Annotated in this window: 50 protein-coding genes and 1 tRNA gene (1 of these 51 only partly in view); 24 read left to right on the top strand and 27 right to left on the bottom strand. The window is 71.2% G+C overall.

What is annotated here, in order from left to right; all coding sequences use genetic code 11:
* Positions 1-98: 98 nt before the first annotated feature.
* The 3 genes from POF73_RS18740 to POF73_RS18730 form a co-directional block, all read right to left on the bottom strand.
* The gene (locus POF73_RS18740) at positions 99-929 is read right to left on the bottom strand and encodes a chaplin (RefSeq protein WP_272116699.1); all 831 of its coding nucleotides are present in this window, start codon (positions 927-929) and stop codon (positions 99-101) included.
* Positions 930-1,135: 206 nt separating this feature from the next.
* A complete protein-coding gene (gene chpH / locus POF73_RS18735) occupies positions 1,136-1,369 on the bottom strand; it encodes a chaplin ChpH (protein WP_272116697.1) in 234 nt (77 codons plus the stop codon).
* Positions 1,370-1,500: 131 nt separating this feature from the next.
* Entirely contained in the window at positions 1,501-2,826 is a 1,326-nt protein-coding gene (locus tag POF73_RS18730; RefSeq protein ID WP_272116695.1) for a M20/M25/M40 family metallo-hydrolase, read from the bottom strand.
* A gap of 190 nt (positions 2,827-3,016) precedes the next feature.
* Here POF73_RS18730 and POF73_RS18725 point away from each other — a divergent pair.
* The 4 genes from POF73_RS18725 to POF73_RS18710 all read left to right on the top strand — a co-directional run bounded on the left by POF73_RS18725 (position 3,017) and on the right by POF73_RS18710 (position 9,049).
* Positions 3,017-3,101 (top strand) — tRNA-Leu (locus tag POF73_RS18725).
* A gap of 272 nt (positions 3,102-3,373) precedes the next feature.
* The gene (locus POF73_RS18720; RefSeq protein WP_272116693.1) at positions 3,374-7,240 is read left to right on the top strand and encodes a Pls/PosA family non-ribosomal peptide synthetase; all 3,867 of its coding nucleotides are present in this window, start codon (positions 3,374-3,376) and stop codon (positions 7,238-7,240) included.
* Positions 7,241-7,317: 77 nt separating this feature from the next.
* Positions 7,318-8,661 (top strand): M1 family metallopeptidase, encoded by a 1,344-nt coding sequence (locus POF73_RS18715; RefSeq protein WP_272116691.1) that lies wholly within the window; start codon positions 7,318-7,320, stop codon positions 8,659-8,661.
* Between the two features lie 13 nt (positions 8,662-8,674).
* Positions 8,675-9,049, top strand: a complete 375-nt coding sequence (locus POF73_RS18710) for a YchJ family protein (RefSeq protein WP_272116689.1) — start codon at positions 8,675-8,677, stop codon at positions 9,047-9,049.
* A 32-nt stretch (positions 9,050-9,081) separates the two neighbouring features.
* On the opposite strand, the gene POF73_RS18705 is transcribed toward POF73_RS18710, so the two are convergent.
* Positions 9,082-9,783 (bottom strand): FadR/GntR family transcriptional regulator, encoded by a 702-nt coding sequence (locus POF73_RS18705; protein WP_272116687.1) that lies wholly within the window; start codon positions 9,781-9,783, stop codon positions 9,082-9,084.
* Positions 9,784-9,930: 147 nt separating this feature from the next.
* Here POF73_RS18705 and POF73_RS18700 point away from each other — a divergent pair, with 147 nt between their 5' ends.
* The 4 genes from POF73_RS18700 to POF73_RS18685 all read left to right on the top strand — a co-directional run bounded on the left by POF73_RS18700 (position 9,931) and on the right by POF73_RS18685 (position 13,793).
* Entirely contained in the window at positions 9,931-10,455 is a 525-nt protein-coding gene (locus tag POF73_RS18700; protein WP_272116685.1) for a gluconokinase, read from the top strand.
* A gap of 69 nt (positions 10,456-10,524) precedes the next feature.
* The gene (locus POF73_RS18695) at positions 10,525-11,952 is read left to right on the top strand and encodes a GntP family permease (protein ID WP_272116682.1); all 1,428 of its coding nucleotides are present in this window, start codon (positions 10,525-10,527) and stop codon (positions 11,950-11,952) included.
* A 24-nt stretch (positions 11,953-11,976) separates the two neighbouring features.
* On the top strand, positions 11,977-12,753 hold the full coding sequence (locus tag POF73_RS18690; protein ID WP_272116680.1) for an SDR family oxidoreductase: 777 nt from the start codon (positions 11,977-11,979) through the stop codon (positions 12,751-12,753).
* 14 nt (positions 12,754-12,767) lie between these two features.
* Positions 12,768-13,793 carry an L-idonate 5-dehydrogenase gene (locus tag POF73_RS18685; RefSeq protein WP_272116677.1) on the top strand — a complete coding sequence of 342 codons (1,026 nt, stop codon included), beginning with the start codon at positions 12,768-12,770 and terminating at the stop codon, positions 13,791-13,793.
* A gap of 1,698 nt (positions 13,794-15,491) precedes the next feature.
* Here POF73_RS18685 and POF73_RS18680 read toward each other — a convergent pair.
* The 4 genes from POF73_RS18680 to POF73_RS18665 form a co-directional block, all read right to left on the bottom strand.
* Positions 15,492-16,115 (bottom strand): cytochrome b/b6 domain-containing protein, encoded by a 624-nt coding sequence (locus POF73_RS18680; RefSeq protein ID WP_272116675.1) that lies wholly within the window; start codon positions 16,113-16,115, stop codon positions 15,492-15,494.
* The gene (locus POF73_RS18675; protein WP_443049546.1) at positions 16,099-16,869 is read right to left on the bottom strand and encodes a molybdopterin-dependent oxidoreductase; all 771 of its coding nucleotides are present in this window, start codon (positions 16,867-16,869) and stop codon (positions 16,099-16,101) included. Before POF73_RS18675 ends, POF73_RS18680 begins: the two co-directional genes overlap by 17 nt.
* Before the next feature lie 105 nt (positions 16,870-16,974).
* A complete protein-coding gene (locus POF73_RS18670; RefSeq protein ID WP_272116673.1) occupies positions 16,975-18,522 on the bottom strand; it encodes an APC family permease in 1,548 nt (515 codons plus the stop codon).
* A 332-nt stretch (positions 18,523-18,854) separates the two neighbouring features.
* On the bottom strand, positions 18,855-19,805 hold the full coding sequence (locus POF73_RS18665; protein WP_272116671.1) for a hypothetical protein: 951 nt from the start codon (positions 19,803-19,805) through the stop codon (positions 18,855-18,857).
* A 310-nt stretch (positions 19,806-20,115) separates the two neighbouring features.
* Here POF73_RS18665 and POF73_RS18660 point away from each other — a divergent pair, with 310 nt between their 5' ends.
* The 4 genes from POF73_RS18660 (at position 20,116) to POF73_RS18645 (ending at position 22,394) form a co-directional block, all read left to right on the top strand.
* Positions 20,116-21,012 carry a DMT family transporter gene (locus POF73_RS18660; RefSeq protein WP_272116669.1) on the top strand — a complete coding sequence of 299 codons (897 nt, stop codon included), beginning with the start codon at positions 20,116-20,118 and terminating at the stop codon, positions 21,010-21,012.
* Between the two features lie 76 nt (positions 21,013-21,088).
* The gene (locus POF73_RS18655) at positions 21,089-21,613 is read left to right on the top strand and encodes an NUDIX hydrolase (RefSeq protein ID WP_272116666.1); all 525 of its coding nucleotides are present in this window, start codon (positions 21,089-21,091) and stop codon (positions 21,611-21,613) included.
* Positions 21,614-21,675: 62 nt separating this feature from the next.
* On the top strand, positions 21,676-22,068 hold the full coding sequence (locus tag POF73_RS18650) for a YidH family protein (RefSeq protein ID WP_272116664.1): 393 nt from the start codon (positions 21,676-21,678) through the stop codon (positions 22,066-22,068).
* Positions 22,065-22,394 (top strand): DUF202 domain-containing protein, encoded by a 330-nt coding sequence (locus POF73_RS18645; protein WP_272116662.1) that lies wholly within the window; start codon positions 22,065-22,067, stop codon positions 22,392-22,394. The genes POF73_RS18650 and POF73_RS18645 overlap by 4 nt, the downstream gene beginning before the upstream one ends.
* A gap of 107 nt (positions 22,395-22,501) precedes the next feature.
* Here POF73_RS18645 and POF73_RS18640 read toward each other — a convergent pair whose 3' ends face one another.
* Positions 22,502-23,479, bottom strand: coding sequence for an NADP-dependent oxidoreductase (locus POF73_RS18640; protein WP_272116661.1), 978 nt, complete (start codon positions 23,477-23,479; stop codon positions 22,502-22,504).
* 109 nt (positions 23,480-23,588) lie between these two features.
* Between POF73_RS18640 and POF73_RS18635 the strand changes: the two genes are divergently transcribed.
* The 3 genes from POF73_RS18635 to POF73_RS18625 all read left to right on the top strand — a co-directional run bounded on the left by POF73_RS18635 (position 23,589) and on the right by POF73_RS18625 (position 26,354).
* On the top strand, positions 23,589-23,885 hold the full coding sequence (locus tag POF73_RS18635; RefSeq protein WP_272116659.1) for a hypothetical protein: 297 nt from the start codon (positions 23,589-23,591) through the stop codon (positions 23,883-23,885).
* Positions 23,886-24,098: 213 nt separating this feature from the next.
* Entirely contained in the window at positions 24,099-25,133 is a 1,035-nt protein-coding gene (locus tag POF73_RS18630) for a phosphotransferase family protein (protein ID WP_272116656.1), read from the top strand.
* A gap of 6 nt (positions 25,134-25,139) precedes the next feature.
* The gene (locus POF73_RS18625; RefSeq protein ID WP_272116653.1) at positions 25,140-26,354 is read left to right on the top strand and encodes an acyl-CoA dehydrogenase family protein; all 1,215 of its coding nucleotides are present in this window, start codon (positions 25,140-25,142) and stop codon (positions 26,352-26,354) included.
* A gap of 79 nt (positions 26,355-26,433) precedes the next feature.
* Here POF73_RS18625 and POF73_RS18620 read toward each other — a convergent pair whose 3' ends face one another.
* Genes POF73_RS18620 through POF73_RS18610 form a run of 3 tightly spaced genes read right to left on the bottom strand, consistent with a single transcriptional unit; the run spans position 26,434 to position 29,526 of the window.
* The gene (locus POF73_RS18620) at positions 26,434-27,027 is read right to left on the bottom strand and encodes a TetR/AcrR family transcriptional regulator (protein WP_272116650.1); all 594 of its coding nucleotides are present in this window, start codon (positions 27,025-27,027) and stop codon (positions 26,434-26,436) included.
* Between the two features lie 55 nt (positions 27,028-27,082).
* On the bottom strand, positions 27,083-28,756 hold the full coding sequence (locus tag POF73_RS18615) for a class I adenylate-forming enzyme family protein (protein WP_272116648.1): 1,674 nt from the start codon (positions 28,754-28,756) through the stop codon (positions 27,083-27,085).
* Positions 28,753-29,526: an SDR family oxidoreductase gene (locus POF73_RS18610; protein WP_272116646.1), complete on the bottom strand. Its 774-nt coding sequence runs from the start codon at positions 29,524-29,526 to the stop codon at positions 28,753-28,755. The genes POF73_RS18615 and POF73_RS18610 overlap by 4 nt, the downstream gene beginning before the upstream one ends.
* A gap of 190 nt (positions 29,527-29,716) precedes the next feature.
* Between POF73_RS18610 and POF73_RS18605 the strand changes: the two genes are divergently transcribed.
* Complete coding sequence (locus POF73_RS18605) at positions 29,717-30,955, top strand: exo-beta-N-acetylmuramidase NamZ family protein (protein WP_272116644.1); 1,239 nt, start codon at positions 29,717-29,719, stop codon at positions 30,953-30,955.
* Positions 30,956-31,062: 107 nt separating this feature from the next.
* Positions 31,063-32,427 (top strand): serine-threonine protein kinase, encoded by a 1,365-nt coding sequence (locus POF73_RS18600; protein ID WP_272116641.1) that lies wholly within the window; start codon positions 31,063-31,065, stop codon positions 32,425-32,427.
* Positions 32,428-32,484: 57 nt separating this feature from the next.
* Here POF73_RS18600 and POF73_RS18595 read toward each other — a convergent pair whose 3' ends face one another.
* The gene (locus tag POF73_RS18595) at positions 32,485-35,283 is read right to left on the bottom strand and encodes a penicillin acylase family protein (RefSeq protein WP_272116638.1); all 2,799 of its coding nucleotides are present in this window, start codon (positions 35,281-35,283) and stop codon (positions 32,485-32,487) included.
* Positions 35,284-35,535: 252 nt separating this feature from the next.
* On the opposite strand from POF73_RS18595, the gene POF73_RS18590 reads away from it, so the two are divergent.
* The 3 genes from POF73_RS18590 (at position 35,536) to POF73_RS18580 (ending at position 38,414) form a co-directional block, all read left to right on the top strand.
* A complete protein-coding gene (locus POF73_RS18590) occupies positions 35,536-36,141 on the top strand; it encodes a hypothetical protein (protein ID WP_272116636.1) in 606 nt (201 codons plus the stop codon).
* A gap of 133 nt (positions 36,142-36,274) precedes the next feature.
* Entirely contained in the window at positions 36,275-37,012 is a 738-nt protein-coding gene (locus tag POF73_RS18585) for a 3-keto-5-aminohexanoate cleavage protein (protein WP_272116634.1), read from the top strand.
* Between the two features lie 334 nt (positions 37,013-37,346).
* Positions 37,347-38,414, top strand: coding sequence for an RNA ligase (ATP) (locus POF73_RS18580; RefSeq protein ID WP_272116632.1), 1,068 nt, complete (start codon positions 37,347-37,349; stop codon positions 38,412-38,414).
* A gap of 102 nt (positions 38,415-38,516) precedes the next feature.
* On the opposite strand, the gene soxR is transcribed toward POF73_RS18580, so the two are convergent.
* Positions 38,517-39,002, bottom strand: a complete 486-nt coding sequence (gene soxR, locus POF73_RS18575) for a redox-sensitive transcriptional activator SoxR (protein WP_272116629.1) — start codon at positions 39,000-39,002, stop codon at positions 38,517-38,519.
* A gap of 120 nt (positions 39,003-39,122) precedes the next feature.
* On the opposite strand from soxR, the gene POF73_RS18570 reads away from it, so the two are divergent.
* Positions 39,123-39,584, top strand: a complete 462-nt coding sequence (locus POF73_RS18570) for a MaoC family dehydratase (protein WP_272116627.1) — start codon at positions 39,123-39,125, stop codon at positions 39,582-39,584.
* A gap of 27 nt (positions 39,585-39,611) precedes the next feature.
* Here the strand turns inward: POF73_RS18570 and POF73_RS18565 are convergent, their stop codons facing one another.
* The 4 genes from POF73_RS18565 to POF73_RS18550 form a co-directional block, all read right to left on the bottom strand.
* Entirely contained in the window at positions 39,612-40,235 is a 624-nt protein-coding gene (locus tag POF73_RS18565) for a TetR/AcrR family transcriptional regulator (protein ID WP_272116625.1), read from the bottom strand.
* Positions 40,236-40,337: 102 nt separating this feature from the next.
* The gene (locus tag POF73_RS18560; RefSeq protein ID WP_272116623.1) at positions 40,338-40,625 is read right to left on the bottom strand and encodes a YiaA/YiaB family inner membrane protein; all 288 of its coding nucleotides are present in this window, start codon (positions 40,623-40,625) and stop codon (positions 40,338-40,340) included.
* A gap of 60 nt (positions 40,626-40,685) precedes the next feature.
* Positions 40,686-41,132, bottom strand: coding sequence for a VOC family protein (locus tag POF73_RS18555; protein WP_272116621.1), 447 nt, complete (start codon positions 41,130-41,132; stop codon positions 40,686-40,688).
* A gap of 21 nt (positions 41,133-41,153) precedes the next feature.
* Positions 41,154-42,305 carry an acyl-CoA dehydrogenase family protein gene (locus POF73_RS18550; protein ID WP_272116619.1) on the bottom strand — a complete coding sequence of 384 codons (1,152 nt, stop codon included), beginning with the start codon at positions 42,303-42,305 and terminating at the stop codon, positions 41,154-41,156.
* A gap of 116 nt (positions 42,306-42,421) precedes the next feature.
* Between POF73_RS18550 and POF73_RS18545 the strand changes: the two genes are divergently transcribed.
* The 3 genes from POF73_RS18545 to POF73_RS18535 all read left to right on the top strand — a co-directional run bounded on the left by POF73_RS18545 (position 42,422) and on the right by POF73_RS18535 (position 44,960).
* The gene (locus POF73_RS18545; protein ID WP_272116617.1) at positions 42,422-43,063 is read left to right on the top strand and encodes a TetR/AcrR family transcriptional regulator; all 642 of its coding nucleotides are present in this window, start codon (positions 42,422-42,424) and stop codon (positions 43,061-43,063) included.
* Positions 43,064-43,225: 162 nt separating this feature from the next.
* Positions 43,226-43,936, top strand: coding sequence for an ArsR/SmtB family transcription factor (locus POF73_RS18540; RefSeq protein ID WP_272116614.1), 711 nt, complete (start codon positions 43,226-43,228; stop codon positions 43,934-43,936).
* Between the two features lie 82 nt (positions 43,937-44,018).
* The gene (locus POF73_RS18535; protein WP_443049545.1) at positions 44,019-44,960 is read left to right on the top strand and encodes a DMT family transporter; all 942 of its coding nucleotides are present in this window, start codon (positions 44,019-44,021) and stop codon (positions 44,958-44,960) included.
* Here the strand turns inward: POF73_RS18535 and POF73_RS18530 are convergent.
* The 9 genes from POF73_RS18530 to POF73_RS18490 all read right to left on the bottom strand — a co-directional run.
* On the bottom strand, positions 44,952-46,283 hold the full coding sequence (locus POF73_RS18530; protein ID WP_272116612.1) for an MFS transporter: 1,332 nt from the start codon (positions 46,281-46,283) through the stop codon (positions 44,952-44,954). The genes POF73_RS18535 and POF73_RS18530 overlap by 9 nt on opposite strands.
* A gap of 198 nt (positions 46,284-46,481) precedes the next feature.
* Positions 46,482-47,564 (bottom strand): Zn-dependent alcohol dehydrogenase, encoded by a 1,083-nt coding sequence (locus POF73_RS18525; protein ID WP_272116607.1) that lies wholly within the window; start codon positions 47,562-47,564, stop codon positions 46,482-46,484.
* Positions 47,565-47,587: 23 nt separating this feature from the next.
* Complete coding sequence (locus POF73_RS18520) at positions 47,588-48,976, bottom strand: aldehyde dehydrogenase family protein (protein WP_272116604.1); 1,389 nt, start codon at positions 48,974-48,976, stop codon at positions 47,588-47,590.
* A 109-nt stretch (positions 48,977-49,085) separates the two neighbouring features.
* On the bottom strand, positions 49,086-49,535 hold the full coding sequence (locus tag POF73_RS18515) for a DUF3574 domain-containing protein (RefSeq protein WP_272116602.1): 450 nt from the start codon (positions 49,533-49,535) through the stop codon (positions 49,086-49,088).
* 29 nt (positions 49,536-49,564) lie between these two features.
* Positions 49,565-50,902 carry an ABC transporter ATP-binding protein gene (locus tag POF73_RS18510; RefSeq protein WP_272116600.1) on the bottom strand — a complete coding sequence of 446 codons (1,338 nt, stop codon included), beginning with the start codon at positions 50,900-50,902 and terminating at the stop codon, positions 49,565-49,567.
* Positions 50,903-51,027: 125 nt separating this feature from the next.
* Positions 51,028-51,690: a class F sortase gene (locus POF73_RS18505; protein ID WP_272116598.1), complete on the bottom strand. Its 663-nt coding sequence runs from the start codon at positions 51,688-51,690 to the stop codon at positions 51,028-51,030.
* Positions 51,677-52,372, bottom strand: coding sequence for a hypothetical protein (locus tag POF73_RS18500; RefSeq protein ID WP_272116596.1), 696 nt, complete (start codon positions 52,370-52,372; stop codon positions 51,677-51,679). Before POF73_RS18500 ends, POF73_RS18505 begins: the two co-directional genes overlap by 14 nt.
* Positions 52,373-52,471: 99 nt before the next feature.
* Positions 52,472-53,707 carry an MFS transporter gene (locus POF73_RS18495; protein WP_272116594.1) on the bottom strand — a complete coding sequence of 412 codons (1,236 nt, stop codon included), beginning with the start codon at positions 53,705-53,707 and terminating at the stop codon, positions 52,472-52,474.
* A 47-nt stretch (positions 53,708-53,754) separates the two neighbouring features.
* On the bottom strand, positions 53,755-54,591 hold the 3' portion of the coding sequence (locus POF73_RS18490; protein WP_272116593.1) for a CitMHS family transporter. The gene runs 573 nt beyond the window's last position; only the last 837 of its 1,410 coding nucleotides appear in the window; its start codon lies beyond the right edge, outside the window; its stop codon occupies positions 53,755-53,757.

The following is a 54,591-nucleotide window of genomic DNA, read 5'->3' as shown; positions in this document are numbered from 1 at the left end:
GTTTGTGTTATATTTTATGCTTGAAAATTGGGGGGGGGGGGGGGGGCCCGGGGGGGGGGGGCCCCCCGCTCCGTTCATACCGGACGGCTACGCCCTGTTCACTGCGATGCCCGTGCCTTGCGGTAGAGCACCGCGCCCGCGAGCATCGCCCCCGCGCCGACCGGCAGGACGAGGCCCATCGGCAGGTCGCTGCCGGTGTGGGCGAGCTGTGCCTCGGCCTGCGGCTGGGTGACGTTGTGGGCGCCCGGGGTGTTCCCGTGCGAGCCACCGCCCGGCGTCACGTCGCCCGTACCGGGCGGCGTGCTCGGGGTGCCGGGGTGGTTCGGCTCGCCAGGGTTTCCGGGATTGCCGGGATTGCCGGGGTTTCCGGGGTTGCCCGGGTTTCCGGGGTTACCCGGGTTTCCGGGGTTACCCGGGTTTCCGGGGTTGCCCGGCTGCTCCGGTGACCCGGGCGGGTTCTCGTGCCCGCCGCCCGGCGGGGTGTGGGTCCCGCTGCCGTTGTTGGCGCAGTCGTTGCCCTCGGTGGAGTTGCCGACGCCGATGACGTCGACGGTGTTGCCGCACACGTTGACCGGCACATGGACCGGCGCCTGGACGGTGTTGCCGGAGCCGATGCCGGGCGAGTCGCTGGCCTGCCCGTCGGCCGACGCCCCCGTGCCACCGTGACCGCCGGACGCACCGCCGCCCTGGTTGGCGCAGCTGTTGCCGATCGCCGGGTTGAGTACCCCGACGACGTTCACGGTGTTGCCGCAGACGTTGACCGGCACGTCGACCGGAGCCTGCACCGTGTTGCCCGAGAGCACGCCGGGCGAGTTCGAACTGGTGCCGTGGGCGCCCGAGCCGGTTGCGTGGGCTACGCCGCTCGCGGCGGCGATGACGCCGGTCGCGGCGGCCACGGTCATCAGGCCCTTGCGGGTGACCTGTCGCATTTGCTGATTACCTGCCTTCGACCTTGTTCTGAAAGGACGATGTGTTCCGGATGAGTTCCGGATGAGTTCCGGATGAGTTCCGAAAGTCCGAAAGGACGACGTCGGTTTTCCTCCGACGTTCCGAAAAGGCCGGTCGGCCCCGGAGCGCATGGCACGCACTCCGGGGCCGACGGGCTCAGCCCCTGGTCACGGGGCGAGGCACAACGTCACTTGTTGACGCAGGTGTTACCGAAGGCGGGGTTCAGCACACCGACGATGGAGATCGTGTTGCCGCAGACGTTCACCGGCACCGAGACCGGCACCTGGATGACGTTGCCGGAAACGACGCCCGGGGAGTGCACGGCGGCACCCTGAGCACCCGAGTCGGCCACGGCCAGGCCCGCGCCCGCGAGAACCAGCCCACCGGTGGCAGCCGCAGCGGCGACGACCTTCTTGATCATTATTCCTCCTTGTTGGCAATGCGATCACAAGTAGCTGATCGCATCACCTGTAACGAGGAGGAACTAATAGGGCTACGACCTTATGAGCGCGTTCACCCTCCCCAGTCACATCCAGTACGTCTGGACGATTTTCAGGACGCGTCGATGAACCGGTCGAGCACCCGGACCCCGAATTGCAGACCGTCCACCGGCACCCGCTCGTCGACGCCGTGGAACATGCCCGCGAAGTCCAGCTCCGGCGGCAGCTTCAGCGGGGCGAAGCCGAAGCCCCGGATGCCGAGGTCGTCGAAGGACTTGGCGTCGGTGCCGCCGGAGAGCATGTAGGGGATGGCCTTGGCGGCCGGGTCCTCGGCGACCAGCGCGGACTGCATGGCGTCCACGAGCGCCCCGTCGAAGCTCGTCTCGACGGCCTTGTCGGCGTGCACGTCCTCGCGCCTGACCTTGGGGCCGAGGATCTTGTCGAGGTCGGCGAGGAACTCCTCCTCGAAGCCGGGCAGGAAGCGGCCGTCGACATGGGCGGTGGCCTCGCCGGGGATGACGTTGACCTTGTAGCCGGCGCCGAGCTGGGTGGGGTTGGCCGTGTTGCTGAGGGTCGCGCCGATGAGCTTGGCGATGCCGCCGAGCTTGGCGAGGGTGCCCTCCATGTTCTCCGGGTCCAGCTCGGTGCCGAGCGCATCGCCGAGCTCGTCGAGGAAGGCCCGGGTGGTCTTGGTGACCCGCACCGGGAACTTGTGCCGGCCGAGGCGGGCGACCGCCTCCGACAGCTCGGTGATCGCGTTGTCCCGGTGGATCATCGACCCGTGTCCGGCCGTACCGGCCACGGTCAGCTTCATCCAGTGGATGCCCTTCTCGGCCGTCTGGATCAGATAGAGCCGCCGCTGCTCGCTCACGGTGAACGAGAACCCGCCCACCTCGCTGATCGCCTCGGTGACGCCCTCGAAGAGGTCGGGGTGCTTGTCCACGAGGAACCGGGCGCCGTACTTGCCGCCGGCCTCCTCGTCGGCGAGGAAGGCGAGCACGATGTCCCGCGGGGGCCTGCGCCCGCTGCGCAGCCGGTCGCGTACGACCGCCAGGGTCATCGCGTCCATGTCCTTCATGTCGACGGCCCCGCGCCCCCACACGCACCCGTCCGCGACCTCGCCGGAGAAGGGGTGGTGGGTCCAGTCGTCGGCGTTGGCCGGTACGACGTCGGTGTGCCCGTGGATCAGCAGCGCGGGCCGGGACGGATCCTCGCCCTCGATCCGCGCCACGGTGGAGGCGCGGCCCGGGTGGGACTCGAAGATCTTCGGTTCGAGCCCGACCTCGGCGAGCTTCTCGGCGACGTACTCGGCCGCCTTGCGCTCACCGGGACCCGAGTGGTCGCCGTAGTTGCTGGTGTCGATCTGGATCAGCTCGCGGCAAAGGTCCACGACCTCGTCCTCGCCGGTGATTCCCCTGGCCGTGTCCGTCTCGCTCACGCTGCTTCCTCCCGCACTGTCACTGCTGGTGGGTCCCCCTCATCCTCCCTCTCCGCCCGGCCCCGCCCAAGACCGGCCGCGACCCGTCACATGCCGTTCACGCCACGACCGGGGGTGATCGGGGCACCCTCCGAAGCCTGGTAATGTTTCCTGTGTCGCCGCGAGGGAAACCCCGCACGACAGACACCTTGTCCGGGTGGCGGAATGGCAGACGCGCTAGCTTGAGGTGCTAGTGCCCTTTATCGGGCGTGGGGGTTCAAGTCCCCCCTCGGACACTTGGAAGGGCGAGGGCCGTGACCGTGAGGTCGCGGCCCTCGCTCGCTGTGTGGGGGAAGTCTCGTTCCGTAGAAGATCACCAGGTCAGGGCCTGTTCCGGTAGTCACCCGATGGCCTCGAACGGCTGCTCCGAGTGGCATCTCGAAGTGCCCGAACCTAGCGTCGTACTAAAATTTCCGGCTTGTTACGGAGCTGGAGCCGGACAACCCCAGGCAGACCTGCGGGCCCGCCAGCGCCCCGGAGGCTTCCGGGATCGAGACGCGAGGACCGGATGGCAGCCATACACGAGAGCGAAGCTCTCGGCCTGCTCGACGAAGAACTGAGCGCAGAGATCCACCAGCAGTTCGGTGACCGGGCACGTTTCTCCGGAGGTCCGGCGGCCTCCCCCCGCACGCTCGTAGACGTCTTCGAGGCGTCCGTGCGGTCGTATCCGGACGAGCCGGCGCTGGACGACGGCACGACCTCCCTCACGTACCGCGCGCTGGCCGTCGAGGTCGAGCGGCTGCGGCGCCGGCTCGCGGTGTGCGGGGTCGGGCTCGGCGACCGGGTCGGGGTCCGGGTGCCGTCCGGGACCAATGACCTGTACGTCGCGATCCTCGCCGTGCTCGCGGCCGGTGCCGCCTATGTGCCGGTCGACGCCGAGGACCCGGACGAGCGGGCCGAGCTGGTCTTCGGGGAGGCGGACGTACGGGCTGTGATCGGGGCCGGGCACGAGATCGCGGTGCACGGTGTCTCCGAGGCCCCCGCCGCCCGTCCCGGTGTGGAGCACGACGCATGGATCATCTTCACGTCCGGTTCCACCGGGAAGCCGAAGGGTGTCGCCGTCTCGCACCGCAGTGCCGCCGCGTTCGTGGACGCCGAGGCCGCGCTGTTCCTCACCGAGGAGCCGATCGGGCCCGGCGACCGGGTCATGGCGGGGCTGTCGGTCGCGTTCGACGCGTCGTGCGAGGAGATGTGGCTGGCCTGGCGGTACGGCGCCTGTCTGGTGCCGGTGCCGCGTTCGCAGGTCAGGAGCGGTGCCGATCTCGGGCCGTGGCTGGTCGAGCAGGAGATCACCGTGGTGTCCACGGTGCCCACGCTGGCCGCGCTGTGGGAGCCGGAGACCCTCAACGACGTACGGCTGCTGATCTTCGGCGGTGAGGCCTGTCCGCCCGAGCTGGCGCAGCGGCTGGTGACCGAGGGGCGCGAGGTCTGGAACACGTACGGACCGACCGAGGCGACCGTCGTGGCCTGTGCGTCGCTGATGAGCGGTGCGGAGCCGATCCGGATCGGGCTGCCGCTGAACGGCTGGGAGCTGGCCGTCGTCGACGAGGCCGGGGAGCCGGTGCCGATGGGCTCCAGCGGGCAGCTGGTGATCGGCGGGGTCGGGCTGGCCCGGTATCTCGACGCCGAGAAGGACGCGGAGAAGTACGCGCCGCTTCAGTCGCTGGGCTGGGAGCGGGCGTACCGCAGTGGTGACCTGGTCAAGGCGGAGCCGGAGGGGCTGGTCTTCCTCGGGCGGGCCGACGAGCAGATCAAGCTCGGTGGGCGGCGGATCGAGCTCGGTGAGGTGGATGCCGCGTTGCAGGCGCTGCCGGGTGTGGCCGGTGCGGCCGCGGCCGTGCGGACCGCTCGCAGTGGAAATCAGCTGCTCGTCGGGTACGTCGTCACGCAGGACGGCTGGGATCAGGCGGTGGCCGTCGAGAAGCTGCGGGCCGAGCTGCCCGCCGCGCTCGTGCCGCTGCTCGCACCGGTCGACGACCTGCCGACCCGCACCTCGGGCAAGGTGGACCGGGGCGCGCTGCCGTGGCCCCTGGAAGGGCTGGAGAGCGGTGGTCCGGCCGAGCAGCTCTACGGCACCGAGGCGTGGCTGGCCGAGCAGTGGACCGCGGTGCTCGGCATCCCCGTGAGCAGCGCGTCCGACGAGTTCTTCGCGATCGGCGGCAGCAGTCTGGCCGCCGCGCAGCTGACGACGCGGTTGCGGACCCGCTATCCGAGCGCGGCCGTCCTGGACATCTACCAGCAGCCGGTGCTGCGCAAGCTGGCCCGGCGGCTGGAGCAGTCCACACAGGACGACGGGTCGGAGCGGACCGTCGCGCCGGTGCCCAGGCGGGCGCAGCTGATCCAGGTTCTTCTCCTACTTCCGCTGTTCACGGTGCTCGGGCTGCGCTGGACGGTCGTGCTGGCCGCACTGGGCAATCTGCTGCCCGGCTACGCGTGGCTGCCGACGGCGCCCTGGTGGCTCCTGGCGGTCGGGGCGGTCGCGCTGTTCAGCCCGCCGGGGCGGCTGGCGCTGGCCGCCGGTGGTGCGCGGCTGCTGCTGAAGGGTGTGAAGCCCGGACGGTACGAGCGCGGTGGCAGTGTGCACATGCGGCTGTGGACCGCCGAGCGGCTCGCCGAGTTCAGTGGGGCGACCTCGTTGACCGGGGCCTGGCTGGAGCGGTACGCGCGGGCGCTGGGCGCCAAGATCGGCTCCGACGTCGACCTGCACTCGCTGCCGCCGGTCACCGGGCTGCTCAAGCTGGGCCGGGGTGCGGCCGTCGAGTCCGAGGTGGATCTGTCCGGGTACTGGCTGGACGGGGACCGGCTGGAGATCGGCGCGGTGAAGGTGGGCGCGCATGCCGTCGTCGGCACGCGCAGCATGCTCTTCCCGGGTGCCCGGGTCGGCAAGCGGGCCGAGGTGGCGCCCGGCTCGGCGGTCACCGGGCAGGTTCCGACCGGTCAGCGGTGGGCGGGCGCGCCCGCGGTCAAGCTGGGCAAGGCCAAGCGCAACTGGCCCAAGGAGCGGCCGCGGCGCGGGACGTACTGGCGGGTGATGTACGGGCTCACGGGCCTCGCGCTCAGCGCGCTTCCCGTGCTGGCCGGGGTGGCGGCGTTCCTCGTGGGCCGGGAGTTCTTCACGCCGGACGCGCCTCTGACGGGCGCCGCGCTGGCGCTCGTGCCGGCGACGCTCGCCTTCGGGCTGGCGTATGCCGTGCTGCTGCTGGTCTCGGTGCGGCTGCTGAGCCTGGGGCTGCGCGAGGGGACCTATCCGACGCACAGCAGGGTCGGCTGGCAGGCGTGGACGGTCACGCAGCTGATGGACCGCTCGCGCGAGACGCTGTTCCCGCTGTACGCCGGGCTGGTCACGCCGGTGTGGCTGCGGCTGCTCGGGATGCGGATCGGCAAGGGTGCCGAGGTGTCGACGGTGCTTGCGCTGCCCAGTCTGACGACGGTCGGTGAGGGCGCGTTCCTGGCCGACGACACGCTGACCGCGCCGTACGAGCTCGGTGGTGGCTGGATGCGGATCGGGCGCGCGGAGATCGGGCGGCGGGCCTTCCTCGGGAACTCGGGGATGACCGCGCCCGGGCGGACCGTGCCGGACGGCGGGCTGGTCGGGGTGCTGTCGGCGACGCCGAAGAAGGCGAAGAAGGGCACGTCGTATCTGGGGCTGCCGCCGGTGAAGCTGCCCCGCAGTGCCGCCGACGGCGACCAGAGCCGGACCTACGATCCGCCGGCGCGGATGCTGTGGGCGCGCGGGCTGGTGGAGCTGTGCCGGATCGTGCCGGTGTTCTGCTCGGCGGGGCTCGCGGTGCTGACGGTGGCGGCGCTGTGTGCGCTGGGGGGCTGGGCGCCGTTGCTGTCCGGGCTGGTGCTGCTGGGGGCCGGGGTCGTGGCGGGGCTGGTGTCCGTCGTGGCCAAGTGGCTGCTCGTGGGGCGGCATCACAGCGGGGAGCATCCGCTGTGGTCCTCCTTCGTGTGGCGCAATGAGCTGGCCGACACGTTCGTCGAGGTGCTGGCCGTGCCGTGGCTGGCGGGTTCGGTGCCGGGTACGCCGGTGATGACGGCGTGGCTGCGGGGGCTGGGCGCGCGGATCGGAAAGGGTGTCTGGGTGGACAGTTACTGGCTGCCCGAGACCGATCTGGTGACACTGGAGGACGCCGCCACCGTGAATCGGGGCTGTGTGCTCCAGACGCACCTCTTCCACGACCGGATCTTGCGGACGGATACTGTGGTCCTCCGTGAGGGCGCGACGCTGGGCCCTGGCGGGATCGTTCTGCCCGGCAGCGCGATCGGGGCCCGTACGACGCTGGGTCCCGCGTCGCTCGTCATGGCGGGGGAGTCGGTCCCCGACGACACCCGTTGGCTCGGCAATCCGATCGAGGCATGGCGTCCCTGAGCGCGGCCCACTCGGGGCCGGAGAGCGGTGGGCCGGCACGGAGTGGCAGCAGTACGGCGCAGGGAGCACAGACAGCAGTGGCAGTTCAGCAGGCGGCGGGCGCGGACCCGTACTTCCCGGAGCACGGCGACCCGCGATACCGGGTGCACCGGTACGAGCTCGCGCTGGACTACCGCCCGGGCCCGAACCGGTTGTCGGGGACGGCCCGGATCAACGCGATCGCGGGCCGCTCGCCGCTCACCGAGTTCGTGCTGAACCTGTCCGACTTCAAGATCGGACGGGTCCGGCTCGACGGACGGCAGCCGCACTACACGCACCGCGGCGGCAGGCTGCGGGTCCGCCCCGCCAAGCCGATCCGGGCCGGGGCGGCCTTCACGGTCGAGGTGCACTGGTCGGGCAACCCCAAGCCGGTGAACAGCCCGTGGGGCGGGATCGGTTGGGAGGAGCTGGAGGACGGGGCGCTGGTGGCCAGCCAGCCGATCGGGGCGCCGTCGTGGTATCCGTGCAACGACCGGCCCGCCGACAAGGCGTCGTACCAGATCTCGATCACGACGCCGTCGGCGTACGCGGTGGTGGCGGGCGGTCGGCTGCTGACCCGGACGACGAAGGCGTCGACCACTACGTGGGTGTACGAGCAGTCGGCGCCGACGTCCAGCTATCTGGTCGGCCTGTCGATCGGCAAGTACCAGACGGTGCTGCTGGGCGACCCGGGCCTGGGCGGGGTGCCGCAACACGGGCACATCCCGGCGCATCTGCTGGGCGACTTCTCGCGGGACTTCGCGCGTCAGCCGCAGATGATGGACGTCTTCCAGGAGCTGTTCGGGCCGTACCCGTTCGACGAGTACGCGGTCGTGGTGACCGAGGAGGAACTCGACGTACCCGTCGAGGCACAGGGGTTGTCGCTGTTCGGCGCCAACCATGTGGACGGGGCGCGGGGTTCGGAGCGGCTGGTGGCGCACGAGCTGGCGCACCAGTGGTTCGGCAACAGCGTGTCCATCGCGGACTGGCGGCACATCTGGCTGAACGAGGGGTTCGCGAAGTACGCGGAGTGGCTGTGGTCGGAGCGCTCGGGTGGGCGTACGGCGCAGCAACTGGCCGCCATCGCGCACCGTTTGCTGGCCTCGCAGCCACAGGATCTGCGGCTGGCGGATCCGGGCCGCAAGTCGATGTTCGACGACCGGCTCTACGAGCGGGGCGGGCTTGTCCTGCACGCGGTGCGCCACGCGCTGGGCGACATCGCCTTCTTCCGCATGCTGCGCAGCTGGGGGCAGCTGCACCGGGGCGGCACGGTGACGACCAAGGCCTTCACCGCGCACGTGGCCCGCTTCGCGACCGAGCCGGTGGACGAACTGTTCGAGGCGTGGGTGTACGGCGCGGCGCTGCCGCCGCTGCCCGGGGCCCAGACGCGGGCGGCGGGCTAGGAGAATGGCGGTCATGACCACGCGTTCCTGCCCGTGCGGGCTGTCCAGGGCCTACGGCGAGTGCTGCGGCCGCTACCACGCGGGCACCGCTGCCGCGCCGACCGCCGAGGCGCTGATGCGGTCGCGGTACAGCGCGTTCGTCAAGGGCGATGCGGCGTACCTGCTGCGCACCTGGCATCCGCGGACGCGGCCCGCGCGGCTGGACCTGGACCCGGGGATGCGGTGGACCGGCCTTGAGATCCTCGCGGCGGGCGACGGTACGGCGTTCCACACGACCGGCACGGTGGAGTTCCGGGCGTCCTACCGGGGCGGCTCGCTGCACGAGCTGAGCCGGTTCGAGCGGGTGGACGGGGCGTGGGTGTACGTGGACGGGGAGTTCCCCGGCTAGCGCTGCCGGCGCCTCTGTCCCTGCGCCGACGCCTACGGCGCCAGGATGTCCAGTTCCTGGAGCGCCCCGACCGTGATCTCGCGGGTCAGGTGTTCCGCCCGGACCGCGTCGCCCGCGCGGACCGCCTCCGCCACTTGGACGTGGAGGGTCACGGCGGCCGGGTCGGGGTCCTCGAACATGATCTCGTGGTGGGTGCGGCCGGTGAGGACCTCGGCGACGACATCGCCGAGGCGGGCGAACATCTCGTTGCCGGAGGCGTTCAGGATGGCGCGGTGGAAGGCGATGTCGTGGACGAGATAGCCCTCCAGCTGGTGGCCGCGGGAGTTGGCCACCATGCCGAGGGCGCACTCGGTGAGTTCGGCGCACTGGTCGGCGGTGGCGTGCTTGGCGGCCAGCGCGGCCGCGGCCGGCTCGATCGCCGAGCGCAGCACGGTCAGTGAGCGCAGCTGCTGCGGGCGGTCGGCGCCCGCCAGGCGCCAGCGGATGACCTGGGGGTCGTAGACGTTCCACTCGGCCTTGGGGCGCACCGTGACACCCACGCGGCGGCGGGACTCGACCAGGTACATGGACTCCAGGACCCGCACCGCCTCGCGCATCACCGACCGCGACACCTCGAAGCGCTGCGCCAGCTCGTCCGTGCGCAGGACGCTGCCGGGCGGATACTCGCCCGCGGTGATCGCGGGACCGAGGGTCTCCAGTACATGGCCGTGCAGCCCCCGGCCCGGTGTGCTCATGCACTCAGCGTACGGGGCAGATCACGGGAACAAAAAGTCAGACTTATTCGCCGCAGACTCTTGAATTCGTCGTACCTAATGGGTTTCAGTTGCGTCGGCGTCCCTGGACGCCATGTGTCGACGGAGACAGCAGACAGTGAGGCAGCGATGAACACCCCCCATGTCGTCGTGGTCATGGGCGTCGCGGGCACCGGCAAGACCACCATCGGTCCCCTGCTCGCGGCCCGGCTCGGCGTCCCGTACGCCGAGGGCGACGACTTCCACCCGCAGGCCAACATCGCCAAGATGTCGGCCGGCACCCCGCTCGACGACGCGGACAGGTGGCCGTGGCTGGATGCCATCGGCGTCTGGGCGGACGGGCGGGCCGGGCTCGGCGGGGTGGTCAGCTGCTCGGCACTGAAGCGGTCGTACCGGGACCGGTTGCGGGCCGCCGCACCCGGGGTCGTGTTCGTGCACCTCACCGGTGACCGGGCCCTCGTCGAGGACCGGATGTCGCACCGGCAGGGGCACTTCATGCCGACCGCGCTGCTGGACTCCCAGTTCGCCACCCTCCAGCCGCTGCAGTCGGACGAGGCCGGAGTCGCCGTGGATGTCGCCGGCGGCCCGGAGGAGATCACCGAACGGGCCGTCAAAGCGCTGAACGACCTGCCCGGCACCGACTCGCCGCAGTAGCCCTCCAGGCACCCCCCGAGCACCACCCCCCACGCGTCCCCCATCCCCCGTACCTGCAAGGGAACCCCCGTGACCAGACTCAGCGTCGAGATGCTGGCAGCGGACACCGTCGAGCCCATCACCTCGGCCGGCCACGCTCAGCTGGGCATCGCCGTCCTGGCGGGCATCGCCGTCATCGTCCTGCTCATCACGAAGTTCAAGCTCCACGCGTTCCTGTCGCTGACCCTCGGGTCGCTGGCGCTCGGCGCGATCGCCGGGGCGCCGCTCGACAAGGTCATCGCCAGCTTCACCACCGGGCTCGGCACCACGGTCGCCGGCGTGGGCGTGCTGATCGCCCTCGGCGCGATCCTGGGCAAGATGCTCGCCGACTCGGGCGGCGCCGACCAGATCGTCGACACCATCCTCGCCAGGACCGGCGGCCGTTCGATGCCGTGGGCGATGGTGCTGATCGCCTCGGTGATCGGTCTGCCGCTCTTCTTCGAGGTCGGTGTCGTCCTGCTGATCCCGGTCGTGCTGATGGTCGCCAAGCGCGGCAACTACTCGCTGATGCGTATCGGCATCCCCGCCCTGGCCGGGCTGTCCGTGATGCACGGCCTGGTCCCGCCGCACCCCGGCCCGCTGGTCGCGATCGACGCCATCGGCGCCGACCTGGGTGTCACGCTGGCCCTCGGCGTCCTGGTCGCGATACCGACCGTGATCATCGCCGGCCCGGTGTTCTCGCGGTACGCGGCGCGCTGGGTGGACGTCCCGGCTCCCGAGCGGATGCTGGCCGCGATCGAGGGTTCCGCCCAGGACCCCACGCAGCGCGTCGCCAAGGACTCGGAGAAGCGGCCCGCCTTCGGGGCCACGCTGGCCACGATCCTCCTCCCCGTCGTCCTGATGCTCTCCAAGGCGCTGGTCGACATCGTCATCGACGACCCCGAGAACACCGTGCAACGGGTCTTCGACGTCATCGGCTCGCCGCTGATCGCGCTGCTCGCCTCCGTGCTCGTCGGCATCTTCACGCTGCTCAGGCCCGCCGGGTTCGGCAAGGAGCGGATCTCACCGCTGGTGGAGAAGAGCCTCGCGCCCATCGCGGGCATCCTGCTGATCGTGGGCGCGGGCGGCGGCTTCAAGCAGACGCTGATCGACACGGGCGTGGGCCGGATGATCCTCGAAGTCTCCGAGGACTGGTCGATCCCGGCGCTGCTGCTGGCCTGGCTGATCGCGGTGGCGATCCGCCTCGCGACGGGCTCCGCGACGGTGGCCACGGTCTCGGCGGCCGGTCTGGTCGCCCCGCTCGCGGCCGACATGTCGACCACCCACGCGGCCCTGCTGGTCCTCGCCATCGGTGCCGGCTCGCTCTTCTTCAGCCATGTCAACGACGCCGGATTCTGGCTGGTCAAGGAGTACTTCGGCCTGGACGTCGGCCAGACGATCAAGACCTGGTCCGTCATGGAGACGATCATCTCGGTCGTCGCCGGCGGTGTGGTCCTCCTCCTCTCGCTGATCATTTAGGGACAACGGGACAGGGATACGACGATGACGGCTCACCCCCTCTTCGACATCGGCGGCCGCACGGCCCTGGTCACCGGCTCCAGCCGGGGCATCGGCCACGCGCTCGCCCGCGGTCTGGCGGAGGCCGGCTGCACGGTGGTCCTCAACGGACGGGACGGCGAACGCCTCGGCAAGGCCGCCGCCGAGCTCAGGGCCGCCGAACTGCCCGGCGCCGTCCACACGGCCGTGTTCGACGTCACCGACAGTGCATCGGTGGCCGCCGGGATCGCGGACGTCGAGGAGCGGGTGGGTCCGCTCGACATCCTGGTCAACAACGCGGGCATGCAACTGCGCGCCCCGCTCCTGGAGTTCACCGACTCCGACTGGCACCGCATCCTGGACACCAACCTGACCAGCGCCTTCCTCGTCGGCCGGGAGGCGGCGCGGCGGATGACGGAACGCGGCCACGGAAAGATCGTCAACATCTGCTCCCTGCAGAGCGAGGTGGTCCGTCCCTGCATCGCGCCCTACGCCGCCACCAAAGGCGCGCTGAAGATGCTCACCAAGGGCATGTGCGCGGACTGGGGTCCGTACGGCGTCCAGGTCAACGGCATCGGCCCCGGCTACATCGAGACCGAGCTGACCCAGCCGCTCGTCCGGGACGAGGAGTTCAGCGCATGGGTGCGCCGCCGCACCCCGGCCGGCCGCTGGGGCCGTACCGAGGACCTGGTGGGCGGGGTGCTGTTCCTCGCCTCCCCGGCCGCGGACTTCGTCAGCGGACAGGTGCTGTACGTCGACGGCGGAATGACCAGCGTGCTGTGAAGGAGGCCTCGGGGATGCTCGGTTGTGTGATCCACGGTGCGGGCGACCTGCGGGTCGAGGAGGTGCCGGCCCCGGCACCCGGCCCCGGGCAGGCGCTGGTCGCCGTGCGCTACGGCGGCGTCTGCGGCTCCGACCTGCACTACTGGCGGCACGGCGGGGTCGGCGACTTCCGGCTGCGGGAGCCGATGGTGCTCGGCCACGAGGTGGTCGGGACGGTCGTCTCCTACGGCGCCGGAGCGTCCGGGCCGCCTCCCGGTACGGCCGTCGCCGTGCACCCGGCGACGCCCTGCGGGGTCTGCCCCGAGTGCGCGGACGGGCGGCGCAACGTCTGCCGCGACACCCGCTACCTCGGCAGCGCGGCACGCTTCCCGCACGTGCAGGGCGGGTTCGCCGCCCGGCTGACCGTCCCCGCCGGCCAGTTGCGGCCCCTCCCGCCCGGCCTGGACCTGCGGCGCGCCGCCCTCGCCGAGCCGCTGTCCGTCGCCCTGCACGCCGTGCGGCGGGCCGGGGAGGTGGCCGGGAGCCATGTCCTGGTCACCGGCGCCGGTCCGATCGGGTGCCTGGTCGTCGCGGCGGCGAAGGCGGCGGGCGCTGCGCGGGTCACGGTGACGGACCTGCTGCCCGCGGCCCTGCGGTACGCGCGGATCGCGGGCGCCGACACCCTCGTACGGGCCGACGATCCGGAGGACGCCGGGTGGCCTGCCGAGGTGGACGTGGCGATCGAGGCGTCCGGCGTGGCGGCGGGGTTGGACACCTGTCTGCGGCTGGTGCGGCGCGGAGGTGTCGTGGTCCAGCTCGGGATGCTGCCGCCGGGGAGGAGCCCGTTCGCGGGGAACCTCGTCGTGAGCCGGGAGATCGAGGTGCGGGGGGCGTTCCGGTTCGACGAGGAGTTCGACGGGGCGCTGGAACTGCTCGCGGTGGAGGGGTTGTTCGACGGACTGGTGAGTGCGGTGGTGCCGGTGCGGGAGGCGGAGTCGGCGTTTGAACTGGCGGCGGACCGAAGCCAATCGTGCAAGGTGCTGCTGGATTTCGGGGCTTGAGGGCTGAGGCTGGAGGGCCGGGGCTGAGGCCGGAGGGGCAAGGCTGAGGCTGGAGGGCCAAGGCTGAGGCCTCAAGGCCAAGGCTGAGACCGGAAGGCCAAGGCTGAGGCCTCAAGGCCAAGGCTGAGACCGGAAGGCCAAGGCTGAGACCGGAAGGCCAAGGCTGAGGCCTCAAGGCCAAGGCTGAGGCTGGAGGGCCAAGGCTGAGGCCTCAAGGCCAAGGCTGAGACCGGAGGGGTTGTGCCTGGGGCTGAGGGTCGGGGCTGGCAGTTGGGGCTGGCGGCAACGCCCCAAAGGGCGCGGGGCTGTGTGGAATTTGCGGCTGCCGCCGCGTGGCCGCGACCGGCCACGACACACCCGCAGCCGCCCCTCGACATGGCGAGGCACTTCCATAGGCGCCACTCCCAGCGACGCGCCCCGCACCTCAAATCCCTCTGACGATCACCTAAAGCCGCTTCCCCCAACCGCACCCCCGGCCCGATGATGAGGAAACCTCCGGAGGGCTGCCGCAGCCGTCCGGGGCCGGAAACATCGGGGGGCGTCATGGCGGTTTCCCTCGGGATGCGTATCTCGGGGCTGCTCGTCGTAGGGGCGGTGGCAGTGGCAGCCGCCGCCTTCACCAGCGGCCAGGGGGGCACGGCGGACAACAGGGGCGGCGGAAGCAGCATCGTCACCACCGGCCCCTCCAACGGCAACCGAGGGCTGCCGACCGGCCCGCCGAGCGGCTCCACTCCCCCGGTACGCCCGTCACCGGACGGCCACATCGGCGCGCCCGCGCCCACGGCCGCACCGAGCGCGTCCCGGGACGGAACGGCGAGCGAGCGCCCGGCTCCCACCCCCAGCCCCACCATGACCCGCAAGTTCCTCGACGCGCCCGCCTGGCTCCCGCCCGGCCCCGACTCGCCGAACCTGGACGGCACTTCGGACCCGGCGAGCGTGTACGACCTGCTCCGCGACCCGGCCAGGTGCCGCAACGCCCAGAGCGTGATCCCCCGGACGCCGGCCGGCGACGGCGACTGGACGCTGATGCGCGGCCTGGCCGCCGCCTGTCTGGCCGTGCAGGGCGAGGGCGGCAGCTGGGAGCAGGCGGCACGGGACCACGCCGCGTCGGCGGAGGGGGCCGGCTCCTGCAAGGGGCGCGCCGCGTACGCCGTGCTGGGCGGGCTGCTCGACTTCCACCGACGGCATCCCGGCGCCACCGTGCAGCTGAAGCCCCCGTCGGGCGGCACACCGGCGTGCGGCTACCGGATCGCCGGGGTGGACACGGGCGGCGACGGTACGGCGAAGCCCGGTGACACGATCGGGATCGAGCTGGCCGACACGTACTTCGACGAGCCCGAACTGCTGCGGGCCGGGAGCGTGAGCATCGGTGGCGAGCAGGTGCCCATGGTGTCCGTCCCGGCGTCTGCTTCGGCGTCCGCTCCGGGGCCTGCTTCGGCGTCCGCTCCGGGGTCTGCTCAGGGGTCCGCTCCCGTGTCTGCTCCGGGGTCCGCTCCCGATGCGGAATCGGGCGTGCCGCTGGTGCTGTCGGCCGTCGTACCGGCTCTGGAGCCCGGCCCGGTCGAGGTGGTCGTGCGTTACGCCGACACCGAGGTCCGCCTGCCCGCGGCGTTCACGGTGGCCGCTCCCGAGGTGATCCCGGATCCGAACGCGACGCCGGTGTCTTCGCTCACCGTTTCCGGGGCACCGTTCGCCGCCTCAGTGCCGCCACAGCGAGTGCTCCCGCTCGGCCCACTCCCGGCTCACCACCCCGGTCCGCATACCGCGGCGAGCCTCCGGGTCCCCCAGTGCCATGCCGATGTGGCCCGCGAGGACGATGCCGATGGTGAGGGCCAGCCAGTCGTGGACGAAGGTCGCGCTGGTGCGCCAGACCAGGGGTGCGAGGTGGGTGAACCACATCAGCAGGCCGGTGCCGAGCATCACCAGCGTGGCGCCCGCGATCCAGGCCGCGTAGATCTTCTGCCCGGCGTTGAACTTGCCCGCCGGACGCGCCGAGGGCCGCCTGTCCCGGCGCAGGGCGGCACGCAGCCAGCGGCGGTCGTGCGGGCCGAAGCGGTTGAGGAAGCCCAGGTCGGCGCGGAACAGTCGGGAAGCGAGGCCGGCCAGGACGGGCACCGGCAGGGCGAGGCCTGCCCACTCGTGAACACGGACCACCAGCTCGCGGCGGCCGACGAGTTCGGCGAGCTGCGGGACGTACAGACAGGCCGCGGTCACCACGCACACGCCCATCAGCGCGGCCGTCGTACGGTGCACCCAGCGGGTGGCCCCGCCGAAGCGCCGGACGCCCGTGGCCGGGCCGGGGGCGTCAAGTCGTAGGCTCATCGTCGCGTCCGTTCGAGCGGCCGACCCAGGCGTCGACGTCGTAGCCGCGTTCCTCCCAGTAGCCGGGCCGCACGTCCTCGGTGACGGTGATGCCGGAGAGCCACTTGGCGGACTTGTAGAAGTACATCGGCGCCACATAGAGGCGGACCGGGCCGCCGTGGGCGTGGCCGAGGTCCTTGTCCTGCATGCGCAGGGCGACGAGGACGTCCGCGCGGCGGGCCTGGTCGAGGGTGAGGCTCTCGGTGTACGCGCCGTCGAAGCAGGTGAAGCGCACCGCACCGGCCCCCTTGCGCACCCCCGCGGCGTCGAGCAGCCGGGACAGCCGCACGCCCTCGAACGGCGTGTGGGGGACCCGCCAGCCGGTCACGCACTGGACGTCGCGCACCATCCGGGTCTGCGGCAGCGCGCGCAGGTCGGCGAGCGTGTAGGTCCGGGGGTGGTCGACCAGGCCGTCGACGGTGAGGCGGTAGGTGGTGGTGTTCTTGCGGGGTACGGAGGAGGTCACCGAGTAGTAGCGGAAGCCGCCGCCGTTGGGCAGCAGGTCCGTCAGACCGGTGGGGTCCTTGTCGGACGCGCTCGCGAGGAAGGACTCCAGGCCGCGTTGCAGGGTCGGCGCGGTGACCACACCGAGGGCGCCCAGGCCGAGGGTGCCGAGGAGGACGCGGCGGCCGATGGGTTTGCCCTTCGCCTCGGCCTCTGCTTCGGCCCTCGCCTCGCCCTCTGCTTCGGGGGGTTCGGGCTGTTCGGGGTTCACGCTTTCATTCGAACACCCGCGACCCGGCCGGGGCCAGGAAACGCGGGTGCTCGTCAGACTTCCGTAACCACCTCTTACGCGACTTCCAGCAGCCGCACCGCTCCGCTACGAGCTCTCCGTCGCCGCCTTGTCCAGCTGGAACGCCTCGTTGCCGAGCCCGATGCGGGCGTGCCGCTCGGGGGCGCGGGAGCGCAGGAGCAGGCCCTGGACCAGGCCGACGGCCAGGGCGAGGGCGATCACGGCGGGCAGCGCCCAGCTCAGGGCGGAGCCCGGGCCCGCCCCGATCAGCACGTCGAAGTCCTTGACGGTGTAGACGACGATGAACAGCAGCGCGAGGACGGAGAGCGCGGAGGCGGCCAGCCGCCAGAACTGGGCGGCCGCGGCCCCGCGGCGGACGAAGAAGACGACGACCGAGGCCGAGGCGGCGGCCATCAGGGCGGCCACGCCCAGCGCGCCCAGGCTGCCCATCCAGGTGAACAGGTGCAGGACCGGTGCGGTCGGGTCGCCGGTCGGCCTGTCGTCGGTGAACGCGAAGGCGGCGACGACCACGATCGAGATCCCGGTCTGCAGCAGTGAACCCGTGCCGGGGGCGCCGCTCGCGCCGCTGGTGCGGCCGAAGGCGCGGGGCAGCAGCCCCTCGCGGCCCATGGCGAAGGCGTAGCGGGCGACGACGTTGTGGAAGCTGAGCATCGCCGCGAACATGCCGGTCACGAACAGCACGTGCAGGACGTCGGTGAAGCCGGTGCCGAGAAGGTCCTCGGTGAGGAAGAACAGCAGGCCGGCGCTCTGTTCCTGGGCGGTGCCGAGGATCGCGGAGGGGCCGGCGGCGACGGTGTACGCCCAGCAGCTGACCGTGTAGAACACCGCGATGCCGCCGATGGCCAGGAACATGACGCGGGGCACGAGGACGTGCGGGCGGCTGGTCTCCTCGGCGTAGACGGGCGCCTGCTCGAAGCCGAGGAAGGCGGCGACGCAGAAGCACAGGGCGGTGCCGATGCCCGCGCCGGTGAGTGTGTCGGGGTTGAAGGCGTGCAGCGACAGGCCCTCCTTGCCGGGGTCGGCGATCGCGGCGACGTCGAAGATGACGACGAGGGCGACCTCGATGATCAGCAGTACGCCGAGTACGCGCGCGTTGAGGTCGATCTTGAGCCAGGCGAGCGCGCCGACGAGGAGCACGGCGAGGAGCGCCGGTATCCACCAAGCGACCTCCGTGTCCAGGTAGGTGGCCAGCAGGCCGGACACCTCGAAGCCGAAGATGCCGTAGATGCCGACCTGGAGGGAGCTGTAGGCGACCAGCGCGACCATCGCGGCGCCGGCGCCGGCGGTGCCGCCGAGGCCGCGGGAGATGTACGCGTAGAAGGCACCTGCGTTGTGGACGTGCCTGCTCATCTCGGCGTATCCGACGCTGAACAGGGCCAGGACGAGGCCGAGGATCACGAACAGCAGCGGCTGGCCGAGGACACCCATCACCCCGAAGGTCGTGGGCATGACACCAGCGACGACCATCAGAGGGGCGGTGGCGGCGAGCACCGACAGCAGCAGGCCCGCGGTACCCAGCCGGTCGGCGCGCAGAGCGCGGTCCTGCCCCTTGAACGTACTGATCCCTCCGCCGCCCGCGGAGGCCGTGCTCGTACTGGAACTGCCCGTCGTCATGAGAGACCGTCCTTCGGGTGGGGTTGGGGGGTGCGGGTCGGGGTGCGGGTCGAGTGGGGGCCGGGGCGGCGCTGTTGCGTTGCGACGGGGCCGTTACGTCGAGTCGGTGCCGTTGCGTCGAGTCGGCACCGTCACGTCGTGCCGGGTCGAGTCGGTGCCGTTGCGTCGGTGCCGTTGCGTCGGTGCCGTCACGTCGTGCCGCATCGAGTCGGTGCAGCCTCGTCGCGACGATGCCGTCCCGTCGGTTCGGCTCCGCCTCTTCTCGACGAAGCCGTTGCGTCGGCGTCGATGCCGTCACGTCGAGTCGCTCCTGTCACGTCGAGTCGGTACCGTCACGTCGTGCCGAGTGCGGTGTCTCGGGCGGTGCGGAAGGCGGAGTAGGCGTCGTGGTCCGGGTAGGACCAGGGCGACGGGGTGGCGTGGTCGCCGATGCGGTGGAACAGGGCGGCGGCCTCGGCGCCGCGGCCCTCGCAGACCTTGGCGTGGGCGAGGAAGTTCAGGTCGATCAGGCGGCGCGGGTGCCCCTCCTGCTCCCACTCCAGCCACCAGTCGAAGGCGGCCCGCATCACCTGCCGGGCCCGGCGTCCGGTCCAGTGCCCGGAGGTGGCGGGGTCACGCGGCTCGTGTCCGGCCGCCGCGAGGACGCGGTAGCGCTCGGCGTGGGCGATGACCGGGAGGATGGCGAGCGGGGAGTCGGCGGGGGCGTGCTCGGCGGCGGCGTTGGCGAAGTCGTAGACCTCGTGGAGCGGGTCGGGGCCGCTGCCGGACCGGTGCTCGGCGAGTCTCGCGACCATCAGGTGGTGTGCGTGGTGATGGTCGGCGTACCGGGCGCGGACCTCGGCGAAGAGGCTGCGCACCTCCCCCTCGGCGCCCATCACGCTCTCCAGCATGAGCAGGCCGAGCCAGGGGGTGGGGTCGGCGGGTGCGAGCTCGGCGGCGGTGCGGCAGGACTCGCGGGCGCGGACCGGTTTCTCCTTGCCGCGTAAGGCCAGCCGCACCTGGGCGAGGGCGAGCAGGACGGCGGCGTCGACGGAGTCGGGTTCGGCGAGCAGCCAGTCGCGGATCCAGGGTACGCAGTACGGCTCCCGGGCGAGGACGGTGACGCGGTGCCCTCTGCGGTCCCAATCGTCGCCGGTGCGGGCGAGCAGCGAGCGGGCCGTCTGCCACCGGCCCTGGACCAGCGCGGTGCGGGCGGCGGCGAGCTCGGCGTCGTCGAGGGCCGGGTCGAAGGTGTGGGTTGCACGCTTCCGGCCGCGGCCGAGGGGTGGCGGAGGTGGGGACACCGTTCTGGGTTCTGTCGGGGGAAGTGTGGGGACAGTCATCGAGCGATCACGCACAGCAAACCCGCAGCCAATGGTTCACGTCAAGGGCCACCGGGGCGTTACACGCGTCAACTAGCGTTACCAGTGGGACAGTTGAGGCATTCAACCCGTCCGCAATGTCGGATTTGTTCGGACTGTGTGGCGTACGTCATGGCGTCGTCGAAGCAGGCACCGGACGATGGTGGGACGCGCATGCCGGGCCCAGGGCCGCTACAGTCGGCCTTTACGCACCCCGTCCCCCTCCCCCGGCAGGATGATCGAGGTACGCAGCGTGTCGCTTCAGATCCTGATACTCGCCGTCACCGCTGCGTGCTGCCTGGGCTTCGGCTTCGTCCTCCAGCAGAACGCGGCCCAACGGGCCCCGCTGAGCGACTTCCTCTCGCCCCGGATCCTCCTCGACCTGATGAAGATGCCGCGCTGGCTGGGCGGCATCGGCCTGATGGTGGTCGGCATGGCGCTGGGCGCGATGGCGCTGGGCCAGGGCGAGATCTCCCTGGTGGAGCCCTTGCTCGCGACGAACCTGCTGTTCGCGCTGATGCTCTCCCGCCGCCAGACGAAGCAGCCCTTGGGCCGCCAGGGCTGGACGGGCCTCGCGCTGCTCGCGGGCGGTGTGACGGCGTTCATCGTCGCCGGACAGCCGACCGGTGGCACGGCCACCGACAACCCGCTCCGGCACTGGCTGATCATCGGCGTCATGATCGGAGTGGCCCTGCTGCTCACCGGGTACGCCAAGCGCTCCCGGCTCAGCTCGGGCCCGGCGCTACTGGCGACGGCCGCCGGTCTCCTCTATGGCGTGCAGGACGCGCTGACCCGCGTGACCGGGCAGCGTTTCGCCGAGGGCGGCCTCACGGAGATCCTGACCGGCTGGCAGCCGTACGCCGTGGTGGCGCTCGGCCTGACGGGGCTGGTCCTGGTGCAGAGCGCGTTCGAGACGGCGTCCCTGCGGATGTCCCTGCCCGCCCTGACCGCCGCCCAGCCGCTGGCCGGCATCGCCTGCGGTGTGGGCTTCCTCGGCGACCGTCTGCGCACCGACGCGGGCGCGCTGGCGTGGGAGGCGGCGGGCCTCGCCGGGATCGTGGTGGGCATCATCATGCTCGGCACGCATTCGGCGATGCCGTGCGGCGTGACGCAGCCCCGGCGGGCGGCGGCCGCCCTCCAGACGCCCTGACACTGACGCCCTGACCCCGGCCGTCCCACCCCCTCGCACGCCCCGCCCCGAAGGGCCGCCCTGCTTGGATGGCCCCATGAGCTCTGCTGACGAGATCCTCGACATCGTCGATGAGGACGACCAGGTCGTCGGACAGTCCCCGCGCGGCGAGGCCTACGCCAAGGGGCTGCGCCACCGCTGCGTCTTCATCGAGGCCCGGGACGCGCAGGACCGCCTCTTCGTACACCGCCGCACACCCACCAAGCTGGTGTTCCCCTCGCGCTACGACATGTTCGTCGGCGGGGTGGTCGGCGCGGGCGAGTCGTACGACGACGCCGCGCTGCGCGAGGCCGAGGAGGAACTCGGCGTGACCGGTCTGCCCCGCCCCACCTTCCTCTTCAAGTTCCTGTACGACGACGGCGCCGGGCAGACCTGGTGGTCGGCGGTGTACGAGGTGCGCTGCGAGCTGCCGGTGAGCCCTCAGGTGGAGGAGGTCGCCTGGCACGACTTCCTGCCCGAGGCCGAGGTGCGGCGCCGGCTGCCGGAGTGGGCGTGGGTGCCGGACGGGCTGGCGGCCTACGAACGGCTCCGGGCGTACCGGGAGACCGGCTCGTCCGGCTGACCGCACCCTGGCGGGCGGCACCGACAGCGCCCCCCGATGACCGCCCGGATAGGGTCGTTCATGTGATCGAGTTCGTACGAAACGTCCGGCTGTGGTTCGAACCGCAGCAGATCCGGCAGGAGGGCGGCACCCCCGACTACCGGTTCTCGCTGGCGAACGAGCGCACCTTCCTGGCCTGGCTGCGGACCGCGCTCGCGCTCATCGGCGGCGGCTTCGCGGTGGACCAGTTCCTGCCGGACCTGCGCTGGGGCTGGCGCGTGGGACTGGCGCTCGCACTGCTGGCGGCGGGCGTGCTGTGCTCCTTGCGCGCGGTCAATCACTGGGTGCGCTGCGAGCGGGCGATGCGCCAGGGCGAGGATCTGCCGGTGTCACGGTTCCCGGCGGTGCTGAGTCTCGTGGTCGCGGTGGTGGCCGTCGGGATGGTCGTCGTCGTGCTCGTCGGGTGGGAGGGGTGAGCGCCGGGGCGGCCGCCGGGCCGGTGCGGGATCCGGGGCTGCAGCCCGAGCGGACGCGACTGGCGTGGCGACGTACGACACTGTCCGGCACCGTGGCCGCCATACTCGCCATGAAGACGGCGCTGCATGGCGGGCTCTCGGTGGTCGGAGGCGTGGTCTGCGCCCTGTGCTGCGGGCTGTGGCTGGGCTTCCTGGCCCTCGCGCACCGCCGGATCCGCGTTCTCGCCGCGTCGGCCGAGCCCGCGGCGCTCGCGCCCCGGTATGCGACGGCCACCGTCCTGCTCACCGTGGCGCTGGCCGTGTGCGCCGCCGCCCTCGTCTTCTGATCTCCTGAGGACGGCCGCCGAATCCACCACGGCCGCCACGACCGCCACGGCCTCCACCACCGCCACGACCCTCGCGACCGCAGGGCCGGCTCAGTCCCGAGCCGGGGCTACTCCGCGCCCTGCCACAGCCCTTCCGGCGCCGCCGTCTCCTCCGCGGCCCAGTCCACCGTCACCACGATCTTGCCGCGGGTGCGGCCCTCCTGGTTGAGGCGGTGGGCGTCCGCCGCCCGTTCCAGCGGGAACGTCTCCGAGACGTGCACGGACACCACCCCCTCCTCCGCCAGCTCGGACAGCCGCAGCAGGTCCTCCATGTCGGGGCGGACGAAGTAGTAGCGGCCCCCGTAGTCGAAGACGTCCGGGTCGGCGATCGACACCAGACGCCCCTCGGGGGCGAGCAGGTTGGCCGAAGCCTTCAGCGCCTCGCCGCCGACCGTGTCGACCGCCGCGTCGACACCGTCGGGCGCCAGCCCGCGCACCCGCTCGACCAGGCCGTCCCCGTACTCGACGGGCTCGCCGCCGAGGCCGCGTACGAAGTCGTGGTTGTGCGCACTCGCCGTACCGATGACACGGGCGCCCAGATGGCGGGCGAGCTGGACGGCGACGGAGCCCACCCCGCCGGCCGCGGCGTGCACGAGGACCGTCTCGTCGCGCTTGACCCGGAGCACCTTGAGCAGCACCTGGTAGGCGGTCAGCCCCACCAGCGGCAGTCCGGCCGCCTCCTCCCAGGTGAGGTTGCGGGGCTTGCGGGCGAGGGTGCGCACGGGCGCCGCGACGTACTCGGCGAAGGTGCCGCGGGAGAGGAAGTCCTCACGTACGTAGCCGATGACCTCGTCGCCGACGGCGAACTCGGTGACGGACACACCCGGCTGAACGACGACGCCGGAGACGTCCCACCCGGGGACCACCGGGAAGGCCGCTTCCAGCATCCGGTCCATGTGGCCCTCGCGGCACTTCCAGTCGACCGGGTTGACCGCCGCCGCCCGCACCTTGACCAGCACCGAGTCGGGCCCGACCCGCGGGTCCTGCACATCCCCGTAGGAGAGCACGTCGGGGCCGCCGTAGCGTGAGTAGCTGATGCCCTTCATGGGTTCGACCCTCTGGGGTGGCGGGGCGCCACGCAAGCCGAATGACCCGATATGCGCCGTTCGCGTGGCAGCCTGTCGACGTCACGAACCCGCCCCGAAGGTGAGCACCATGACGACCCTGCACGTGGAACACCCCGCCCACACGCACGCCCACGGCCCCGACTGCGGACACACCGCGGTGCCGCACGGCGACCACACCGACTACGCGCACGACGGCCACCTCCACCGCGAGCACTCCGGCCACTGGGACGAGTGCGAGACGGAAGGGCACGTCGCGCACGAGGGCCACAGCCATCAGCACGGCGCCGACTGCGGCCACGAGAGCGTCCTGCACGGCGACCACGTCGACTACCTCCACGACGGCCACCGGCACGCCGCCCACGACGGCCACTGGGACGACCACTGAGCCCACCGGTCCCACCGACATCACCGACCTCGCCAACCCCACCGGTTCGGCGGTTCTGGCCGAGAAGGCACCACCGACAGCTCCCCGGCGCACGGCGCAGGGAGCTGTCGGCCTATGGTGGCCCCGATCACGTTCGGCTCCCCCACTGGACTACATACCGACTGGTCGGCATCATGAGTCAGGTCCCGTTCACCTGCCTTTGAGGAGCGTTGTATGAGCCCCGACCATCCGCCCGGACTCGATCTCGAACGGCTGCGCGGCCTGCTCGGGCGCGAGCAGCCCGGTCTGGTGCAGGGTCCGCTGACCGGCCGGCTCATCGAGGGTGGACGGTCGAACCTCACCTACGCGATCTCCGACGGCACCTCGAAGTGGGTCGTACGGCGCCCCCCGCTCGGCCATGTCCTCGCCACGGCACACGACATGAAGCGCGAGCACCGGGTCATCAGCGCCCTGCACCAGACGAGCGTGCCGGTGCCGCGGCCGGTGCTGCTGTGCGAGGACGAGGAGGTGCTCGGAGCGCCGTTCTACGTCATGGAGTTCGTCGAGGGCACCCCGTACCGCACCGCCGACCAGCTGGCCTCGCTCGGCGCGGAGCGCACCCGGGACGCGGTGCTGGCACTGGTGGACACGCTGGTCGAGCTGCACGCCGTGGACCCCACGTCGGTGGGCCTCGCGGACTTCGGCCGCCCCGAGGGCTTCCTGGACCGCCAGCTGCGCCGCTGGGGCAAGCAGCTGGACGCGTCCCGCAACCGGGAGCTGGCCGGCATCGACGAGCTGCACGCGAACCTCGGCCGCCGACTGCCCGTCTCCCCCGCGCCGGCCGTCGTGCACGGCGACTACCGGCTCGACAATGTGCTCATCGGGGACGACGACAAGATCAAGGCGATCCTCGACTGGGAGATGTCGACGCTCGGCGACCCGCTGACCGACCTGGGGCTGCTGGTGATGTACAGCATGCCGCTGAGCATGCCGAACTCGCCGGTCTCCACGACCGCCCAGGCACCCGGGCACCCCGCGCCCGCCGAACTGATCCAGCGGTACGCCGAACGCTCCGGGCGCGATGTCTCCGCTGTCTCCTGGTACACGGCGTTCGCCTGGTTCAAGCTCGCGGTGATCCTGGAGGGCATCCACTACCGCTACACGCTGGGCCAGACGGTCGGCCGCGGCTTCGACCGCATCGGCGACCTGGTCCCGATCTTCATCGAACACGGCCTGACCACTCTTCAAGAAGGCACCCAGGAAGGCTGACGGCACATGGACTTCGCGTTCGACGCACGCACCGAGGAACTGCGCGCCAAGCTGCTGGCCTTCATGGACGAGTACGTCTACCCGGCCGAGTCGGTCGCGGAGGAGCAGCGGGCCGCGCTGGCGTCCCCCTGGGACACGCCGGCCGTGGTCGGGGAGCTCAAGGCGGAGGCACGCAGGCAGGGCCTGTGGAACCTCTTCCTCCCCGACGCCGAGTACGGCGCCGGGCTCACCAACCTCCAGTACGCCCCGCTGGCCGAGATCACCGGCCGTTCCCCGCATCTGGCGCCCACCGCGACGAACTGCGCGGCGCCCGACACCGGGAACATGGAGGTGCTGACCCAGTTCGCCGACGAGCAGCAGAAGAAGCAGTGGCTGGAGCCGCTCCTTGCCGGTGAGATCCGCTCGGCGTTCGCGATGACCGAGCCGGACGTGGCCTCCTCGGACGCCACCAACATCACCACGCACATCGAGCGGGACGGCGACGAGTACGTCATCACCGGCCGCAAGTGGTACATCTCCGGGGCGATGAACCCGGACTGCAAGATCTTCATCGTGATGGGCAAGACGGACCCCGACGGCGCCGACATCCGCCGCCAGCAGTCCATGATCCTCGTGCCCCGCGACACCCCGGGTGTCACGGTCAAGCGCGCGATGCAGGTCTTCGGTTACGAGGACCACTCCCACGGCGGCCACGCCGAGGTGATCTTCGACCACGCGCGGGTGCCGGCGGCCAACCTCATCGGCGAGGAGGGCGGCGGCTTCGCCATCGCGCAGGCGCGGCTCGGTCCGGGCCGGATCCACCACTGCATGCGGCTGATCGGCATGGCCGAGCGGGCGATCGAGCTGATGTGCCGCCGGGCCGCGTCCCGTACCGCGTTCGGCAAGGCGCTGGCCCAGCAGGGCGTGGTGCAGAACTGGATCGCCGACGCGCGCGTGACCGTCGAGCAGCTGCGCCTGCTGGTGCTGAAGACCGCCTGGCTGATGGACACCGTCGGCAACAAGGGCGCCCACACCGAGATCCAGGCCATCAAGATCGCCACCCCGCGTGCGGTGGTCGACATCCTCGACCGCGCGATCCAGCTGCACGGCGCGGGCGGTGTCAGCCAGGACCTCCCGCTGGCCGAGCTGTACGCCTCGGCGCGGACGCTGATGATCGCCGACGGCCCGGACGAGGTGCACCAGCGGTCGCTGGCGCGGCGGGAGTTGAAGAAGTACCTGTAACTGGACGTATGTAAGGGGCGGCCGCAATTGCGGCCGCCCCTTACACGTGCGCCTCAGGCAGGCGCCTGTTGCGTGCGCCTCAGGGACGCAGTGCGCGCAGCAGCAGGTCGGCCAGGTGGTCGGCGACCTGCTGCGGGGTCATCGGGCCGTCGGGGCGGTACCAGGTCGACAGATGGTGGACGGAGCCGAAGTGGTAGTCCACCACCAGGTCGGCCGGGGTCGCCTTGGAGAAGACACCCGACTCCTGGCCCTCCTCGACGAGCGCACGGAAGCGTTCGTGGTAGCGCCGGCGCTCGGCACGCACCTGCTTGTTCTTCTCCGGGCTCAGATGGTGCATCGAGCGGAAGAAGATCATCGCGTCGTCGAGGTTCTCGATGGTCGTGACGACGACGTCGGCGGCCGCGCCTCTGAGCCGCTTCTCAATGGGCTCGTCGGCGCCCGCGAACGCGTCGAGCCGCTCCTGCTGAACGCGCAGCACGCGCGCGTACACCTCGTGCAGGAGGTCGTCCTTGGAGCCGAAGTAGTGGTACAGCGCCCCCTTGGTGACGCCGGCCGCCTCGACGATCTCCTGCACCGAGGTGCGGTCGTATCCCCGCTCGGCGAAGAGCCGGGTGGCGGCGGCGAGCAGCCGCTGCGGGACGGGCGTACCGTCACCGTCCGTCGTCCTGGCCACTGTGCCGCCACCTGCCCTTCCGAGATGTTCCGCTTGCCGTGTCGCCGTCTGCCGTCTAGCCGTCGTTCGCACGGGAACGAAGTTCCCGACGGAGGATCTTCCCACTTGCCGTCTTGGGCAAGTCGGGCAGGACCTCCACCTGCCGCGGATATTTGTAAGCGGCCAGTCTCTCCCGGCAGTACTCGGCGAGTGCGTCGGGGTCCGTTTCCGCACCCGGACGGAGGCTGATGTACGCCTTGACGGTCTCCCCGCGGTACCCGTCGGGCACTCCCACGACGGCCGCCTCGCGCACCGCGGGGTGGGTGTAGAGCACGTCCTCGACCTCGCGCGGCCACACCTTGAAGCCGGACGCGTTGATCATGTCCTTCTTGCGGTCGACAACGTACAGCCAGCCCTGCTCGTCCATGAACCCGATGTCACCGGTGCGCAGCTCGCCGTCCGGGAAGGTCTCGGCGGTGGCGTCGGGGCGCCGCCAGTAGCCCGGGACGACCTGCGGCCCGCGTACGACGATCTCGCCCTGCTCCCCGAAGGGCACCTCCGCGCCCTGGTCGTCGACGATCCGTACGACGGTCTCGGGGCCGGGCAGGCCGACGGCGAGCGTGCCGGAGACCGGGTCGACGGGGGCCTCCAGGCCGGGCGGGACGGAGGCGCAGGGGGCGGTGCACTCCGTCAGCCCGTACCCGTTGCGGATGTACGGACCGAAGCCGGCCCGGAACTTCTCCACCAGGGCGGGCGGCAGCGGGGCGCCGCCGGAGGAGATCATCCGGAAGGAGGCGAAGTGGTCGCGGGTGACCGCCGGGTGGGCGGCCAGCGCCATGAAGGCGGTCGACGGGCCGACGGTGTAGTGCGGCCCGTGCTCGGCGAACGCGTCGAGCACGACACCCGCCTCGAAGCGGTACGCCAGCACGAGCGTGCCCGCGCTGTCGAGACAGGCGCCGAGCTGGCAGACCATGCCGGTGATGTGGAACAGGGGCGCCAGCGCGAAGTAGACGGGCGCCTCGGGCAGTTCAAGGCCGGTCCGCTGCCGCTCGGCGTTGTACATGATGTTGCCGTGCGTGTTGGTGGCGCCCTTGGGGGTGCCGCTGGTGCCCGAGGTGTAGCTGATCAGCGCGACGTCGGACGGGCCGGCGTCACGGCCCTCGGGCGCCTTGTGCCCGGCACGGGCGACGGCCGTCAGATCGTCGGCGTCACCGGCCTGCGGCAGCCGCTCGAAGCTCAGCACGCGCGCGTCCGTACGAGTTTGAAAGTCCAACTCGCAGCCGGTGAGCACGATCCGCACCGGCGAGTCGGCCGCCGTCTCGCGCAGATACGACTCCCAGGCCCGGTCGGAGCAGATCAGCGCGGCCACCTCGCCGTCCCGCAGGACGTGCGCGACCTCGCCCGACTTGTACATCGGGTTGACGGGCACGACGACCGCCCCCGCCTTCCAGGCGCCGAGCAGGGCGAGCACGAAGTGCGGGGAGTTCTGCAGCAGGATCGCCACCCGGTCGCCGCGCTCCAGACCGCGGGCGGCTAGGTGCCCGGCGACGGAGTCGCTGAGCTCGTCGACCTCGCGATAGGTCAGGCGGCCGTCGAAGTAGGCGAGGAAGACACGCTCCGGGGTCTGGGCGGCGACCCGGCGCAGCGCGTGCACGAGGGAGTCGGCGGGGTCTATGGAGGCGCGCTGGGCGTCGCTGAGCAGCGCGAGCCAGGGCTTGGCCGCGTAGCGGGAGGCGGGGGCGTCGGTCATCGGTTCGCCTCCCACTTCTGCTGGAGGTGGTTCATGTTGCCCAGCCAGCGGTCGGGCTCGGCGGCCCGCGCCTGGTAGTAACCGGCGACGTCGGCGTGCGGCAGGATCAGGAAGCGGTCCTCCGCCATCCCCTTGAACAGGGCGTCCGCCACGTCCTCCGGGGCGATGGCGGTGGGCTTCAGCACCAGGTCCCCCGCGCTGCCGGTGGCGTCCAGCATGTCGGTGCGCACGCCCTGCGGACAGATGGCGTGCACCTTGATCCCACGGTGCCGGTAGGTCAGCGACAGATACTCGGCGAAGGCATAGGCGCCGTGCTTGGTGACGGCGTAGGGCGCGGCGCCGATCATGGTGAGCAGCCCGGCGGCGGAGACGGTGGAGACGAACCGCCCGCTGCCGCGCTCCAGCCAGGCCGGCAGCAGCTCGTTGGCGGCACGCACGTGTGCCATGACATTGACGTCCCAGGACGTCGCCCACACCTTCTCGTCGACCGCCTGCCCCGCTCCCTCGTCACCGAAGGCGACACCCGCGTTGGCGCAGTACACGTCGACCACACCGCCGAGCGCGTCCCGGGCCTCACCGACGACGGCGGAGGCGTCACCGGGAACGGCGATGCCGCCGATCTCACCGGCAACCGCCTCGGCCTTCCCGGCATCCAGATCGTTGACGACGACACGAGCCCCCTCGGCGGCGAAGCGCCGGGCAAGGGCCGCCCCGATGCCACCCCCAGCCCCGGTAACGACGACTCCGGCACCTTGAACGGCTTCCACCATCGGTCTCCTTCGACTGCGGCTCGCTTGCAAGGACCAGACTAACCGGTCGGTATGTACCAGGGAAGGGCGACTGCAACACCTCAAGGGGGCGCGGGGCTGTATCGATGTGCGGCTCCGCCGCGTGGGCGCGACCAGCCACAGACAACCCGCACCCTCCCCACGACCTGCGGGAGCGCATAACGTGCACACCATGCGCCTATCCAGACGAGCCCTCCTCGCAGCGACAACGGCAGCAGCAGCACTGACCTCCGCCTCCCCGGCCTCCGCGGCCGAGCCCCGCAGGCCCCTACGCACCGGATTCGAGCGCCTGGCCGCAGACGGCTACGCCCAGCTCAGCGGTGCACGCGTCGGAATCGTCACCAACCCCACCGGAGTGACCCGAGACGTCCGCCACATCGTCGACGTCATGCACGCGGACGACCGTGTGAACCTGACAGCCGTCTTCGGCCCCGAGCACGGCTTCAGGGGCACCGCCCAGGCAGGCGGCTCGGAAGGCCGCTACGACGACCCGGCGACGGGCCTGCCGGTCTACGACACGTACCTGAAGAGCGGCCGCCCCCTCGCCGACATCTTCACCGCCTCCGGCGTCGACACGGTCGTCTTCGACATCCAGGACGTGGGCGCCCGCTTCTACACCTACATCTGGACCCTCTACGACTGCATGGAGGCGGCCCAACTGGCCGGCAAGCGCTTCGTCGTGCTGGACCGCCCGAACCCGGTCACCGGGCGAGCGGCCCAAGGCCCGGTCCTGCACAAGGAGTTCGCCACCTTCGTGGGCCGCCAGCCGATCTCCCAGGCGCACGGCATGACGGTCGCCGAGCTGGCCCGGCTGTTCAACGCGGAGTTCCTGACCACCCCGGTCCCCCTGGAGACCGTACGGATGACGGGCTGGAAGCGGTCCGAGTTCTACGACGCCTGGGGTCTGCCCTGGGTACCGCCGAGCCCGAACATGCCCACCCCGGACACCGCCCTCGTCTACTCCGGCACCTGTCTCTTCGAGGGCACGAATCTCTCGGAGGGCCGCGGCACCACCCGCCCCTTCGAACTGCTCGGCGCGGAAGGCATCGACGGCCGCTGGGCGGCGGCGGCCGGTGAACTCGGCCTGCCCGGCGTGCACTTCAGGGAGGCATACTTCGCGCCCACCTTCTCCAAGTTCCAGGGCAAGACCATCGGCGGCGTCCAGATCCACGTCCACGACCGCGCCGCCTACGACCCCGTACGCACCGGAATCGCCCTGCTGGTGACCGCCAAGAGGGCCTGGAGCGGCTTCGGTTGGCGCCCCGACAACTGGATCGACAAGCTCACCGGGTCCAGCCTCGTCCGCACGATGATCGACGCGGGCGCGAGTACCGACGAGGTGGTGGCGGGCTGGCAGCAGGAGCTCGCGGCGTTCCGGCGGATGCGCAAGGAGTACCTGCTGTACAAATGAGCGCCCCCCTTGTGTGCCACTGATGGGTGACGACGTATGGCCATTCCTGCCCACTAGCAGGACGATGCGCCCGTATCGCACCACTTCGGGGGACAAGGGGGCCCGGCATGGCGGATCCGGCAGTGAGCGTGACTCCCTACTGGGAGCTGACTTTCGATGCGGACGGGGACCCGGACGCCGGGAAACGGGACCGGCTGCTGGCCGGGGTGGCTCAGCATCACCTGCGCGAACTGATCGTCTTCGCGCACGGCTGGAACAACGACCGCTCGGGAGCGACCAGGCTCTACGACCGCTTCTTCGCACCGATCCCGCAGCTCGCGCCCGAGGCGAAGATCGGGTACGTGGGTGTGGTGTGGCCGTCGATGCGCTTCTCGGACGAGCCTATACCGGACTTTCCGCGGGCGGTGGCGGCCGAGATGCCCCGTCGGCCGGCGCTCGACAAGGACACCCGGCACGCGCTCTTTGAGACGTTCCCGGGGCGGGCGACCGTGATCGACCAGATCGCGCGCATGCTGGATCAACAGCCGCGCGAGGAGAGCGAATTGGAGGAGTTCGGGCGGCTGGTGCGGATGCTGGTGGACATCGTGCCGCCGGGGCCGCAGGTGCTGTTCGCGGCGGACACCCTGTGCGAAGGGGTGCCGCAGGACGCGCCGGACATGTTCTCGGGCTCCACCGCGGCCCTGTGCGAGGAGTTCGCGGAGGCGCTGACGCTGCTCGAAACACCTCGCGACGCGCCGAACGACACACCGGCCGAGGCGCCCGACGCGCCCCCGGGCGGCGCCGCCTTCTTCTCCTTGCCGAACCCGTGGGACGGGGCCCACGAGCTGCTGCGGCAGGCGACGTACTACGCGATGAAGCGGCGCGCGGGGACGGTCGGTGAGCGCGGGCTCGGCCGGGTGATCGGGCAACTGGCCGAGCGGGCGCCTCAGCTGCGGGTGCATCTCGTCGGGCACAGCTTCGGCGCGCGGCTGGTGTCGTTCGCGCTGCGCGGACTGCCCAAGGGGGTGCGCACGGTGAAGTCCGTGACATTGCTCCAGGGCGCCTTCTCGCACTACGCCTTCGCGTCCCGGCTGCCGCACGACGCCCGCACCGGCGGTGTTCTTGAAGGCCAGCACAACCGTATCGACGGCCCTCTCGTGTGCTGCTACTCACGACACGACTCGGCCCTGTCCACGATGTATCCGCTGGCCTCCCGCATGGCGGGCGACCCGCGAGGGATCGCGCCCCTGGACATCGGCCGGATGCTGGGCGCCAAGTGGGGTGCGATGGGGCACGACGGGGTGCAGGCGGTGCCGGGGACGAAGTCGTACAAGCTGGCCGAGGCGTTGAGTGCGACGCTGCCGGCATCGGGGTGCGTGAACATCGACACGGCGACGGTGGTCAGGCGGGGCGGGCCGCCGGCGGGGGCGCACAGCGACATCGTGCACCGGGAACTTGCGCAGATGGTGCTGGCGGCGGGCCGTATCCACTGACCCACCGCCAGCCACTCACCTGTCACCTGTCACCTGTCACCTGTCACCTGTCACCTGTCACCTGTGTGACGTGAACTCCACTACCTGCTGATACGTCGGCCGGTTCTGCCAGCTGATCTTGCCGTGCTTGATGCCACCGAGGGTGCGCTGGACGATCGAGTCGGCGCACCACTGGTCGCCCGCCGAGCACTGGTCGTCGCCGGGGTAGACCTGGGCGGCGGTCTTGCCGGCCGCCTCCTTCAGGGTGCTGATCAGGATGTCCCGGCAGGCGTTGAGGCTGCCGCCGCCGCAGTACTTGCGGTCGAGCGGTCCTTGCACCGACTCACCGAGCACGGCCCTGATGTCCTTGTCGACATAGCTCCACCAGCCGTACTGGAAGGAGCTGCCGGCGTGCGAGCCGGTCGGGCCGTGCGCGGCCGACGGGGACTCGTCGATGGGCAGGTTGGCGGTCATCGCGCCGTACAGCTCGCTGCCGAGCCCCGGTTCGAACTCGGCCTTGACCAGCAGCGGCCACCACGCGTCCAGGATGCGGACCGCGTCGGCATTGGCGTACTTCTTCGAACCGGCCGACGTCTCGGTGCGCTTGCCGCCCGCCGTGATCCAGGTCTGGAGCTTGCTCACCGCCGCCGCGGCCGTGGAGTCGGTCACCGTGGAGCTGGTGACCACCTTGAGCAGGTCCGGCAGCACGTCCTCGGCTCGCAGGTCGGCGAGCCCCGCGTCGGCCATCGCCTTCACCAGCGACGCCCGGGTCACACCGCCCGCGGCGACCAGCTTCTTCACCCGGTTCTCCAGCAGGTTGCCGCGGTGGACCGAGCCGTCGCCCCAGGGCGCGGTCGTGTAGTCCTTGGCCTGCTTGTTGTTCCAGGAGATGTAGTAGTCCTGGTCGATGGAGTTGGGGTGGGCCGAGGGCGGGGTGTAGTCCGCCGTGTTCGTCGTCGGGTTCCAGCCCCGCCACTCGTACGCCTGCCGCGCCCAGACCGGGAACTCCGCGTCGACGCCGGTGGCGCGGACCGGGTTGTCGCCGCTGTTGTAGTAGGCGGTGTGCTCGGAGTCGGCGTAGAACCAGTTGAAGGTGTAGTTGATGTGCTGCGTCGCCTTCTGGAAGTCCTCGGGACCCTTGACGTAGTCGGGGTCGTTCAGCATCTGGAAGCCGATGATCGAGTCGGCCTCGTGCAGATAGGAGGAGCGCAGGGTGGTGTAGGCGACCTTCTTGCCGCCGACGGTCGCGCGGTGTGTGACGGGACCGTACTTGGTGCGCCAGACCCGCATCGTGTACGAGCCCGCGGGGGTGCTGTCGGCGGTCGTCGGCTTCCAGGCGTTCTTCTGCTCGACCTTGTCCATGGCGGTGCAGGTGCCGCGGTACAGGTAGTGGTAGTCGTCCTGGCACAGCTCGACGGCGTAGGTGTCGATGATGTCCTGGCCGGAGGTCGTGGCGCTCCACGAGTAGTCCTGCCCGCGGCCCAGCTCGACGTACATGCTCAGGCCGGCGAAGGAGGCGCCGCGCGCGCTGATGCCGGGGCCCTGGATCTCCTGGAGCAGAAGCAGCTGGGGTGCGAAGTAGCCGGTCTGCGGGCCGAAGACGGCGACCGGGTGGCCGCTCGCGGTGTGCTTTCCGCCGACCACGAGGGCGTTGGACATGCCCCGCTTGGCCGAGGTCATGGCGGTCCGGGCGGCCGTGGTGGAGGCGCCGGTCGCGGCCGAGCCGGCGGCACTGCCCGTACGGTCGTACACGAGCTGTTCCTCGGCCACCGAGCCGGCGTCGGGCAGGGCCTCGCCCTGGGGGGTGTCGGGTTTCGTGGCGTACGGGAAGCTCTTGTCGCGGACGGTGACGACCGCCTCGGGGTCGTTGCGCTCGCGGAACGACTCCCACAGCTTCGTGCCCTCGGCCACGCCGTACTTCTGCTGGGCGGCCAGCAGGGAGATCGCGTTGTTGACCTCGCCGCCTCCTCCGGAGCCGAACAGGGCGCCGATGACGGAACCCAGCGCGACCATGTCGGTGATCTTGAAGTGCTCGATGGTGCCGGCGTTGGTGACGGAGTCCTTGTGGCCGGTCAGGACGTATTCGCCGGGGAAGTAGCGGCCGCTGTCGGAGGCGTCTATGTAGGAGTTGATGCCGTCGAGATAGGCCTTGGCGTCGGCGAGGGCCAGTTGGCCGCGCTCGCCGTTGGAGGCGACGGCGTTGTCGATCTGGGCCTGCAGATCTGCCTCGGTGTACGGGGCGTTGCGCCAGAACTGCTGCTCAAGGCCCTGGTTGGAGGGCGCGCCGCCCGCGAAGGAGGTCAGCTGGCCGCGGCCGACGTGCCGGAAGACGTCCATCAGCCACAGCCGGTCCTGGGCGGCGGCATAGCCCGCGCCGAACTCCGTGCCGTATCTGGTGGTACCGGTGATGTGCGGTACGCCCGTCTTCTTGTCACGGACGATCGTCACGTCGCTGCGTCCCGCGGGATTCACGGTGGAGGCGACCTGGTCGGAGGGAACGCCGAACGAGGCGTCGTTGAAGAAGTTGTTGATCGTCGCGTTGGTGAGGCCGGAGTGGCCGGTGGCCAGGTTGGCATAGGGGCCCAGCTGGTCCGAGGCGTGTTCGGGCATGGTGCCGAATGCCTGGTTGAGCAGGACCTGGGCGAGGGTGGCGTTGCCGTTCTGGCCCGGCGGCAGGATGTCGGAGCACTGGTTGCCGCAGTGGTCGTTCGCGGCCGCCGCCTCGGCCACCGCCGCTTCGGGCGCGGCCACCGCTTGGGAAAGAGGCGACAAAAGTCCGGCAATCAGCGCGCATACGGATGCGGTCTTCAGGAACCCGGGGAATCTGCCGGGAGTTCTCAGTCCGGCTGGGGCGTTGCGTGGGGTACGCCGTGGCATGGCAGCTCCTACCGACGAGGGTGGGCCGGGATGTTACCGGCGGTATCCCCGGGATTGAAGATGAACATGCGTCACGTTTCAGCGTCACGAGGGCCCGGTTCGCAGTCACCAGGGCTCGCTATGGAGGTCATCGGAAATCGGATGGAGCCGAATCGCATGTCGATACGTCTATTCGTCAACGCCGCGCGAAGTCCGTGCGGCTACGCCGAAGTGACCGAAGTACAGGTGCAGGTGTGACGGAGGTGCAGGGCGATGGCCGGTTTCCGGAGTCTGGCGAGACAGGTGCGCGATCCGCGGTGCGATCTCGCGCTGCGGCGCTACTCACTGCGTAAGTGCCTTGAGCGGTTCGCTCCTTACGGGCACAGGGCGACCTGGGACCACTTGTGCTCCCGGGCGGGATTCGGTCCGGAGGACCGGTCCCCCGACCCGGCGCGGCTCGTGGCCGCGTTGGACGAGTTGGAAGAGGCGCGTTCGGTCTGGCTGGCCTACGAGGTCGAGTTCGCCGAGCGACGCAAGAAGGAAAAGCACGACGGACTGCGCAGGCCGGGCACCGTGGACGACTGGCACCGGCTGACCTGGGGCGGTTTCGGAGTCGCCTGGTGCGACAACCCCCGGGTGCACCCGCATGAACCACTGGCCGAGGTGCTGCGCCTACTGATCTCCGCGCTGGAGCGCGAACCGGGCTCAGAGTGCCCGGTGTGCGGCGGGGAGCGGCTCATCTGGAAGTACGACCTGGCCCATGAACCGTCGTCGGGCCCGGTCTGCACGGACTGCGGAATCGTGGTGCCGCGTCCGGTTCTGACGCCCGAAGCGCTGGCATCGTCGCGGCGCGGACGGCGGCTGCTCATGTCCGCCTAGAACGTCGGGGGTGCGCCGGGGATGCCGCACCCCCTCATTGCCGGCCTCCCGCCGGATAATGGCGACTTCCGCCCGATCCGGGTTCACCGGCCGGCCGACCCCCGTTGTCAGTGCTGACTGGCACCATCGAGACATGATCCAGGTGTGTCTGAACGGGCCCCGGGGAGCGGGCGACGGTGCGGCGGTACCCCTGTCGCCGCAGGCCATGGCCGAGTCCGCCGCCGCGGCGGTCGCGGCCGGCGCCACCGACATCCATGTCCACCCCAAGACCCCCTGCGGGCAGGACAGTCTGTCGCCCCGCGTGCTCGCGCCCGTGCTGGAGGCGATACGGGCCCGGGTGTCGGTGCCGGTGGGGGTGACCACGGGCGCCTGGGCGGAGCCGGACGCGGCGGCCCGGCTGGAGCGCGTACGCAGTTGGTCGGCGCTCCCGCTCCTCCCCGACCACGCCTCGGTCAACTGGCACGAGGAGGGCGCCGAGGAACTGGCCGCGGCACTGATCGAGCGGGGCGTGGGCGTCGAGGCCGGCATCTGGTCCGGCACGGACGGGGCGGCACGGTTCGCCGCCTCGCCGCTGGGGCCGAGGGTGCTGCGGGTGCTGGCGGAGGTGACGGACACCTCGGCGGAGACGGCCGAGGAGACCGCGCGTGCGCTGCTGGCCGCCCTGGGCCCGGCGTCCGGCCGTCCGGTGCTGCTGCACGGGGAGGAAGGGGGCGCGTGGCCGGTGCTGCGGCTGGCGGGGCGACTGGGGCTGGGGACGCGCATCGGACTGGAGGACACCCTGACCCTGCCGGACGGGGAACGGGCGTTGTCCAACGCTCAGTTGGTGGCCGAGGGGCTGGTCCAGTACGGGTCGGCCCAGCGCTCGTCGTAGGACACGCGGCGGCCTGCTCGGCCGGCCATGAGCGGCGCAGCACGGCCTCGTGATCATCGATGGTGCCCCCCTTTTGGTGCCCCCTTTTTTTGGGGGGCGGGCACCTCGAAGAGGTGGTGACGCACCACGTCCACGGGTATGCGCACATGCGGTGTGCGCAGATACACGGTCTCCTCGGGTGCGTGGCAGTAGCCGCAGCCGGCCTCCTCGGGGCTCGGGAAACCCCGGCCGAAGATCGCGACGATAGCAGCCGCTAAACCGTTCGATCCATCCCTTTCCCGTCCGGACAGTTGGGGGCGATGAAACGAGAGCCGAGGCCCTGAAGGAGCCCCTCATGTCGACGCTGCGCGTCACCGCCGAAGTGCTGACCGTCCACGAGCATCCCAACGCCGACGCCCTCGAACTGGCCCAGGTGGGCCTGTACCGGGCCGTCGTCGCCAAGGGCGCGTACCGCACCGGTGAGGCCGCCGTGTACATCCCCGAGCAGTCCGTGCTGCCGGCCGGGCTGATCGAGGAGCTGGGGCTGACGGGGCGGCTGGCGGGGAGCAGGGCCGACCGGGTCAAGGCGGTGCGGCTGCGCGGTGAGCTGTCGCAGGGCATCGTGTGCCGGCCGAGGTCGCTGGCCGACGTCGATCTGACGCGGGCGGCGCAGGACGGGACCGACTTCGCGGAACTGCTCGGCATCACCAAGTGGGTGCCGCCGATCCCGCCCACGATGTCCGGTGAGGTGGAGTCGGCGCCGGATCTGCTGCCGTGGGTCGACATCGAGAACATCCAGCGGTATCCGGACATCTTCACGCCGGGCGAGCCGGTGGTGCTGACCGAGAAGCTGCACGGGTCGGCGTGCCTGCTGACGTATGTCGCCGACGAGGAGCGGGTGTACGTGTCCTCCAAGGGCTTCGGGGCGAAGTCGCTGGCGCTGAAGGACGACCCGCGGAACCTGTACTGGCGGGCGGTGCGGGGGCATGGCGTCGCCGAGGCCGCGGCCCGGGTGGCCGAGCGGGTCGGGGCCCGACGGGTGGGCATCTTCGGTGAGGTGTACGGCGCGGGGGTGCAGGACCTGACGTACGGGGCCGACGGGCGGCGCGAGACCCTGGGGTACGCCGCGTTCGACGTCTCCGCCGAGATCGACGGCCGGGTGGTGTGGCTGGACCCGGCGGAGGTGCTGGACGGCGAACTGCCTTTGGTGCCGAGGCTGTTCGAGGGGGCCTTCGACATCGAGCGGGTGCTGGAGGTCGCGAGCGGACGCGAGACGGTGTCCGGGCGGGAGCTGCATCTGCGGGAGGGCGTGGTGATACGGCCGGCTGTCGAGCGGTACAGCGCGGTGACCGGGGGACGCGCGATCGCGAAGGCGGTGAGCCCGGCCTATCTGACGCGGAAGGGCGGGACCGAGTACGAGTGACCGGGGCCCGGCCCGGGTGATCGACACAACCGGACGGCCAGGGCCACCGCCGCCCGAGCGGTGGCCCTGGCCGTCTTTGTGCCGTGGCCGCGCCCCCGCGGGTCAGCCTTGGCCGCCCTTCTGCCGGCCTCCTCCTGGTTCCGCCATCAGCCGCGACCCCGTGAGCCGTTCACCGAAGGCGTCGTCCGGGTTGGACAGGACGCAGGTGTCCAGCGACAGGCAGCCGCAGCCGATGCAGTCGGTCAAGTGGTCGCGGAGGCGGTTGAGTTGCTTGATGCGTTCGTCGAGTTCCGAACGCCACGCCTCCGACAGACGTGCCCAGTCCTCGTGGGTGGGGGTGCGTTCCTCGGGGAGCTCGGCGAGGGCCTCGCGGATCGTGGCCAGGGGGATGCCGACGCGCTGCGCGGCCCGGACGAAGGCGACCCGGCGGAGGGTGTCACGGGTGTAGCGGCGCTGGTTGCCGGAGGTGCGGCGGCTGCTGATCAAGCCCTTGGACTCGTAGAAGTGCAGGGCCGACACCGCGGCGCCGCTGCGGGCGGACAGCTGGCCGACCGTGAGCTCGTGGATCTTCTCGGGGATCTGGGGCACTCCTCAAACCTACCTATCGTGTCACCGCCCCGGTCCGTTGACAGCGGCTTGCCGACCTAGCATGCTAAGCAGTCGCTTAGACATTGCTGATGTGCGATACGCGACGCGAGAGGCCTGGACATGGCAGAGCCGAGGATCTTCACCTCCGCCGACGACCTGAAGGCGGCGGTGGGCGAGCAGCTGGGGTACACGGACTGGCTGGAGGTCGACCAGAAGCGGATCGACCTGTTCGCGGAGGCCACCGGTGACCACCAGTGGATCCATGTCGATCCCGAGAAGGCCGCCGCCGGGCCGTTCGGCACCACCATCGCCCACGGGTACCTCACCCTGTCGCTGCTTCCGCTCTTCGGACCTCAGCTCATCGCGGTCGAAGGCGTCAAGATGGGCGTCAACTACGGGACGAACAAGGTGCGTTTCCCGGCCCCGGTCCCGGTCGGCTCCCGGCTGCGCGCCACCGCCACCATCACCGGCGTCGAGGACGTGACGGGCGGCGTCCAGGTCAGCATCGCCTTCTCCGTGGAGCGCGAGGGCGGCGACAAGCCGGTGTGCGTCGCCGAGTCGGTGTCCCGCTACTACTTCTGAGCGGGACGGTCCGAGCCGGGCGGCGGACTACTTCGCCCCCACCATCCGCAGCACGAGGTCGGCGTACAGTACGCCGACCTCGTCCGGTGTCCAGGGGCCGTCGACGCTGAACCAGCGGGCCACGTCGATGCACAGCGACAGCACCGCGAGGGTCGTGCCCTTCACGTCCAGCACATCGAAGTCACCGGCCGCCACGCCGTCCTCGATGATTCCGCGCACCTCGGCGTCGCACTGCCGGCGCAGCGCGAGGATCTCGCCGCGGGCGTCCGGGCCGAGGGAGTCGAGCTCGTACTGCACGACCCGCGCGGTGGTGCGTCCGCCGGCGTGCCAGCGGACGAAGGAGCTCACGGCGTCGGCGAGCCGCTCGGCCGGGGTGCCCTCGCGGCGGGCCGCCGTGCGCAGGATGTCGAGGGCCTTCTCGTGGCCGATCCTGCTGATGCGGTGGAGGAGCTCTTCCTTGGTCTTGTAGTGGATGTAGAGCGCGGCCGGACTCATACCGGCGCGGCCCGCGATGTCACGGGTCGTCGTGGCGTGGTAGCCGCGCTCGGCGAAGGCCTCCACGGCGGCGACCAGCAGCCGCCGGGCCGCGTCGGGCGTGACCTCACCCCACGCCGACGTCTCGCCGCCGGCCGTGTCCTCCGCCGTACTCATCGCTCACTCGCCCCTCTCGATGACAGAACCACCACCATACCGCCGATACTGAGCGAGCGCTTAGCGAGCCCGCCGGAGAGGGACGGCCGGGGGCGGCGTGCGTCAGACCTTCTCGAAGGGGTCGTGTTCCGCGAGGAGTTTCTCCAGCCGCGCCTGGTCCACGCGGCTCACGATCTGTCCGGCCTCCTGGCGGTCCCGGATGACCTTGGCGAGGGTGAACGCCGAGGTCACCAGGTAGAGGACGGCGATCGCCAGGAACCCGCGCACCCAGGCGTCGGCGTTCAGCTGGTAGATACCGATGCCGGTGGCGGCCATGGCGATCGCGAAGGACGCCACGGACTGCCCGTAGAACGCCGCCGTACTCTGCTGTTTGACCGGTGTGTCACTCATGGGGAACAGGTTCGACGGTTGTGGCACCGGCCACATCCGGCGAGATACTCAGTCGGGTACTCAAGCCTCGTCGATGGCAGGCATCGCAGCTCCCTGTGGCTGCCACCCCCTGAGGAAGGCAGCTTGGCGGCTGACATCGACGAGCTCTATGCGCGCGCCGATGCTGTCCAGGCGGTGGTATACGAACGGACGGCCATGGGGACAGCCGGAGAAGTCCAAGGGGAAGCCCTCCCCTTCCAAGCGGCGCGAGCCTTCCCGGACATCGCTCGACCAGAAACCGATGTGGTCGAACCTGGGCCCGTCCGCCGCATGCCAGGGACTGCCGGGAGCCCCCTCGATGAGCTCGATGAACGGCGGTCCACCGGCGGTGAAGACGATCCGGTAGTCCCACTCGCCGAGCCGGTCGGACACAGGTTCGCTCCACTCGACACCGGCAGACCGCTGAAAGTCCCGCATCGCTTGTTCGAGCTCCTGCACAACGAAGCACACGTGGTAGAAGGCAACCATCCACCCATGATCTGCGATGCCTCAGAACGCCGAAACCCCCGTCAGCGCCCGCCCGATGAGCAGCTTCTGGATCTGGCTGGTGCCCTCGTAGAGGGGCATCACGCGGGCGTCGCGCAGCAGCTTGCCCGCCGGGTACTCGTCGATGTAGCCGTAACCGCCGAAGACCTGAAGGGCGTTGTTGGCGGCGCGCACGGCCGCCTCGGAGGCGAAGAGCTTGGCCTTGGAGGACTCGACGGCGAAGGGCTGCCCGCGGTCGATGAGGTCGGCGACCCGCCAGGTCAGCAGCCGGGCCGCGTCCACGTCGACGGCGATGTCGCTGATCAGCTCCTGGACCAGCTGATGGTGGGCGATGGACTTGCCGAACTGCTCACGCTCACCGGCGTACCGGACTGCCGCGTCCAGGGCGGCCTGGGCTATGCCGACGCAGCCCGCGGCGACCGACATCCGCCCCTTGGCCAGAGCCGACATCGCGACCGAGAAGCCCTTGCCCTCCTCCCCCAGCATGGCCGTCGCGGGCACCCGTACGTCCTGAAGGACCAGCTCGGCGGTGGCCTGGCCGCGCAGGCCGAGCTTGCCGTGGATGGTGCGGCGGGTCAGGCCGGGGGCGCTGGTGGGGACCAGGAAGGCGGAGACGCCCTTGTGGCCGGGCGCGTCCGTGGAGCGGGCGAAGAGCAGCACGACGTCGGCCCAGGTGCCGTTCGTGATGAACGTCTTGGTGCCGTTGATGACGTAGTCGTCGCCGTCCCGGACCGCCCGGGTGGTGAGATGGCCCGCGTCGGAGCCGGTGCCCGGCTCGGTGAGGCCGAAACAGCCGACCAGTTCGCCCGCGGTGAGCCCCGGCAGCCAGCGGCGCCTCTGCTCCTCGCTCCCCCAGGCGGAGATGGTCTTGGCCACCAGCCCCAGGGAGACCGACACGATGCCGCGCACCGAGGAGTCGCCCCGGCCCAGCTCCTCCGTGACCAGGCAGTACGCCAGGTGGTCGCCGCCCGAGCCGCCGTACTCCTCGTCGATCGTCAGGCCCAGGAAGCCGACCTCGCCGAGCTTCTTCACGATCGAACGGTCCACTTCCTCGGCCCGGTCCCACGCGATGACGTTCGGGGCGATCTCCCGCTCCACGAAGTCCCCGGCCAGCCGCCGGACGGCGGTCTGTTCCTCGCTGAGCTCCAGGTTCATGCCGAGTCACCCCACAGAGAACGGTCTTCGAGAACGCACTTCGACGGCCGTACATTGAAAGCCGTACATTTAAATTAGCACTGCTAGTTTGTTTCGGCAGCTCTACTATGTGCGCCATGGCCCGACCGCGCAAGCCCCTCCTCAACTACGACCGGATCGTCGAGACGGCTCGCGAACTCGTGGACGCGGAGGGCCTGTCGGCCGTCTCCACGCGCCGCCTCGCCGGCGAACTCGGCGTGAGCGGGCCGTCCCTCTACAACCACTTCCGCACCATGGACGAGATCCTGGAGGCGGTCGCCGACTCGGTCAGCGCCCAGGTCGACCTGTCGATGTTCGAGGACGGCCGGGGCTGGCGCACCGCCCTGCACGACTGGGCCGTCTCCTACCGGGCCGCCCTGCGCGACCACCCGAACATCGTCCCGGTACTCGCCCGCGGCCCCGGCCGCCGCCCGGCCGCGCTGCGCCTCGCCGACGCCGTCTACGGCGCGATGGTCCAGGCGGGCTGGCCGCCGGCGCAGGCCACGTCCATCGGCGCGCTGATGCGGTACTTCATCATGGGCTCGGCGCTCGGCTCGTTCGCCGGAGGTTTCGTGGACGACGCGAGCGCGTACGACCCCGCCGACTACCCGCACCTCGGGCAGGCCCACCTCCTCGCCGACCAGCAGGAGAAGATCGACGAGCGGGCCTTCGAGACGGGTCTCGCTGCCCTGCTGGACGGGCTGGCCCGGCAGTACGAGCAGGTCGGACGCGATGGGTAGTGCCGCGATGGGTTGTCGTACGTGTGCGGCGGCTTCGTGGCTTGCCGCGCAGTTCCCCGCGCCCCCTGGGGTGCTGCCGAACCGTCGCTTCCCTCGCTCGGCTCCCCCAGTCACCTCACCTTTCGGTGGGCGCCGAAGTGTTCGTGCCGCATTCTGGAGCGCATGGCCACCAAGGACCCCCAGGCACCGCACCTCGCCCGGCTCGCCGCGCTGATCGCCGACGAGACGCGGGCCGCGTGTCTGCTGGCGCTGCTCGACGGGCGGGCATGGACCGCCGGTGAGCTGGCACGGCATGCCGGGGTGGCCGCGTCCACGCTGAGCGAGCACCTGGGCAAGCTCGTCACGGGCGGGCTGCTCACCGAGGAGCGGCAGGGGCGGCACCGGTACGTACGGCTGGCCGACGCGCGGGTCGCCCAGCTGGTGGAGGACCTGGCCGCCCAGGTGACGCCGGGGACGGCCAGGCGGCCGCGGAATCTGCGGGAGTCCAGCGCCGGGTCGGCGATGGCCCGCGGGCGCACCTGCTACGACCATCTCGCCGGGCGGCTCGGCATCACGGTCACAGACGCGCTGACGGAACGAGGTCTGCTGGTCCAGGACACCGGGTTCGCGCTGACGGACGCGGGGCTCGGCTGGTTCGACTCCGCCGGGATCCGGCTCGACCGCACCGGTCGGCGCCCACTGGCTCGCGCCTGCCTGGACTGGACCGAGCGTCGACCGCATCTCGCCGGTGTCGCGGGTGCGGCCCTGTGCCGGCATGCGCTGGACGCGGGGTGGTGCGTACGGATCGGTTCGGAGCGCGCCGTGAAGGTGACGGCGCCGGGCGAGAAGGCTCTGTCCGAGCTGTTGGGCATCGACGCGGCCACGCTGCACTGACGTCCGGCCGGGCGCACCGCGAGCAGCCCTCCCGTCCGAAATCCGCGAGCTTTCGAATCGTTGCTTTCCTAGCCTCTGGAGCATGATGAACGCCTCCCCTGCCCGCCGTACCGACCTGCTAGCCACCGGCGCGGCCACCGTCACCGTCGTGCTGTGGGCCTCCGCCTTCGTCTCCATCCGCAGTGCCGGGGCCGAGTACTCACCCGGCGCGCTGGCGCTGGGGAGGTTGCTCGTGGGTGCCGTGGTGCTGGGGCTGATCTGCCTGGTCCGTCGGGAGGGGCTGCCTCCTCGGGCGGCCTGGCCCGGGATCGCGATATCGGGCCTGTTGTGGTTCGGCTTCTACAGCGTCGTGCTGAACTGGGGCGAGCAGCAGGTGGACGCCGGTACGGCGGCTCTCGTCGTGAACATCGGGCCCATCCTCATCGCGCTGCTGGGCGCCCGGCTGCTCGGGGACCCGATGCCGCCGCGGCTCCTGGCGGGCATGGCGGTGTCGTTCGCCGGCGCGGTGACCGTGGGGCTGTCGATGTCGGGCGAGGGGGGATCCTCGGTGCTCGGAGTGGTGCTGTGCCTGCTCGCCGCGGTCGGCTACGCGGGCGGCGTGGTGGCACAGAAGCCGGCGCTGGGGCATGCGAGCCCGCTCCAGGTGACGACGTACGGGTGTCTGGTCGGCGCGGTCCTCTGCCTGCCCTTCGGCGGGCAGCTCATCGACGACGCGGCCGACGCCTCCCTCTCCGCGACCCTCAACCTGGTCTATCTCGGCGTCTTCTCGCTGGCGCTCGCCTTCACGACCTGGGCGTACGCCCTGGCCCGTACGACGGCCAGCCGTATGGGCGCGACCACCTACGCGGTGCCCGCGCTGGTCGTGCTGATGTCCTGGCTGGCGCTGGGCGAGGTGCCGGGGCTGCTCACGCTGGCCGGCGGGGCGCTGTGTCTCGCGGGAGTCGCGGTGTCGCGGTCCCGGACCCGGTCCGCTCGGGTCGTGGCGGCGGCGCCGCAACCCGAGCAGACCCGCGAATCAGCGTGAATCGCCTGAACGCGCCCTGTCCGCAAGGACCTTGATGGACAGCAGGGCGATCACCGAGAGGCCGATGATGTAGCCGGAGACCGCCATCGAGGTGCCCGTGGCCTCCAGCAGCAGCACCATGATGAACGGGGCGAGGCCACCGCCGAGCACGGCCGCGATCTGGTATCCGAGAGAGGCACCGGTGTAGCGCATCTCAGGCGTGAACAGCTCGGCGAACAGGGCCGCCTGGGGGCCGTACATGATGCTGAGGAAGCAGCTGGCGACGAAGGTGCCGACCGCGAGCCACAGCAGTGAGCCGGTGTCGATCAGCAGGAACAGCGGTACGGCCCACAGGGCGATGCCGGCCGCGCCGATCGCGTAGACACGGATGCGGCCGACCTTGTCGGAGAGCGCGGCGGCGGCCGGGATCAGCACCAGCTGGGTGAGGCTGATGCACAGCGAGACCATGAGGACGGCGCTCTTCTTCATGCCGAGCTCGCGGGTCGTGTAGTCGAGCACGCCGGTGATGATGATGTAGAAGGTCGCGGTGTTCACGGCGAAGGAGCCGCCGGCGAGGAGCACCGTGCCGAGGTGGCCCCGCAGGATGGTGCGCAGCGGTGAGGACTGCTCGCTCTTCTCCTGCTCGGCCAGCTTCTTCTCCGCCTCCCGGAATTCGGGGGTCTCCTCGACCCGCGTGTGGATGTACCAGGCGAGCACGAGGACCAGCAGACCGACGAGGAACGGCACGCGCCAGGCCCAGGCCGCGAACTCCGCGTCCGACGTGAACGCTCCCGCCAGCAGGAACACCGTGTTGGCGGTGACCACGCCGATGGGAACACCGAGCTGGACGAAGCTGCCGTAGACACCGCGCTTGCCCTCGGGGGCGTACTCGGTGGCCATCAGCATCGCGCCGCCCCACTGGGCGCCGACGGCGATGCCCTGCAGCACGCGGAGGACTACCAGCAGGATCGGGGCGGCGACCCCGATCGTGTCGTACGTCGGGAGCAGGCCGATGCCGGTGGTGGCAAGGCCCATGAGGGTGAGCGCGAGGACCAGCATCGGCTTGCGGCCGCGCTTGTCGCCGAGCTGGCCGGCGACGACGCCGCCGAGGGGGCGGGCGAGGAAGCCGACGGCGAAGGTGGCGAAGGAGGCGAGCACTCCGGCGGTGGGGTTACCGGCCGGGAAGTACAGGTCGCCCAGCACGAGGGCTGCGGCGATACCGAAGACGAAGTAGTCGTACCACTCCACGGCCGACGCGAGAGCGGCGGCGGTGGCGACGCGGCGGCGGTTGCCGACGACGGGTGCGGTGGGGGTGAGCGGCTGGGCGGAAGGTGCCGTGTCCATGCGTGCACACTCCGGTGGGTGCGGGGACGGGACGGAGCGGGGGGTAGCTCAGGTTCCCGGGAACGTACTGACCGGACGGTATGCCCGTCAACGGGTCGCGCAGCAGGAGTTTTACCTGTACGTGGCACGGAGAGCGGGATCCAGGCATGCCTGAGGCCCCGGCCTCGCGCGGAGACCGGGGCACCTGGCGGACCGGCCCTAGAACACCACCAGCGCCCTGCCGCCCTTGCCCGCCAGCATGTTCTCGAACGCCGCCGGGATGCCGTCCAGCGCGATCCGTTCCGTCACCAGCGCGCCCAGGTCCAGGCGGCCCGCCCGCACGTGCTCGGCCAGCACCGGCACGTCCCGCGCCGGGTCGGAGTTGCCGTAGACGCAGCCGGAGAGGGTGCGGCCCCAGTGGAAGATCTCCAGGGCGTTGAAGGTGACCTGCTGGTCCTTGCCGCCGATGCCGACGACCGTGGTGCGGCCGCCGCGGCGGGTGGAGTCCCAGGCGGTGCGGATCGTGGTCGCGCGGCCCACGCACTCGACGGCGACGTCCACGCCCTGCTTGCCCGTGAGGCCGCGGATCTCGCGGGCCGTGTTCTCGGAGGCGATCACGTAGTCGGTGGCGCCCGCCGCCCGTGCCAGCTCCTCCTTCTCCGGGGAGACGTCGACCGCGACGATCTTCGCCGCGCCCGCGATCCGGGCCGACTGGAGGGCGGCCAGCCCCACGCCGCCGACACCGAACACCGCGACGGTCTCCCCCTGCCGGACCCGCGCCGAGTGGTGCACGGCGCCGTAGCCGGTGAGGACGGCGCAGCCCAGCAGGGCGGCGTCGGTGAGCGGGATGCCGTCCGGGAGGGGCAGGACGCAGTCGGCCGAGACGACGGTCTCCTCGGCGAACGCGGCGACGTTCAGGCCGGGGTGCAGGTCGGTGCCGTCCGCGGTGCGGGCGTAGACATCGGCGGCGCCGTTGAGCGCATTGGCGCACAGCCAGACCTCTCCGAGCCCGCAGGCATGGCAACTGCCGCAGGACGGCGCCCAGTTGAGGACCACATGGGTGCCGGGCGCGACATGGGTGACGCCCTCGCCGACGGCGACGACCGTGCCGGCGCCCTCATGGCCGAGGACGGCGGGCACGGGGACACGCATGGTGCCGTTGGACAGCGACAGGTCGGAGTGGCACACCCCGGCGGCGGCCAGACGGACCCGGACCTGGCCGGGGCCGGGGTCGGGCAGTTCGATCTCGGTGACCTCCAGCGGGGCACCGACGGCGGGCAGGACGGCGGCACGGACGGCCATGGAAGGCGCTCCCTTGAACGGGCTCAGAACTGGAGGGACTTGGTCTGGAGGTACTCGGTCAGGCCGTGCGCGCCGAGTTCGCGTCCGACGCCCGACTGCTTGTAACCGCCGAAGGGGGCGAGCGGGTTGAAGCGGCCGCCGTTGATGTCGACCTGCCCGGTGTCCATCCGGCGCGCGAAGGCCACCGCCTCCGCCTCCTCCCCCGCCCAGACGGCGCCCGCGAGGCCGTAGACCGTGCCGTTGGCGATGCGCAGGGCGTCCGCCTCGTCCTCGTACTTCAGGATCGACAGGACGGGGCCGAAGATCTCCTCCTGCGCGATGGTCATCTCGGGCGTCACATCGGCGAAGACGGTCGGCGCGACGAAGCAGCCCCGCTCGGCCGGCGCCTCGGGGCCGCCCGCGACCAGCCGCGCCCCCTCGGCGACGCCCTTCTCGATGTAGCCGCGCACCCGTGCCTGCTGCTTGGCGTTCACCACCGGGCCGATGCGCTCGCCGTACTTCGCGGCGGCGGCCGCGGCCAGCTCGACGGCCTCGTCGTACTGGTCCCGGTGCACCAGCATCCGCGTCCAGGCGCTGCACGTCTGGCCGGAGTTGGACATGACGTTGGCGACGCCGACGTTGACCGCCTTGGCCAGGTCGGCGCTGGGCAGGATGACGTTGGCGGACTTGCCGCCGAGTTCCAGGGCGACCTTCTTGATCGCCGCCCCGGCCACCGCGGCGATCTGCCGGCCGACGGCCGTGGAGCCGGTGAAGGAGACCAGGTCCACGCCGGGGTGCTCGGCGAGCGCCTGGCCGGCGACCGGGCCGAGGCCGGTGACCAGGTTGAAGACGCCCGCGGGGACACCGGCCTCGTGCACCGCCTCGGCGAACAGCTGGGCGACCAGCGGGGTGTCCTCGGCGGGCTTCAGTACGACCGTGCACCCGGCGGCCAGCGCCGGGGCGGCCTTGGCGACGATCTGGTGGAGCGGGTAGTTCCAGGGCGTGATCGCACCGACCACACCGATGGGCTCGTGGTACACGGTCGAGTTGCCGACCTTCTCCTCGAAGGCGTACGTCGCCGCGAGCTCGGCGTACGAGCCCGCGACGGCGATCGGCACGCCCGCGTGGACCGCCTGCGAGAACTTCAGCGGCGAGCCGAGTTCGGCGGTGACCGTCTCGGCGATCTCGTCCTTGCGCGCGTCGAGGATGTGGCGCAGGGCGGTGAGCAGCGCGGCCCGCTCGGCGGGCGGGGTCGCGGCCCAGCCCGGGAGGGCGGCTCGGGCGGCGCGTACGGCGGTGTCGACGTCGGCGGCGGTGCCGGCCGGGACCCGGCCGATGACCTGCTCGTCGACCGGGTTCACCACCTCGATCACGTCGCCGCCCGCGGCGGGGCGCCACGCGCCGTCGATGTACATGCCGTCGTGTGCCTTCATTGCACTTCCTCCCGAGCGGGCTGCCACGTCGTCCGGCTCACAAACTAGCGGTGTTAGTTTTTATGCGCCAGCCGTATCCGGATGCGGCTGGGCCACGCGGCCCATGACATCAGAAGTCGACCCGAGCCCGGTCGTCCACCCTCCCTACCGACTCCTGCCCGAACGCCTTCTCGTAGTCACGACGGATCTCCTCGATCTTGCGATCACTGCTGCTCGCCTGCGCCTGCGGGTACAGCAGGATCAGTTCGTACGACCGCTCCTTCTCGATCGTGCCGCTCGCGTCCCGCCACTGCCCGCGCCCGGTCTGGATCGTGAGCCCGTCCGGAAAGTCCGGGGTGACCTCCTTGTCGACGAAGGCCATGAACTGCGCGTCGGTGACAGCAGGCCCGCCGTCGGGCCGCGCGGTGCCGAAGAAGAGCTGTGTCTCGACATACGGCTCTCCTCGCCGTACCGATGCGCCGTCGGTGTCGAGGGAGGCGTAGGCGGTCGGCGCGGCGACGGTGAGCATGAGGCCGACTGCGGTGAGGACAGCCCGAGTTCGGGTGAAGTGGACATTCATGCCCCATGACTAGCCATGCCCGGGGGACTTCACTCCTCCAGATCCGGCAGCCGCGCCGGCGCCGGGCAGATTCGGTCGCCGTGCTGGTCGAAGACGAACAGATGGGCGAGGTCGACCAGGAGGGGGACCTGCATGCCGTGCCGGAGTTCGATGTCGGGGGTGGTGCGCACGATGAGGTCGCCGGGGAGGCGGCCCTCGGGCGGGGCCGGGTCGGGGGTCGCGTCGGCCGGGTGGTCCAGGGTCACCACCGGGCCGGCCCGCAGGGCGCCCGCGCGGTGACGGAGGCGTTCCAGCACCGTGCCGGTCTCACGACGGCGGCGCCGGACCGGGGGGACGGGGCGCGGGGCCTCCAGGTCCGGTACGACGGCGGGGCGGGAGCCGGTGTTGAAGTGGACGAGGACCTCGTGGCCCTGGAACTCCACATGCTCGACCAGGCCCGTGATGTGCACCTCTCCGGGGCGGGCGGAGGCCGGCTCGGCGATCCGGACCGCTTCCGAGCGCAGGCCCACGATGACCTCGCGGCCCTGCTGGACACGGAGCAACTGGTGGTCCAGGGACAGGGGTTCGGGGAGCCGGAGATACTGCTTGCCGAGGCTGATGGTCATCGCGCCGTCGAGCGGGGCACGGACGACGCCGCGCAGCAGGTTGATGCGCGGGATGCCGATGAAGGCGGCGACGAAGACGTTGCGGGGCAGGGCGTACACCGAGCGCGGGGTGCCGACCTGCTGGAGGACGCCGCCGCGCAGGATGGCGACCCGGTCGCCGAGGGACATCGCCTCGGCCTGGTCGTGGGTGACGTAGACCGTGGTGACGCCCAGCTTCCGGGTGAGGCCGGAGATCTCGGCGCGCAGGTGGTTGCGGAGCTTGGCGTCGAGGTTGGAGAGCGGCTCGTCCATCAGGAACGCGGTGGGGTGGCGGGCGATGGCCCGGCCCATGGCGACCCGCTGGCGTTCGCCGCCGGAGAGCTGGGCGGGGAAGCGGTCGAGGAGGTCCTCGATGCCCAGCATGCGGGCGGTGGCGTCCACCCGGGGGCGCGGGTCCGCGCCGGGCTCCTCGATGCGCAGCGGGAAGCCGATGTTGTCGCGGCTGGTCATGCTCGGGTAGAGGGCGAAGTTCTGGAAGACCATCGCCATCCGCCGGTCGGCGGGCAGCAGGTCGTTGCCGTACTCGCCGTCCAGCAGCAGCTCGCCCTCGTCGATCTCCTCCAGGCCGGCGATCATTCTGAGCACGGTGGACTTGCCGCAGCCGGAGGGCCCGAGGAGGACGAGGAACTCCCCGGGCTCGATGTCCAGCGAGAGCCGGTCCACCACACGGACGCCTCGCATGTAGGACTTGCTCACGTCGTGCAGGGAGATGGCGCGTGTCATGACTGCTGCCCCCGGGGGCTGTCCGGAGCGCCGCTGCTCCGTGTGTCCGAAGACTCCGTGCGGGTCGTACGGGGCCTTGAGTCACGGAAGCTAACGGAATGTGCCCGGCCGGGGGAAGGGGTCTGTCACTTCGTAGCGGTCAGGTGGGCGAAGACCACCACGTTGCTGGTGTATCCGGCCTGCCGGTCGAAGAGGCCGCCGCAGGTGAGCACGCGCAGCTCCGGGCGCCGGCTCGGGCCGTAGACCTCCTTGTCGGGGAACGTCGCCTTGTCGTAGACCTTCACCCGGTCCACGGTGTAGACGGCGCTGCGGCCGTCCTCGCGCCGCGCCTCGATCTGCTTGCCGCGCTTGACCGAGGCGAGTCCGGCGAAGACGGCGGAGCCGGTCGTGGTGTCGCGATGGCCCACCGCGATCGCGACGCCGGGCTCGCCCGGTGTGGGGCCGCCCCGGTACCAGCCGATGAGGTTCGGCTCGTCGACCGGCGGTGTCTCCAACTCCCGTTCCCCGGTGAGCCCGAGGCCGATGATCGGGGCGTCGATACCCAGGGACGGGATACGCACGGACGTCGGCCGGGACCGGGGCAGCGGGCGGGGCGGTCGGGTGGGGTGGGCCTGGCCTGCGGCAGCCACGGAGTGCCGGCCGTCGGGTCCTGTCGGCGCGATCGCCTCACGGAGTCCCTCGCACCGGACGGCCACCATCACCAGGACGACCGTCAGAGCGGCCGTTCTGGAGAGCCGGTAGGCGCGGGTCCGGTACCAGGGCCGGCGTCTGCGCCTACGCGGCACCATCGGTCTGCCGGCGGGTCCTGCGGAAGTACACGGCGCCGCCGAGCGCTGTCAGGCCCACCATCCCCGCGCCCGCGACCGGCGCGTACGCGGCCGCGGTGTCGACCAGACCGCCACCGCCCGCGTGCACACCGCCTCTCGGGCCGTGGTCGTCGCCGCGCCCCCACCCTTCCTCGCCCCGGTCGTTGTCCTCGATACGCCCGGGCGGACCGCCATCGCCCCGCCCTTCCCGTCCTTCCCGCCTGTCGTCCCTGTCGTCCCCGTCGTCGTGGCACCGGACGCGGAAGACCTTCTCCTTCGGGGGGATGCCGGTCACCACCCAGGTGAGCTTGTACTGCCCCTCGGCGAGCCCCAGGATGTCCGTGTGCCCGGCGCCCCCGGCGAGCTGGATCGCGCCGGTGACGGTGGCACCCGTGGGCAGCGGAGGCTGCGGCGAGATGGTGTACGTGATCGAGGCGAGGATGTCGAAGTTGACGGCATCGAGGTAGAACCGGCAGACCACCGGGTCGTCCTTCGGCACCCCGTAGGGCACGCCCTCACGGTGGATCCTGATGTCGCCGTTCTCCCCCTGGGCCCACGCGGTCGGCGCCGTCACCCAGGACGCGCCCGCCGCGGCGAGGGCCGTGAGGACGACTGTGGCGCCCGCGCGGGCGCGAAAGGAACGTGAGGGTGTCAGGGTCGGCATGCGCGCTCCTCAGGTTCAGACGATTTTCATACAAATCGCTCTTTCGCCTGACTCTCCGTCACGCGCACGCGACTCGCCGTACCGACGCCCGGCGCGTCGTCAGATTTCGCTCGTCCGGCGCAGTCCCGGACGCCTCGGCCGCCCCGAGGCACCCGATCCGGGCCCTCCCGGCCGCTTCGGCGTACGCACGGCCACCCCCGCCGACAGCAGCAGCAGGCCCGCCAGCATCACGAACGGCGCAGCCACCCCGGCGATTCCGGCGACCAGGCCCGCCGAGGCCGGCGCGGCGACCTGGCCGAGACGGTTGCCGGTCAGCCGCAGGGCGAGGGCGGTGGAGCGGGCGCCCTCGGGGGCCGCCTGCACGACCGTCGTCATGGACAGCGGCTGGCCCACGCCGAGGCAGAAGCCCAGCACCGCCAGCATGACGGCCAGCGCCCACACCGGCACCGGCAGCGCGACCCCGGCGCACAGCAGGGCCGCCAGCAGACAGGTCACGGTCAGCAGCAGGGTGCGGCCGAGCAGCCGCAGCAAAGGCGTCAGCACCAGCCGGCACGCGATGGTGGCCGCCGCGCGCAGGCTCAGCAGCAGGCCGATCGCGGACGGCGCGATGCCCCGGTCCTCGCCGACCACCGGGAGGTAGGCGGTGAGGATGTCGGTCGCGGAGAGCACGGCGAGGCTGATGAAGATGCCGGCGGGCACGCCCCGGGCCCGCAGTATGCGCCCGACAGGGACGCGATCCCCTTGTTCCGCACGGGACTTGGCCGTCGTACGGCTCTCTATGTGCCACAGCGACGTCAGCGCGACCGCGCCGCCCGCACCCGCGACCAGCAGGGCGAGGGCGCTGGTGCCCGCCATGTCCCGGCCGCCGATCAGCGCGCCCGCGGCGATCGGGCCGATCAACTGGCCGAGGGAGGCGCCGATGGTGAAGTGGCCGAAGTTGCGGTCCTGTTCGTGCGGCGCGGACTGGCGGGCGACGAGCGACTGGGCGCCGATGACGAAGCAGAGGTGGCCGAGGCCCATCACCCCGCTCCAGACCGCCATCGCCCAGAGGGAGTTGGCGAGGCCGCTCATCGCGCAGCCGCCGGAGATGAGCACGACACCGACGGGCAGCAGCGGCGCACAGCGGCCGTGATCGGTGCGGCGGCCCAGCGGGACGGCGACGAACAGCGGGAGCAGCGCGTACACGCCCGCGATCACACCGATCGCCCGCTCGTCCGCACCCAGCGCGAGCGCCCGGTAGGAGACGGCGGGCCGGGCCATCGACACCGCCCCCTGCGCGAAGCTGAAGGCGATGACGAGGCGGAGCAGCCAGCCGCGGTTCCCACCGGGCGCCATGAACGTGTCCTCCTGGAACTCCTGGAACGGGACTTGAGATCAGGGGGTCAGATGATGCCGAACAGCATTCCTGCCCCGAGGATGACGAGGCATGTGAGCGCGGCCCACTTCACGACGAACCGGGTGTGGTCGCCGAACTCCACCTTGGCCATGCCGACCAGGACGTAGACGGCCGGGACGAGCGGGCTCGACATGTGCAGCGGCTGGCCGACCAGGGAGGCGCGGGCCATCTCCAGCGGGGTGACACCGTGCGCGGCACCGGCCTCGGCGAGGACCGGCAGGACGCCGAAGTAGAAGCCGTCGTTGGACATGAAGTAGGTGAGCGGGAGGCTCAGGATGCCGGTGACCAGGGCCATGTGCGGGCCCATGCCCTCGGGGATGACGTCCACCATCCACTTGGCCATGTGGTCGACCATGCCGGTGCCCTGCAGCACGCCGGTGAAGACGGCGGCGGCGAAGACCATTCCGGAGACGTTGAGGACGTTGTCGGCATGGGCGGCGAGGCGGGCCTTCTGGTCCGGGATGTGCGGGAAGTTCACGGTGAGCACGAGCGCCGCGCCGAGCAGGAACAGCACCGGGATCGGCAGCCACTCCATGATCATGGCGGTGAGCAGGGTGACCGTGAGCAGCGCGTTGAACCAGTACAGCTTGGGGCGCAGGGTGGGCCGGTTCGGGTCGAGGGCCTGGAAGCGGTCGTCGTCATCGTCCGCGTCGGTGCCGGAGCCGGCGCCGCCGGTGACCGTCCTGCCCGTGCCGGAGGAGCCGGATCCGGCGCCCACGAGGACCGTCTCGGTCTCCTTCTCCTCGACCTTCTCCTCGACCAGGACCTCGTCCAGGGTCAGCACACCGAGCCGCTTGCGCTCGCGCCGACCGAGGACGTACGA

Source organism: Streptomyces sp. HD, assembly GCF_028369295.1.
In the GTDB taxonomy this organism is placed as follows: Bacteria; Actinomycetota; Actinomycetes; order Streptomycetales; family Streptomycetaceae; genus Streptomyces.
This window is presented reverse-complemented; position numbering and strand designations above follow the sequence as displayed.

What these genes read in the sequence shown, in the direction of transcription:
- POF73_RS18565 (WP_272116625.1), bottom strand. Translation starts at nt 40,235, where the DNA reads ATGAGTACGGCGGAGGACACGGCCGGCGGCGAGACGTCGGCGTGGGGT.
- POF73_RS18580 (WP_272116632.1), top strand. Translation starts at nt 37,347, where the DNA reads ATGTCGACGCTGCGCGTCACCGCCGAAGTGCTGACCGTCCACGAGCAT.
- POF73_RS18505 (WP_272116598.1), bottom strand. Translation starts at nt 51,690, where the DNA reads ATGGTGCCGCGTAGGCGCAGACGCCGGCCCTGGTACCGGACCCGCGCC.
- POF73_RS18585 (WP_272116634.1), top strand. Translation starts at nt 36,275, where the DNA reads ATGATCCAGGTGTGTCTGAACGGGCCCCGGGGAGCGGGCGACGGTGCG.
- POF73_RS18550 (WP_272116619.1), bottom strand. Translation starts at nt 42,305, where the DNA reads ATGAACCTGGAGCTCAGCGAGGAACAGACCGCCGTCCGGCGGCTGGCC.
- POF73_RS18525 (WP_272116607.1), bottom strand. Translation starts at nt 47,564, where the DNA reads ATGGCCGTCCGTGCCGCCGTCCTGCCCGCCGTCGGTGCCCCGCTGGAG.
- POF73_RS18495 (WP_272116594.1), bottom strand. Translation starts at nt 53,707, where the DNA reads ATGGCGCCCGGTGGGAACCGCGGCTGGCTGCTCCGCCTCGTCATCGCC.
- POF73_RS18570 (WP_272116627.1), top strand. Translation starts at nt 39,123, where the DNA reads ATGGCAGAGCCGAGGATCTTCACCTCCGCCGACGACCTGAAGGCGGCG.
- POF73_RS18540 (WP_272116614.1), top strand. Translation starts at nt 43,226, where the DNA reads ATGGCCACCAAGGACCCCCAGGCACCGCACCTCGCCCGGCTCGCCGCG.
- POF73_RS18515 (WP_272116602.1), bottom strand. Translation starts at nt 49,535, where the DNA reads ATGAATGTCCACTTCACCCGAACTCGGGCTGTCCTCACCGCAGTCGGC.
- POF73_RS18605 (WP_272116644.1), top strand. Translation starts at nt 29,717, where the DNA reads ATGCGCCTATCCAGACGAGCCCTCCTCGCAGCGACAACGGCAGCAGCA.
- POF73_RS18510 (WP_272116600.1), bottom strand. Translation starts at nt 50,902, where the DNA reads ATGACACGCGCCATCTCCCTGCACGACGTGAGCAAGTCCTACATGCGA.
- POF73_RS18595 (WP_272116638.1), bottom strand. Translation starts at nt 35,283, where the DNA reads ATGCCACGGCGTACCCCACGCAACGCCCCAGCCGGACTGAGAACTCCC.
- POF73_RS18740 (WP_272116699.1), bottom strand. Translation starts at nt 929, where the DNA reads ATGCGACAGGTCACCCGCAAGGGCCTGATGACCGTGGCCGCCGCGACC.
- POF73_RS18590 (WP_272116636.1), top strand. Translation starts at nt 35,536, where the DNA reads ATGGCCGGTTTCCGGAGTCTGGCGAGACAGGTGCGCGATCCGCGGTGC.
- POF73_RS18685 (WP_272116677.1), top strand. Translation starts at nt 12,768, where the DNA reads ATGCTCGGTTGTGTGATCCACGGTGCGGGCGACCTGCGGGTCGAGGAG.
- POF73_RS18520 (WP_272116604.1), bottom strand. Translation starts at nt 48,976, where the DNA reads ATGAAGGCACACGACGGCATGTACATCGACGGCGCGTGGCGCCCCGCC.
- POF73_RS18500 (WP_272116596.1), bottom strand. Translation starts at nt 52,372, where the DNA reads ATGCCGACCCTGACACCCTCACGTTCCTTTCGCGCCCGCGCGGGCGCC.
- POF73_RS18545 (WP_272116617.1), top strand. Translation starts at nt 42,422, where the DNA reads ATGGCCCGACCGCGCAAGCCCCTCCTCAACTACGACCGGATCGTCGAG.
- POF73_RS18640 (WP_272116661.1), bottom strand. Translation starts at nt 23,479, where the DNA reads ATGAAGGGCATCAGCTACTCACGCTACGGCGGCCCCGACGTGCTCTCC.
- POF73_RS18615 (WP_272116648.1), bottom strand. Translation starts at nt 28,756, where the DNA reads ATGACCGACGCCCCCGCCTCCCGCTACGCGGCCAAGCCCTGGCTCGCG.
- POF73_RS18705 (WP_272116687.1), bottom strand. Translation starts at nt 9,783, where the DNA reads ATGAGCACACCGGGCCGGGGGCTGCACGGCCATGTACTGGAGACCCTC.
- POF73_RS18530 (WP_272116612.1), bottom strand. Translation starts at nt 46,283, where the DNA reads ATGGACACGGCACCTTCCGCCCAGCCGCTCACCCCCACCGCACCCGTC.
- POF73_RS18700 (WP_272116685.1), top strand. Translation starts at nt 9,931, where the DNA reads ATGAACACCCCCCATGTCGTCGTGGTCATGGGCGTCGCGGGCACCGGC.
- POF73_RS18555 (WP_272116621.1), bottom strand. Translation starts at nt 41,132, where the DNA reads ATGGTTGCCTTCTACCACGTGTGCTTCGTTGTGCAGGAGCTCGAACAA.
- POF73_RS18625 (WP_272116653.1), top strand. Translation starts at nt 25,140, where the DNA reads ATGGACTTCGCGTTCGACGCACGCACCGAGGAACTGCGCGCCAAGCTG.
- POF73_RS18635 (WP_272116659.1), top strand. Translation starts at nt 23,589, where the DNA reads ATGACGACCCTGCACGTGGAACACCCCGCCCACACGCACGCCCACGGC.
- POF73_RS18690 (WP_272116680.1), top strand. Translation starts at nt 11,977, where the DNA reads ATGACGGCTCACCCCCTCTTCGACATCGGCGGCCGCACGGCCCTGGTC.
- chpH (WP_272116697.1), bottom strand. Translation starts at nt 1,369, where the DNA reads ATGATCAAGAAGGTCGTCGCCGCTGCGGCTGCCACCGGTGGGCTGGTT.
- POF73_RS18600 (WP_272116641.1), top strand. Translation starts at nt 31,063, where the DNA reads ATGGCGGATCCGGCAGTGAGCGTGACTCCCTACTGGGAGCTGACTTTC.
- POF73_RS18610 (WP_272116646.1), bottom strand. Translation starts at nt 29,526, where the DNA reads ATGGTGGAAGCCGTTCAAGGTGCCGGAGTCGTCGTTACCGGGGCTGGG.
- POF73_RS18710 (WP_272116689.1), top strand. Translation starts at nt 8,675, where the DNA reads ATGACCACGCGTTCCTGCCCGTGCGGGCTGTCCAGGGCCTACGGCGAG.
- POF73_RS18655 (WP_272116666.1), top strand. Translation starts at nt 21,089, where the DNA reads ATGAGCTCTGCTGACGAGATCCTCGACATCGTCGATGAGGACGACCAG.
- POF73_RS18560 (WP_272116623.1), bottom strand. Translation starts at nt 40,625, where the DNA reads ATGAGTGACACACCGGTCAAACAGCAGAGTACGGCGGCGTTCTACGGG.
- POF73_RS18720 (WP_272116693.1), top strand. Translation starts at nt 3,374, where the DNA reads ATGGCAGCCATACACGAGAGCGAAGCTCTCGGCCTGCTCGACGAAGAA.
- POF73_RS18535 (WP_443049545.1), top strand. Translation starts at nt 44,019, where the DNA reads ATGATGAACGCCTCCCCTGCCCGCCGTACCGACCTGCTAGCCACCGGC.
- POF73_RS18680 (WP_272116675.1), bottom strand. Translation starts at nt 16,115, where the DNA reads ATGAGCCTACGACTTGACGCCCCCGGCCCGGCCACGGGCGTCCGGCGC.
- POF73_RS18630 (WP_272116656.1), top strand. Translation starts at nt 24,099, where the DNA reads ATGAGCCCCGACCATCCGCCCGGACTCGATCTCGAACGGCTGCGCGGC.
- POF73_RS18670 (WP_272116673.1), bottom strand. Translation starts at nt 18,522, where the DNA reads ATGACGACGGGCAGTTCCAGTACGAGCACGGCCTCCGCGGGCGGCGGA.